General features: G+C 40.2%; 58 protein-coding genes, 3 tRNA genes, 1 pseudogene and 1 riboswitch (1 of these 63 cut by a window edge). Of the genes and pseudogenes, 35 read left to right on the top strand and 27 right to left on the bottom strand.

Annotation, left to right across the window (positions count from 1 at the left end):
- The 21 genes and pseudogenes from katG to B4Z47_RS01550 all read left to right on the top strand — a co-directional run.
- Nucleotides 1-1,839, top strand: the 3' portion of a protein-coding gene (gene katG, locus B4Z47_RS01650) for a catalase/peroxidase HPI (RefSeq protein ID WP_112376560.1). It extends 441 nt beyond the left edge of the window; the window shows 1,839 of its 2,280 coding nt (coding positions 442-2,280); its start codon lies beyond the left edge, outside the window; its stop codon occupies nt 1,837-1,839.
- A gap of 407 nt (nt 1,840-2,246) precedes the next feature.
- Entirely contained in the window at nt 2,247-2,648 is a 402-nt protein-coding gene (locus tag B4Z47_RS01645) for a hypothetical protein (protein WP_201638978.1), read from the top strand.
- Between the two features lie 82 nt (nt 2,649-2,730).
- On the top strand, nt 2,731-3,075 hold the full coding sequence (locus B4Z47_RS01640) for a hydrogenase maturation nickel metallochaperone HypA (protein ID WP_046675411.1): 345 nt from the start codon (nt 2,731-2,733) through the stop codon (nt 3,073-3,075).
- Between the two features lie 11 nt (nt 3,076-3,086).
- Nucleotides 3,087-3,815, top strand: coding sequence for a hydrogenase nickel incorporation protein HypB (gene hypB, locus B4Z47_RS01635; RefSeq protein WP_112376082.1), 729 nt, complete (start codon nt 3,087-3,089; stop codon nt 3,813-3,815).
- 154 nt (nt 3,816-3,969) lie between these two features.
- The gene (locus tag B4Z47_RS01630) at nt 3,970-4,500 is read left to right on the top strand and encodes an urease accessory protein UreE (protein ID WP_112376083.1); all 531 of its coding nucleotides are present in this window, start codon (nt 3,970-3,972) and stop codon (nt 4,498-4,500) included.
- Nucleotides 4,501-5,502, top strand: coding sequence for an ABC transporter substrate-binding protein (locus B4Z47_RS01625; protein WP_201638979.1), 1,002 nt, complete (start codon nt 4,501-4,503; stop codon nt 5,500-5,502).
- Nucleotides 5,499-6,515 carry a FecCD family ABC transporter permease gene (locus tag B4Z47_RS01620; RefSeq protein WP_236586027.1) on the top strand — a complete coding sequence of 339 codons (1,017 nt, stop codon included), beginning with the start codon at nt 5,499-5,501 and terminating at the stop codon, nt 6,513-6,515. Before B4Z47_RS01625 ends, B4Z47_RS01620 begins: the two co-directional genes overlap by 4 nt.
- The gene (locus B4Z47_RS01615; RefSeq protein WP_070567887.1) at nt 6,512-7,354 is read left to right on the top strand and encodes an ABC transporter ATP-binding protein; all 843 of its coding nucleotides are present in this window, start codon (nt 6,512-6,514) and stop codon (nt 7,352-7,354) included. The genes B4Z47_RS01620 and B4Z47_RS01615 overlap by 4 nt, the downstream gene beginning before the upstream one ends.
- A gap of 94 nt (nt 7,355-7,448) precedes the next feature.
- A complete protein-coding gene (locus B4Z47_RS01610) occupies nt 7,449-8,042 on the top strand; it encodes a GNAT family N-acetyltransferase (RefSeq protein WP_236586028.1) in 594 nt (197 codons plus the stop codon).
- On the top strand, nt 7,987-10,521 hold the full coding sequence (locus B4Z47_RS01605; protein ID WP_254667738.1) for a TonB-dependent receptor: 2,535 nt from the start codon (nt 7,987-7,989) through the stop codon (nt 10,519-10,521). Before B4Z47_RS01610 ends, B4Z47_RS01605 begins: the two co-directional genes overlap by 56 nt.
- 186 nt (nt 10,522-10,707) lie before the next feature.
- A complete protein-coding gene (locus tag B4Z47_RS01600; protein WP_070567885.1) occupies nt 10,708-11,058 on the top strand; it encodes a hypothetical protein in 351 nt (116 codons plus the stop codon).
- Nucleotides 11,059-11,234: 176 nt separating this feature from the next.
- Nucleotides 11,235-11,537 carry an urease subunit gamma gene (ureA, locus tag B4Z47_RS01595; protein WP_070567883.1) on the top strand — a complete coding sequence of 101 codons (303 nt, stop codon included), beginning with the start codon at nt 11,235-11,237 and terminating at the stop codon, nt 11,535-11,537.
- 18 nt (nt 11,538-11,555) lie between these two features.
- Nucleotides 11,556-11,861: pseudogene (ureB, locus tag B4Z47_RS01590) on the top strand (urease subunit beta); the annotation flags it as partial.
- A gap of 65 nt (nt 11,862-11,926) precedes the next feature.
- Entirely contained in the window at nt 11,927-13,648 is a 1,722-nt protein-coding gene (ureC, locus tag B4Z47_RS01585) for an urease subunit alpha (RefSeq protein ID WP_070567879.1), read from the top strand.
- A 158-nt stretch (nt 13,649-13,806) separates the two neighbouring features.
- Entirely contained in the window at nt 13,807-14,394 is a 588-nt protein-coding gene (locus B4Z47_RS01580; protein ID WP_139145037.1) for a hypothetical protein, read from the top strand.
- A 3-nt stretch (nt 14,395-14,397) separates the two neighbouring features.
- The gene (locus B4Z47_RS01575; protein WP_070567875.1) at nt 14,398-14,973 is read left to right on the top strand and encodes an urease accessory protein UreE; all 576 of its coding nucleotides are present in this window, start codon (nt 14,398-14,400) and stop codon (nt 14,971-14,973) included.
- 42 nt (nt 14,974-15,015) lie between these two features.
- Nucleotides 15,016-15,705, top strand: coding sequence for an urease accessory protein UreF (locus B4Z47_RS01570; protein ID WP_070567872.1), 690 nt, complete (start codon nt 15,016-15,018; stop codon nt 15,703-15,705).
- Between the two features lie 12 nt (nt 15,706-15,717).
- Nucleotides 15,718-16,356, top strand: a complete 639-nt coding sequence (ureG, locus tag B4Z47_RS01565) for an urease accessory protein UreG (RefSeq protein WP_046675418.1) — start codon at nt 15,718-15,720, stop codon at nt 16,354-16,356.
- A 2-nt stretch (nt 16,357-16,358) separates the two neighbouring features.
- Entirely contained in the window at nt 16,359-17,156 is a 798-nt protein-coding gene (locus tag B4Z47_RS01560) for an urease accessory protein UreD (RefSeq protein WP_070567870.1), read from the top strand.
- Nucleotides 17,157-17,166: 10 nt separating this feature from the next.
- Nucleotides 17,167-18,057 carry an urea transporter gene (locus B4Z47_RS01555; RefSeq protein WP_070567868.1) on the top strand — a complete coding sequence of 297 codons (891 nt, stop codon included), beginning with the start codon at nt 17,167-17,169 and terminating at the stop codon, nt 18,055-18,057.
- Between the two features lie 28 nt (nt 18,058-18,085).
- A complete protein-coding gene (locus tag B4Z47_RS01550; RefSeq protein WP_083296038.1) occupies nt 18,086-18,892 on the top strand; it encodes a DUF2490 domain-containing protein in 807 nt (268 codons plus the stop codon).
- On the opposite strand, the gene B4Z47_RS01545 is transcribed toward B4Z47_RS01550, so the two are convergent.
- From B4Z47_RS01545 to B4Z47_RS01490, 12 genes are all read right to left on the bottom strand, one after another.
- Nucleotides 18,889-19,776, bottom strand: a complete 888-nt coding sequence (locus tag B4Z47_RS01545) for a helix-turn-helix domain-containing protein (RefSeq protein ID WP_070567866.1) — start codon at nt 19,774-19,776, stop codon at nt 18,889-18,891. The genes B4Z47_RS01550 and B4Z47_RS01545 overlap by 4 nt on opposite strands.
- 151 nt (nt 19,777-19,927) lie before the next feature.
- On the bottom strand, nt 19,928-20,383 hold the full coding sequence (locus B4Z47_RS01540; protein ID WP_254667747.1) for a DUF1572 family protein: 456 nt from the start codon (nt 20,381-20,383) through the stop codon (nt 19,928-19,930).
- A gap of 427 nt (nt 20,384-20,810) precedes the next feature.
- Nucleotides 20,811-21,554 carry a GIN domain-containing protein gene (locus B4Z47_RS01535; protein WP_070567864.1) on the bottom strand — a complete coding sequence of 248 codons (744 nt, stop codon included), beginning with the start codon at nt 21,552-21,554 and terminating at the stop codon, nt 20,811-20,813.
- A gap of 241 nt (nt 21,555-21,795) precedes the next feature.
- Nucleotides 21,796-22,452 carry a thiaminase II gene (gene tenA, locus B4Z47_RS01530; RefSeq protein WP_070567862.1) on the bottom strand — a complete coding sequence of 219 codons (657 nt, stop codon included), beginning with the start codon at nt 22,450-22,452 and terminating at the stop codon, nt 21,796-21,798.
- Nucleotides 22,439-23,278 carry a bifunctional hydroxymethylpyrimidine kinase/phosphomethylpyrimidine kinase gene (gene thiD / locus B4Z47_RS01525; RefSeq protein ID WP_070567859.1) on the bottom strand — a complete coding sequence of 280 codons (840 nt, stop codon included), beginning with the start codon at nt 23,276-23,278 and terminating at the stop codon, nt 22,439-22,441. Before thiD ends, tenA begins: the two co-directional genes overlap by 14 nt.
- Nucleotides 23,275-23,907, bottom strand: coding sequence for a thiamine phosphate synthase (thiE, locus tag B4Z47_RS01520; protein WP_070567857.1), 633 nt, complete (start codon nt 23,905-23,907; stop codon nt 23,275-23,277). The genes thiD and thiE overlap by 4 nt, the downstream gene beginning before the upstream one ends.
- Nucleotides 23,897-24,700 (bottom strand): hydroxyethylthiazole kinase, encoded by an 804-nt coding sequence (gene thiM / locus B4Z47_RS01515; RefSeq protein ID WP_070567855.1) that lies wholly within the window; start codon nt 24,698-24,700, stop codon nt 23,897-23,899. The genes thiE and thiM overlap by 11 nt, the downstream gene beginning before the upstream one ends.
- An 82-nt stretch (nt 24,701-24,782) precedes the next feature.
- Nucleotides 24,783-24,875, bottom strand: a riboswitch (TPP riboswitch).
- 63 nt (nt 24,876-24,938) lie between these two features.
- The gene (locus tag B4Z47_RS01510) at nt 24,939-25,781 is read right to left on the bottom strand and encodes a VanW family protein (RefSeq protein ID WP_236560236.1); all 843 of its coding nucleotides are present in this window, start codon (nt 25,779-25,781) and stop codon (nt 24,939-24,941) included.
- Nucleotides 25,782-25,919: 138 nt separating this feature from the next.
- The gene (locus tag B4Z47_RS01505) at nt 25,920-27,170 is read right to left on the bottom strand and encodes a hypothetical protein (RefSeq protein ID WP_159333062.1); all 1,251 of its coding nucleotides are present in this window, start codon (nt 27,168-27,170) and stop codon (nt 25,920-25,922) included.
- Nucleotides 27,171-27,203: 33 nt separating this feature from the next.
- Nucleotides 27,204-27,947, bottom strand: coding sequence for a dienelactone hydrolase family protein (locus B4Z47_RS01500; protein WP_159333061.1), 744 nt, complete (start codon nt 27,945-27,947; stop codon nt 27,204-27,206).
- A 118-nt stretch (nt 27,948-28,065) separates the two neighbouring features.
- Nucleotides 28,066-28,911: an NAD(P)-dependent oxidoreductase gene (locus tag B4Z47_RS01495; RefSeq protein ID WP_159333060.1), complete on the bottom strand. Its 846-nt coding sequence runs from the start codon at nt 28,909-28,911 to the stop codon at nt 28,066-28,068.
- Between the two features lie 58 nt (nt 28,912-28,969).
- Nucleotides 28,970-29,599, bottom strand: coding sequence for a Crp/Fnr family transcriptional regulator (locus tag B4Z47_RS01490; RefSeq protein WP_070567849.1), 630 nt, complete (start codon nt 29,597-29,599; stop codon nt 28,970-28,972).
- A 452-nt stretch (nt 29,600-30,051) separates the two neighbouring features.
- Here B4Z47_RS01490 and B4Z47_RS01485 point away from each other — a divergent pair, with 452 nt between their 5' ends.
- From B4Z47_RS01485 to B4Z47_RS01475, 3 genes are all read left to right on the top strand, one after another.
- Entirely contained in the window at nt 30,052-32,664 is a 2,613-nt protein-coding gene (locus B4Z47_RS01485) for a TonB-dependent receptor (RefSeq protein ID WP_201638985.1), read from the top strand.
- Nucleotides 32,665-32,766: 102 nt separating this feature from the next.
- Nucleotides 32,767-33,150, top strand: a complete 384-nt coding sequence (locus tag B4Z47_RS01480) for a hypothetical protein (RefSeq protein ID WP_070567845.1) — start codon at nt 32,767-32,769, stop codon at nt 33,148-33,150.
- A 49-nt stretch (nt 33,151-33,199) separates the two neighbouring features.
- Nucleotides 33,200-34,420: a tetratricopeptide repeat protein gene (locus B4Z47_RS01475; RefSeq protein WP_070567843.1), complete on the top strand. Its 1,221-nt coding sequence runs from the start codon at nt 33,200-33,202 to the stop codon at nt 34,418-34,420.
- A 56-nt stretch (nt 34,421-34,476) separates the two neighbouring features.
- Here the strand turns inward: B4Z47_RS01475 and B4Z47_RS01470 are convergent, their stop codons facing one another.
- Together B4Z47_RS01470 and B4Z47_RS01465 are read right to left on the bottom strand one after the other, a co-directional pair.
- Nucleotides 34,477-35,316, bottom strand: coding sequence for a prephenate dehydrogenase (locus tag B4Z47_RS01470; protein ID WP_070567840.1), 840 nt, complete (start codon nt 35,314-35,316; stop codon nt 34,477-34,479).
- A gap of 131 nt (nt 35,317-35,447) precedes the next feature.
- Nucleotides 35,448-36,608, bottom strand: a complete 1,161-nt coding sequence (locus B4Z47_RS01465; protein WP_070567838.1) for a pyridoxal phosphate-dependent aminotransferase — start codon at nt 36,606-36,608, stop codon at nt 35,448-35,450.
- A 265-nt stretch (nt 36,609-36,873) separates the two neighbouring features.
- Here B4Z47_RS01465 and B4Z47_RS01460 point away from each other — a divergent pair, with 265 nt between their 5' ends.
- From B4Z47_RS01460 to B4Z47_RS01445, 4 genes are all read left to right on the top strand, one after another.
- The gene (locus tag B4Z47_RS01460; protein WP_070567835.1) at nt 36,874-38,709 is read left to right on the top strand and encodes an ABC transporter ATP-binding protein; all 1,836 of its coding nucleotides are present in this window, start codon (nt 36,874-36,876) and stop codon (nt 38,707-38,709) included.
- Nucleotides 38,710-38,812: 103 nt separating this feature from the next.
- The gene (mqnE, locus tag B4Z47_RS01455; RefSeq protein WP_201638986.1) at nt 38,813-40,012 is read left to right on the top strand and encodes an aminofutalosine synthase MqnE; all 1,200 of its coding nucleotides are present in this window, start codon (nt 38,813-38,815) and stop codon (nt 40,010-40,012) included.
- Nucleotides 40,013-40,025: 13 nt separating this feature from the next.
- The gene (locus B4Z47_RS01450; protein WP_070568275.1) at nt 40,026-40,652 is read left to right on the top strand and encodes a histidine phosphatase family protein; all 627 of its coding nucleotides are present in this window, start codon (nt 40,026-40,028) and stop codon (nt 40,650-40,652) included.
- Nucleotides 40,645-41,373 (top strand): menaquinone biosynthetic enzyme MqnA/MqnD family protein, encoded by a 729-nt coding sequence (locus B4Z47_RS01445; protein WP_070567831.1) that lies wholly within the window; start codon nt 40,645-40,647, stop codon nt 41,371-41,373. Before B4Z47_RS01450 ends, B4Z47_RS01445 begins: the two co-directional genes overlap by 8 nt.
- A 184-nt stretch (nt 41,374-41,557) precedes the next feature.
- Here B4Z47_RS01445 and B4Z47_RS01440 read toward each other — a convergent pair whose 3' ends face one another.
- The 6 genes from B4Z47_RS01440 to B4Z47_RS01415 all read right to left on the bottom strand — a co-directional run bounded on the left by B4Z47_RS01440 (nt 41,558) and on the right by B4Z47_RS01415 (nt 47,255).
- On the bottom strand, nt 41,558-42,811 hold the full coding sequence (locus B4Z47_RS01440) for a DEAD/DEAH box helicase (protein WP_236560235.1): 1,254 nt from the start codon (nt 42,809-42,811) through the stop codon (nt 41,558-41,560).
- A gap of 237 nt (nt 42,812-43,048) precedes the next feature.
- The gene (gene asnA / locus B4Z47_RS01435; RefSeq protein ID WP_236560234.1) at nt 43,049-44,095 is read right to left on the bottom strand and encodes an aspartate--ammonia ligase; all 1,047 of its coding nucleotides are present in this window, start codon (nt 44,093-44,095) and stop codon (nt 43,049-43,051) included.
- Between the two features lie 252 nt (nt 44,096-44,347).
- Nucleotides 44,348-44,674, bottom strand: a complete 327-nt coding sequence (locus B4Z47_RS01430) for a HesB/IscA family protein (protein WP_046675441.1) — start codon at nt 44,672-44,674, stop codon at nt 44,348-44,350.
- An 81-nt stretch (nt 44,675-44,755) separates the two neighbouring features.
- Nucleotides 44,756-45,934, bottom strand: coding sequence for a cysteine desulfurase family protein (locus B4Z47_RS01425; protein ID WP_236586030.1), 1,179 nt, complete (start codon nt 45,932-45,934; stop codon nt 44,756-44,758).
- Between the two features lie 26 nt (nt 45,935-45,960).
- Nucleotides 45,961-46,386, bottom strand: coding sequence for a DUF983 domain-containing protein (locus tag B4Z47_RS01420; RefSeq protein WP_046675442.1), 426 nt, complete (start codon nt 46,384-46,386; stop codon nt 45,961-45,963).
- 2 nt (nt 46,387-46,388) lie between these two features.
- The gene (locus B4Z47_RS01415; protein WP_070567827.1) at nt 46,389-47,255 is read right to left on the bottom strand and encodes an AraC family transcriptional regulator; all 867 of its coding nucleotides are present in this window, start codon (nt 47,253-47,255) and stop codon (nt 46,389-46,391) included.
- Between the two features lie 145 nt (nt 47,256-47,400).
- On the opposite strand from B4Z47_RS01415, the gene B4Z47_RS01410 reads away from it, so the two are divergent.
- Nucleotides 47,401-48,258: a mechanosensitive ion channel family protein gene (locus B4Z47_RS01410; RefSeq protein WP_070567825.1), complete on the top strand. Its 858-nt coding sequence runs from the start codon at nt 47,401-47,403 to the stop codon at nt 48,256-48,258.
- Here the strand turns inward: B4Z47_RS01410 and B4Z47_RS01405 are convergent.
- The 6 genes from B4Z47_RS01405 to B4Z47_RS01380 form a co-directional block, all read right to left on the bottom strand.
- Nucleotides 48,255-48,413 (bottom strand): hypothetical protein, encoded by a 159-nt coding sequence (locus B4Z47_RS01405; RefSeq protein ID WP_172462497.1) that lies wholly within the window; start codon nt 48,411-48,413, stop codon nt 48,255-48,257. The genes B4Z47_RS01410 and B4Z47_RS01405 overlap by 4 nt on opposite strands.
- Complete coding sequence (locus tag B4Z47_RS01400; RefSeq protein ID WP_070567823.1) at nt 48,410-49,384, bottom strand: 2-hydroxyacid dehydrogenase; 975 nt, start codon at nt 49,382-49,384, stop codon at nt 48,410-48,412. Before B4Z47_RS01400 ends, B4Z47_RS01405 begins: the two co-directional genes overlap by 4 nt.
- A 153-nt stretch (nt 49,385-49,537) precedes the next feature.
- Entirely contained in the window at nt 49,538-50,968 is a 1,431-nt protein-coding gene (locus tag B4Z47_RS01395) for a serine hydrolase domain-containing protein (protein ID WP_070567821.1), read from the bottom strand.
- Between the two features lie 31 nt (nt 50,969-50,999).
- The gene (locus B4Z47_RS01390) at nt 51,000-51,740 is read right to left on the bottom strand and encodes a LytR/AlgR family response regulator transcription factor (RefSeq protein ID WP_070567819.1); all 741 of its coding nucleotides are present in this window, start codon (nt 51,738-51,740) and stop codon (nt 51,000-51,002) included.
- Nucleotides 51,733-52,779, bottom strand: coding sequence for a sensor histidine kinase (locus B4Z47_RS01385; protein WP_070567817.1), 1,047 nt, complete (start codon nt 52,777-52,779; stop codon nt 51,733-51,735). Before B4Z47_RS01385 ends, B4Z47_RS01390 begins: the two co-directional genes overlap by 8 nt.
- A gap of 3 nt (nt 52,780-52,782) precedes the next feature.
- Nucleotides 52,783-53,664, bottom strand: coding sequence for a LiaF transmembrane domain-containing protein (locus B4Z47_RS01380; RefSeq protein ID WP_083296035.1), 882 nt, complete (start codon nt 53,662-53,664; stop codon nt 52,783-52,785).
- A gap of 267 nt (nt 53,665-53,931) precedes the next feature.
- Between B4Z47_RS01380 and B4Z47_RS01375 the strand changes: the two genes are divergently transcribed.
- Entirely contained in the window at nt 53,932-54,267 is a 336-nt protein-coding gene (locus tag B4Z47_RS01375; protein WP_070567815.1) for a DUF3276 family protein, read from the top strand.
- Nucleotides 54,268-54,372: 105 nt separating this feature from the next.
- Here the strand turns inward: B4Z47_RS01375 and B4Z47_RS01370 are convergent, their stop codons facing one another.
- Nucleotides 54,373-55,206, bottom strand: a complete 834-nt coding sequence (locus B4Z47_RS01370) for an alpha/beta fold hydrolase (protein ID WP_070567813.1) — start codon at nt 55,204-55,206, stop codon at nt 54,373-54,375.
- A 187-nt stretch (nt 55,207-55,393) separates the two neighbouring features.
- On the opposite strand from B4Z47_RS01370, the gene B4Z47_RS01365 reads away from it, so the two are divergent.
- From B4Z47_RS01365 to obgE, 5 genes are all read left to right on the top strand, one after another.
- Nucleotides 55,394-55,467 (top strand) — tRNA-Arg (locus B4Z47_RS01365).
- A 27-nt stretch (nt 55,468-55,494) separates the two neighbouring features.
- Nucleotides 55,495-55,568, top strand: a tRNA-Arg gene (locus tag B4Z47_RS01360).
- A gap of 172 nt (nt 55,569-55,740) precedes the next feature.
- Nucleotides 55,741-55,814: transfer RNA gene (locus B4Z47_RS01355), tRNA-Arg, on the top strand.
- Between the two features lie 74 nt (nt 55,815-55,888).
- Nucleotides 55,889-56,458: an adenylate kinase gene (locus tag B4Z47_RS01350; RefSeq protein WP_046675448.1), complete on the top strand. Its 570-nt coding sequence runs from the start codon at nt 55,889-55,891 to the stop codon at nt 56,456-56,458.
- A 36-nt stretch (nt 56,459-56,494) separates the two neighbouring features.
- Nucleotides 56,495-57,493 (top strand): GTPase ObgE, encoded by a 999-nt coding sequence (gene obgE / locus B4Z47_RS01345; RefSeq protein ID WP_070567811.1) that lies wholly within the window; start codon nt 56,495-56,497, stop codon nt 57,491-57,493.
- Nucleotides 57,494-57,523: the final 30 nt, after the last annotated feature.

The following is a 57,523-nucleotide window of genomic DNA, read 5'->3' as shown; positions in this document are numbered from 1 at the left end:
AAATATGGTAAAAATATCTCCTGGGCAGATTTATTGATTTTAACAGGGAATGTTGCTTTAGAGTCTATGGGCTTCAAGACTTTTGGTTATTCTGGTGGACGTGTGGATGCTTTTGAACCTGAATTGGATGTCTATTGGGGTTCTGAAAAAACATGGTTGGGCGGTGATGTACGCTATGCTCATGGTTCAGAAGGCGTAGTGGAATCACACGGTGTATTATCTGCCGATGATGATGCAGATGGTAAACAACATTCGCGCAATCTTGAAAAACCGTTGGCAGCGGTACAGATGGGATTAATTTATGTTAATCCGGAAGGACCAGATGGAAATCCAGATCCTATCGCGGCTGCAAAAGATATACGGGATACTTTTGGTCGGATGGCGATGGACGATGAGGAAACTGTCGCTTTGATTGCTGGAGGGCATACGTTTGGAAAAACACACGGAGCAGGTCCTGCCGACAATGTCGGAAAAGAACCTGAAGCAGCCGGCATAGAACAACAAGGGCTTGGTTGGAAAAGTACCTATGGCAGTGGAGTAGGAGCAGATGCGATCACGAGTGGCTTGGAGGTTATTTGGACACAGAAACCGACAGAATGGACCAATCTCTTTTTTAAAAATCTCTTCGAAAATGAATGGGAATTAACAAAGAGTCCTGCAGGAGCGCATCAATGGGTAGCCAAAGGAGCTGATTCGACTATTCCAGATCCTTTTGATCCAACTAAAAAACGTAGGCCAACGATGCTGACGACAGATTTGTCCTTGCGTTTTGATCCAATTTATGAAAAGATCTCGCGTAAATTTTACGAAGATCAAGACGCATTTGCCGATGCATTCGCTCGCGCCTGGTTTAAATTGACGCACCGTGATTTGGGACCACGAGAGCGTTATTTAGGTGCCGAAGTTCCTGCTGAGGAATTATTGTGGCAAGATCCTATTCCTGCTGTCGATCATGCTTTGGTCGATGCTAATGATATTAACATGTTGAAATCTACCCTATTGAGCGCGGGGCTCAGCACTGCAGAGCTCGTAACGACCGCTTGGGCTTCAGCTTCTACTTTCCGTGGGTCTGACAAGAGAGGTGGTGCAAACGGTGCGCGGATACGGTTGGCTCCGCAGCGTTATTGGCAAGTCAATAATCCAGCACAATTGCAAAAAGTTCTTACTGCGCTTGAGCAAATTCAACAGGACTTTAATGGAAAGCAACAGGGCGGAAAGAAGATTTCCTTGGCAGACTTAATTGTCTTAGGTGGTGTTGCTGCGATAGAGCAGGCCGCTCGTGCAGCTGGACATGCTGTCAACGTACCGTTCCATCCGGGGCGTATGGATGCATCACAGGAACAGACGGATGTAGAATCCATGGGCTATCTTGAGCCAATTGCGGATGGATTTAGAAATTACCGTAAAGGTGCTTATACCGTGTCTACGGAATCATTATTGATCGACAAAGCACAATCACTTACGCTATCTGTTCCGGAACTAACGGTATTGATCGGCGGACTTCGTGTTCTTCAGGCAAATTTTGATGGTTCTGCATTAGGAGTGATGACAGATCGGCCAGGCCAATTGACGAATGACTTTTTTGTCAATCTATTGGATATGGGAACAGCTTGGAAAGCCATCTCTCCGGATCGGGAAGTTTTTGAAGGATCAGATCGTAAATCTGGTGTTAAAAAATGGGAAGCCGGACGTGCAGATCTTGTTTTTGGTTCCAACGCTGAACTGAGAGCTGTTGCTGAAATATATGGCAGTGCCGATGCAAAAGATAAATTCGTACAAGATTTTGTGAAGGCATGGACTAAAGTGATGGAGTTAGACCGTTTTGATCTGCATCGCTAATTGTTAAGAATATCAGTTTTTCAAGAAGCCAGGTCCGACGCGAACCTGGCTTCTTGTTATTTTAGATTTATCCAGATAACCCTGAAATTAACCTTTTGCTCCGCCGCTAAGATTGGCTCAGATTTTTATGATGTACCTGACCAATATTTATCGCTATGGTCTACGACATGGACCAATTTATTTAATGAGAATAGCAGCCAAAAAAGAACCAATTTTTGCCTCTAATATCATTTTAATCTCACTTTAACCAAATTTTAATTTAATATATGAAGAATTATGGAATTTTCTTTGGGTGTTTCCTATTTTGTGAAATAAAATTCAAGATTTGTGCTACTTTTTCTTCTTTGATCGGTAGTAACTTTGTAATGGTTTCAAAGGAATCTTTGATACATTGTTAGGTTAAAGCTATGTGGAAGCACTTTATTTTTCTGTTTGCAGCACTGTTGTTATCATTTAAGAATTTAAATGCAAACAGTCTTGTACTGAAAAGTGAAAGTGTCGAATCCCAGTTTTTATCTGCAAAAAATCCTTCCAACAATGCGGACCATACACACATCGTCCATTTTCATAAAGATCATAGTCAATTTTGTTCGCTTTACCCATCGCTTCAATCCATTGTTGCGGAATTGGACGCCGAAGTGGCACAAGATTGGTTGATGGAGCGTTGGTTGGTTACGGTTGATTTGCTATGGCATGAACTTCTGCCATCCCCACAACAGAAAGATTATCGGTATGAACATACCCTTGATCTAGAGCATATACCCATCGCTCGATTTTTGCTGTTTGAGCAAATCAAAATTCCATGCTAAAGCATACGCTTTTCTTCACATCATACAGGCAAAGAGAACTGTCATTTCTTTTCTAAATTTATTTATTTCTTAAAATATACCAATGCACGAGCTAAGTATAGTAAAGGATATTTTTGATACGTTGACCTCGCATTATGAGGCTAGGGTAGATGATATTCAAAAAATTCAGGTCACAGCAGGATTGTTATCCAACGTCCAGCCTGTATTGATCCAAAATGCATTTGATGCTTTTATTGCTGAAAATACGCAATACCAAGATATGGAAATGGAAGTCGTTGTAAACGATATCATTGCATATTGTGAACATTGTCAGAAAAATTTTCCGGTTCATTTTCATCGATTTGTATGTGATTGCGGACAGGCTTCTAGTACAATTGTTCAAGGGAATGAACTCTATATATCAAAAGTAATTTTTAAACAAGACTAATATCGTTTATCATGTCAGACAATACTTCAAATCCTAAAAGTTTAGGTAACCGTGTAGGTTCGGTTCAATGTGAAAATACAACGCTACATTTATTAAAAGCAAATGATTTTGTCGCAAAAGCCATCCGCGATAGACTGAAAGACGTTTGTGTGATCAATGTATGTTCTTCTCCGGGTTCGGGTAAAACTACCTTGATGCAAGAAACGGGAAAACGTTTGGCCAAAGATCTGAATATTGCTGTTTTGGTGGGTGATCCGGAAACCGAACGTGATGCGGTTCGTATGCGTGAGGTAGGCATTAATGCATTGCAGATTGTCACTGGTGGAATGTGTCATATTGAGGCACAAATGATCTTACAAGCCCTGGATCATATCGATATCGAAGGAATAGACCTGTTGTTTATTGAGAACGTCGGGAATTTATTGTGTCCATCAGCGTTTGATTTGGGTGAAGATTACCGCGTGACCTTATTGGCGACCACAGAAGGGGACGATAAACCGAAAAAATACCCACGTATGTTTTTAACAAGCGAATTGATGTTGGTTTCCAAAGCTGATTTACTGCCATATGTACCTTTCTCGGTAGATGCGGTAACGAAAGATGCGCGCGAGGTGAACCCCAATTTGGAAGTTATTACAATCAGTACATTAAATGGTGACGGTCTTGATACCTGGTGTGATTGGTTGAAAGAAAGAGTTCAGGCGAAAAAAGATCAATATAAGGCGCTTGAAGTAAAATAACGGCCAATTGATAAAAGAGTGGTATAGCAATGATCCGCGCTTCATTGTTATACTGTATATGTTGACATGTTATTTGTGTTTAGAGGAAATAGATTTGACGGAGAACGAAACTGTGTCAGTGCCGTTAACGAAATGAAGAAGATAGGTTTACAATATGAATGAGCTACCCGTACCAATAGATAAAATTGTAGCAAAGCATGAGTTTGCTCTTAGTGAAGTCGATCAAGTGTATCTTGAATGGTATGAAGTCCACAAAAGGCGCCTAACACGCAATACAACGGGCGGAAAGACAATCTTTATGCAATTGGAGCAAGGTGCGGAATGGCATCATGGCGATGCTTTATTTCATCAGGAAACGCTACAGGCGATCCTGGTTGTCAAGCCTACGTTGACCATAAGATTCAATCCAATAGATTTGGTGCAGCTTGCAGATTTTGGTTATTTTATTGGAAACAGACATCTGCCCATATTCAACGTAACAGATGCCCAATCACTTCGTCTTCCTTACGATGGACGGCTCTATGAGCAGGTCCTGGCAAAGTATGGAACCTCGATTCAATTGGAGGAAGCCTTACTGTTATCCGAGAATTTGATTCGACTGCAGGCGAGAAATAAAAAGAAAGCAGATTTAAGCGGAACAGATGAACATGTTGATCCGCGTAAGCAAATCCTAAAAAATAAGTAGATGAAAGTGAATCGTATTATACCTGTATTGCTTTTGGCATGTTTGTGTTTGGTGAGCGCCTGCCAAAATCGGCAAGCAGGTGCGGTCAGCAATCAAGTGAAAGCTGTCGACAGCCGTGGAAAAGAAGTGGTATTAGCGCATACGGCACAACGTGTGGTTGTATTATTTCCGTCCCTTGTTGATGAAGTCTACATGTTGGGTGCTGAAAATAGCCTTGTTGGTATTCCTGAACAGGTTTATCAGGTCGAAGATACCTATAAGTTTTTATCCAAATTGGATGATAGGATCGCAAAAAAAACACTGGCGACACCTACTTTCGCAGGCCAGGCAAATAATGTGGAAAGCATAGTGAGCTTAAACCCTGACCTTGTTTTGACATTCAATACCGATCAGGATAATATTTCCCAACTAGAAGATCTTGGAATTCCAGTGTTCACTTTTTCTTCGCAGGATGAAAAAAGTATTTTTAATGAACTGACAGGGATGGGAGCATTACTCGGAAAGAAAGCGCGAGCGGAAGAAATTGTTCAGTTTGTTTCGGCGGAGATCAAAAAAATGACTGCTCCCAAGGATCAAATACAGAAGAAGGTTTATTACGCTTGGTCTAAAGGTCGGGTACTTTCGACATCCGGTCGTGGTAGTTTGATTGATATGGCGATCCGCCTTTCGGGCGCAGCTAACGCCTGTCCGTTGGAAATGGAAGCCCCAAATGTCGGCGCAGAGACAATTTATAAATGGAATCCGGACCTCATTATTCTTTGGAATTCTACATTGGCAGACGTCTATAACTTAAAGGAACTCGCGGCCTTACCTGCAGTGCGAAATAAACAGGTATTTGTGATGTCACCGTCGTTTCCATTCGACCCACATACCGTCAAATTTATGCTTTTTGCCAAACAGATAAGGCATTGGTGTTTTTCGGATTATACGAAACAGCAACTTGACCAGGATATGGCTATCGCTTTTGAAAAACTTTACGGTAAAGCAGGATTACTTCAATGATGCATCAATTAAAAAAGCTGTTATTGCTCGTTGTTCTGCCATTGTTGGTTTTATTGTTTTCCCTATTGGTGGGCTCAAGCCAGAACATTGGTTTTGTTGAGCTCTGCCAACGCATTGGATCGGAAGTGGGGGGATATTTAGGTCACCCTACTGCGGTATTGAAGGATAATATGGATACGATATTGTGGCAGGTACGTTTACCACGGATTCTGCTGACCTTTATGGTCGGAGCTGCTCTAGCGTCTTCTGGCGGAATCTTGCAGGCCATTTTTAGGAATCCAATCGTTGATCCCTTTACATTGGGTATTTCTTCGGGATCTGCTTTTGGGGCTGCATTGGCTATGTTGTTTCCGCTATTGCCGGTCAATATATCCGCATTTTTGTTTGGTGTATGTGCTGTGGGCTTGACTTATTTTGTTTCAAATGCTGGTTTGAAAACCTCGATTATTGGGATGGTATTGGCAGGAATGGTTATTTCCGGTGTATTTACAGCCATGTTAACCTTGTTGCAATACATCAGTGATCCCTATAAATTACAAGCTATTGTACAATGGACAATGGGGAATCTGCATACGGCCTCCTGGTCGAAAGTACAGCATGCTTTTCTGCCGATAACGATAGGATTGGCTATCCTGATCCTGTTTCGTTGGAAGCTGAATCTTTTAGCCTTGGGCGATCAAGAAGCAATTGCTGTTGGCGTCAATCCGAAAATATTGAAGCTGGGATTTATTGCTGTAGCTACACTAATTACAGCATCAGCCGTTGCAGCTGTAGGGGTAATAAGTCTATTTGGATTAATTGTTCCACACATCAGCCGGATGATCTTTGGCCCCAATAACAATATTGTTGTGTGGGCAAATATCAGTATTGGTGGTACTTTTCTTCTACTGATCGATGATTTTTCTAGGGCGGTCATGCCATTTGAAATTCCGATCGGTGTATTTACAATGATTATTGGCGCTCCCTTGTTTATTTACCTGATGCGTCGTAATGAAATCAACTGGAATTCATGAGTAATTCGATTCATATCAACAACCTTTCTTTTGCCTACGGTAAGGATATCATTTTAAATGATGTAACCATGTCATTCCCAAAAGGAAAGCTTTCTGTTATTCTCGGTCGGAATGGAAGTGGTAAATCTACGCTGTTCAATATTATTGCAGGGCTGGAAAAAAAATATGATGGATCGGTTCTTATTAATGAAACGGAGCGTCGCAATTGGAAGGTTGGTCGGGCTAATTCATTGAAATTGGGTTTTCTGAACCAGTTCCATCAGACCACATTTCCTTTTAGCGTTGTTGATGTTATTCTGACGGGACGGGCTTCATTTTCTCGTTTTTCACCAAGTAAAGAAGACTTCGAGGCAGTAGAACAGATCTTGGATAAATTTAACCTCACACACTTAAAGGACAAACCCTATACGTCGTTGTCTGGAGGGGAGCGACAATTGGTGTTACTATGTCGGGTATTGGTACAGCAACCTGATTTATTATTGCTTGATGAGCCTACGAATCATTTGGATCTGAAATATCAGATTGCGGTTCTGCAGACCGCCAAAGAGCTGGTCAAGGAGGGGACAACCGTGTTATGTGTAATGCACGACCCTAACATGGCGTTTCTTTTTGGTGATCAGTTTTATCTGATGAAAGACAATAGGCTCGTGGACCTCCATGGTCTGGATCGGGAACAAGTAAGAAATTTATTGGAACAGACCTATCAACTTCCTTTGATTAGTTTGGAAAATCAAAAGAAATGGATGTTTGTTCCGATGCTGAGTGGTGCTGCGGCATTTGAACCCATTGAGGGGGCAGAACATAGTCCAGCAACCGTCACTGAGCTGAATACACCCTGATGAAGTGTGGAGTAAGCGCCTTTGTAAAAACATCATGGTTTGTAGGTGAAATGCCCAGTTTACGGGGCGATTATTTTAAAATAGCGATAACACTATGAATATATTTAAAGACAGTGGTCATATATTGATTGAAAATAAACGGATGAGTAAGGGATCTCTTCCCACTCAACCTCAGTTGAAAAATATAACCATATCTCGTGTTGAAGAGGAGGATATTGATGTCGTATTACCTTATGTCATTGAATTTCGGAAACAGTTGTTTCCGATGTTGGATTCCAATAAGCTTCCTAAGGATCTACTCGCATTTTCAGCAGTGTATCTTGAGGCTGAAGCTGCTGCATTCTTGCAGGCAAAAGATCATCGGGGTAATTTGATCGGCGTGGTTGGTATGTCGGCTTATGACTACCGTTTTCCGCATTTGGATATAGACAGAAGGAAAACGGTGGAAGTTGCCCGGCTTTTTGTGGATCCGAGTTACCGTAGGTCAGGTTTAGGAACAGCCTTGTTCAAAAGTTTGGTCGCTGTAGCTAAGGAGAAAAGTATAGAAAGGCTTTATTTACATACGCACCCATTCTTGACAGGAGCCTATGAGTTTTGGGGAAAACAAGGCTTTCAATTAAAGGACTATTGTAATGAATCGAATTTTCCAACGATACACATGGAATTATTCGTTGATCGTATTGCTTAAACCCAATTTGGGTAATCCAAAAAAAAGAAAAATTATTCTAATGAACAACATGATGAAAGCGCTAGCTTTCGCTTTATTGACAAGCGCTTCCGTACCGGGAGCCGTATATGCACAACAAGGTGTAGCATTATTTGGAAAAATTCAGGATGAAAACGGTGATCCCATCGCTGGGGTTACACTGACCTTAGTCGATGGACAACAACAGACAAGTTCTAATGCTCAGGGCGAATTTAGTTTTACCGGAATAATTTCCTTTCCTGTACAGTTACGTGCAGATGCAATTGGGTATAAGCCTGTATTGCTGGATTTGAACGCCGCTAGCTGGAATGCAAAAAAAGGAGTTCGATTACTGATGGTGGCCGGTGATAATACCTTGGATGAGGTATTGGTAACAGGTAGACGCAACAATTCTTATCTGACAAACGACATGGAGTTGGGCGGAAAATTTGCTGGAAAATTAAAAGATCTTCCACAATCTGTTGCTGTTTTAAGTAAGGAATTTATAGAGGATAAGCAGGCATTCACCACAGGGGCATTGGTTCAGGATTTGGCTGGTGTGACCGAAGCATCTTCCTATGATGATGTTGTCATTCGTGGCTTTAAAAGCGGTTATGAAACGGGTGTACGGCTTGTCAATGGCTTACGCTCGGGGTATGGTTATGGTAACAGTTATTATAATTCTCCCTTAACAATCAATCTTGAAAATATCGAGGTTTTGAAAGGGCCAGGAGCATCTTTGTTTGGAGATATCGTACCGGGTGGTACAATTAATATGACGACCAAGAAGCCTTTGGAAGATTTTAGAGGGAATGTGAATTTTTCAGGTGGTAGTTTTGAAACGATGCGAACAACTGTGGATCTCGGTGGACCTCTGGACAGTGCCAAACGTATTTTATATCGTTTTAATGCGGGTTACGAAGATACAAAGACTTTCCGCGATGTAAATCGCCAGAAACGAATCATGGTGGCTCCTTCGTTCACCTTTAAACCAGCTGAGGGCACGGTGGTGGATATTGATATGGTGTATAATCAGTTCAACGGTTATCTTGATCGGGGAATGGGTATTAAGGAAAATAACTTTTATGCTTTGCCAAGATCATTTACGTTGAGCCAGCCTTCCGATTTTTATAATTCCAAGACTTTTTCGTTAAGCGGCCGCTTGTCTCAGCGTCTGGCAGAACATGTTAGTTTGAATCTGAGCTACATGAAATCCATCTATCAGGAGGATGTCAACGAACATCGGACAATGAACACCTTTGCTGATGCGCCACATAATACCATTATGAATATGCGTTTTTTTGATCGTCATGGACGTGACTATACAGATAATGTTGTGGGTTATGTTAAGTGGGATCTTTTGGGCGATAGAGTCGATCAGCATTTTGTTGCAGGAGTTGATTTTGCACAATATCGGGGCGACAAAGAAAATCAATTGCGGGAGGCGCGGCAGCAAACTGTAGATGGCAAAGTCGTCCCGTTGACTTTTGATTTGAACAATCCCACTTATACCACGCATGATCTAACGAATTATGTGTGGCGCACGGGAGTCGCTTATCCTTTTTTGAGCCCTTATAAAACAACGGGTAAATATATTCAGGATCAAATCAGCATTGACGAGCGATTGAAACTTATTGTAGGTCTTCGTCATGAGCACTATTCTTCTGAGACACTTGACGGACAAAATCGCTTTCATGCAACGCAAAATGCCTTATTACCTCGTTTTGGTGTAACCTATGGAATCAATAAGCAGATTAACTATTTTGCAAGTTATTCACAAGGATTTGTACCTGTGGGCGCCAATTTTATTCAGAACTATAAAGATTATGGTGCCGATAAACCCTTTGATGCTGAGCGGAGTTTCCAGGTGGAAACGGGGATGAAGGCCGGTTTTTTTAAAGAGCAATTGCAAGTTGATCTATCCTTATTCCGAATTGAACGACGGAATATGCTCATTGCCACAGGGGCTATCAACGATTCAGGGTTGCCGGAGTATAGACAATCTGGCAAAGCGCTATCGCAGGGTGTCGAACTCGATGTGCGTGGGCAGTTGACACGTGAGTTCCAGATTATGGCCAATTATACCTATAGTGATACGGAGGTAAAATCATCTTCTGTTCCTTCTGAAATCGGGCAGTCCCTACCGGGAGCACCTAAAAATATGGCGAGTGCCTGGTTGAAATATGTGTTTTCAGCTAGTACATTAAAAGGTTTGGGTTTTGGTGCCGGTGTTTATTATGTAGATCGTAAAAGGATGGATAACAGTATCGGAAAGGATAGCGAAGGAAATGCACTCTGGGGGCAATGGCCTTCGTATACCACTGTAAATGCTGCTGCCTATTACCACATTGGTGCGATGAAAATGGCCTTAAATCTGAACAATGTATTCGATAAATATTACTTTTTAGGTGGTTTTGACTACACGAGAGCCTTTGCTGGTGCACCGCGAAATGTCATGGTATCAGTGGGTTACTCTTTTTAATGCTGAAATAGTAATCTAAAACCGACAAAGCGGGCTTTTTCAACAAATTTGGACTATTTAATTCAAGATTTGTGCTAGTCAAGTAGCCCGCTTTGGTTGTAAATTTGAACAACAAATAATAGTATTGTGAACGCAAGAATGAGGTATAGTTTAATCTTTTTAGTTTTTCTTTTTAGCACCCTGCTCATGAAAGGAATAGCTATGCCATCACATTCTACTGTTCAGCATTTACCCCTCGTCCGCCTAAGTCTGTCTGTATTTCCTTCTCATGTAGATAAAGCTTTAGGACAGTCAGAACGGGAAAATCTGTTAGCCGCGGTTAAAGATCATGATGTCTATGATATCACCGAACAGATGGACCTCAAAGATGAATGGAGCAAGCTGCTCTATTGGGGCGTGCTTTCAATTTGTCTTTTTGTATTCTGTTATCCTGTACGTCTCAAAATTCAGAATAACAGAAGGCCTTATATGGATCGATTGATCCTTCCGCCAAAATATATTCTTTTCCAAAGTTTAAAGATCCCATTTCTGGGGTAAAAATTTCCATTTCTTACAAGGGTTGAGAAAAGACAGACCTTGCGCTGTGTATGGGTGTAATCTGTCCTATTCATCACGATTTTGAACGATTTTTTTAAGTCGTATGACCTTGTCGTGACCTGTACCCACCGTGACTTGTTTTTAATTCGAATAACAACAATTTAAATAATATTTATATGCATTTATTACCTAGAGAGACAGAGAAGCTATTGCTTCATCTTGCCGGCGAACTAGCGAAAAAACGTAAAGCTAGAGGACTTAAATTAAACTATCCGGAGTCTATTGCATTGATCAGTAGTGAACTTTTAGAAGCTGCTCGTGACGGGCGTACTGTTGCCGATTTAATGCAGTTTGGTGCAACATTGTTGACACGTGAAGATGTTATGGAAGGTGTGCCCGAAATGATTCATGATGTACAGATAGAAGCAACATTTCCAGATGGTACAAAACTGGTCACTGTTCATAACCCGATTCGCTAATTGTTAAAAATATAATCTATGATCCCAGGAGAATTTTTTATTGCAGATGGCTATGTGATCTGCAATGAAGGTAGAGAAGTTACAACCATCACTGTGACAAATACAGGTGATAGGCCCATTCAGGTAGGTTCACATTTCCACTTCTTTGAAGTGAACAAAATGATGGAGTTTGATCGCGAGAAAGCTTTTGGTAAGCGCTTAAATATTATCGCAAGTACTGCAGTACGTTTTGAACCAGGCGAATCAAAAGATGTCGAATTGGTTCCGTATGCAGGTGCAAGAAGGATCTATGGCCACAATGATTTGGCAAATGGAGATACCGAAACCGAAGTTGCGAAAGCAAATGCAATGAAAAAAGTAAAAGAACAAGGCTTTAAAAACAAAGTGTTATGAGTTTAAAAGTTAGCAAATTAAATTATAGCGCCATCTTTGGCCCTACAAGTGGAGATAAAATCCGTTTAGGAGATACAGATATCATTATTGAAGTCGAAAAAGACTACGCTTACTATGGCGATGAAGCCAAATTTGGTGGTGGTAAGACCGTGCGTGACGGGATGTGCCAATCTTCCGTTCATACACGTGATGAAGGTACACTGGATATGGTGATCACTGATGCTATTGTTATTGATCACTGGGGTATCGTGAAAGGTGATATTGGTATTAAGGATGGTAAAATTGTTGGTGTTGGTCGTGCTGGAAATCCGGATACCATGGATAATATTACACCAAATATGATTATCGGTGCTTCTACGGAGGTGCATGGTGGATCAGGATACATCTTAACTCCAGGTGGTATTGATACCCATATCCACTATATCAGTCCAACACAAGTTGAAACGGCCTTATATAGTGGTGTTACAACAATGATCGGGGGCGGTACAGGTCCAGCGGATGGAACAAATGCAACTACAGTAACACCGGGTAAATGGAATTTACGCCGCATGTTACAAGCTGTTGAAGATCTTCCAATGAACTTTGGTTTTTTTGGTAAAGGAAACGTTGGTACTGAACAACCTATTGTTGAACAAATTGAAGCTGGTGCCTTAGGTGTTAAAATCCACGAAGATTGGGGTGCTACACCAGCAACAATCGACAGAGCGTTGACGGTTGCTGATCAATATGATGTGCAGGTGGCTATCCATACCGATACGCTGAATGAAGCGGGTTTCTTGGAAGACACGATCCAGGCAATCAACGGACGCGTGATCCATACATTCCATACGGAAGGTGCTGGCGGTGGGCACGCTCCGGATATCATCAAATCTGCGATGTATCCAAATGTATTGCCAGCATCGACAAATCCAACACGTCCATTTACAAAAAATACAATTGACGAGCACTTGGATATGCTGATGGTTTGTCACCACTTGAGCAAAGAAATTCCGGAAGACGTGGCTTTTGCCGATTCTCGTATCCGTCCAGAAACGATTGCAGCTGAGGATGTACTACAAGATCGCGGTGTATTCAGTATCATGAGTTCCGATTCGCAGGCAATGGGACGTGTAGGTGAAGTCATCACACGTACTTGGCAGACTGCAGACAAGATGAAGAAACAAGTAGGTCCATTGCCTGAAGATGAAGGTAAGGACAACGACAATTTCCGTGCACGTCGCTATGTCGCGAAATACACGATCAATCCAGCAATTGCCCACGGTATTTCGAAGTACGTTGGTTCTATCGAGCCTGGTAAAATTGCCGATATGGTGATCTGGCGTCCAGCTTTATTTGGCGCAAAACCAGAAATGATTATTAAAGGCGGGATGATTATCGCTTCAAAAATGGGGGATGCGAATGCTTCTATTCCTACACCACAACCAATCATCTTAAGAACCATGTTTGGCGGTTTAGGTAAAGCCGTTCACCAAACTTGTTTTGACTTTGTCTCTAAAATTTCATTGGAAAAGGGAATTAAAGAAGAGTATAAACTGGAAAGAACCTTACTTGCCGTAGAAAATTGTCGGAATATCTCCAAAAAAGATATGATCCACAATGATGCCACACCTGAAATTATCGTCAATCCAGAGAATTATGAGGTAAGTCTTGACGGCGAGATCTTGCGGTCAAAACCTGTTGATACAGTTTCGTTGGGACAACGATACTTCTTGTTTTAACCCTATAACTACTTTTTATGGCGTGATCCGATGTCACGCCATAAGCTATGAAAAACAATAGGTTGATGAAATCATCATGGGCTTATCAAAAGCGCATAAAAGAGAGGGAATACTGATTGCTCATGATGCTTCATTAAGCTAAAATACGATTTACGCTAATGAAAAATTTGAAGACATTTTTAGGCTGTTGTATAGCAATGGCGTGCTTAACCATACAATCGGCCTATGCGCAAAAGGGAGGTATCATGATTTATGGGGCACTGAATTACCACGAAACAACAGCTGGGCATCAATTTAGTGCCGCTCCGGTGGGTGCTGCTTATTTTTTCACTGACAACATGAATGCGGGGCTAAACTATGGATTCAATTCTGTTAAGGATAAAGCACTGGATTTTACGGATCATTCGCATGAAATAGGACCTTTCTATAGCAATACTTGGCCCCTGAGTGAGCATTTTATGTTAATTGGCCAGGTTGATGTGCATTATTTGTGGGGCGATCAACATGTCGCTACCGGTGGTACTATGGTAGATGGTAAATACAATGGCTATCTATTCAGAGTGTACCCGCTTGTGGGTATCGCCTTGGGAAAAGGTTGGGCATTAAAAGCTAAAGTAGCAGAATTGTCTTATAAAAAGAGAAATAGTAAAGATGCTGCAATTCCCAATGATCACGAACTCATTACGGGAATCAATGGATCTACAGTAGGTTTAGGCTTGTCTAAAAATCTATTTATTAAAAATTAAAAAATGATAATCACGGAAATCACAAGGAATATTCAGGGGGAGCAGATCACTAAGCGTCTCGATTTGCTTGCTATTGAATGGTATGAGTCGACCAAACGTATTCAACGTTTACGTACAGCGGAGGGAATGGATATTGCCGTCAAATTGTTGGGTAATACATCCAGCTTGCAGGATGGTGATGTCTTGTACGAAGACGAAGAGAAAATTGTTGTGGTAACGATCAAACCTTGTGAAGTCATCCGTGTCATGGCAATTGATTTCCTGCGAACTGCTTTTGTAAGCAGCGAAATTGGAAACAAACATTTGCCTCTATTTGTGGAGGCAAATGAATTGCTTATGCCTTATGAACGGTCAATGTACGAATGGTTAACGAAACAAGGATTTGACCCGCAGCGTGGCGAGCGTCAACTTTTACGTCAGCTCAATGCAAATGTCGATCCCAAGCATCATCAGAAGATGAAGTCTTCAACGAAGAATATACCGCTCTTGATCAACGACAAGACCTTCGTGAATTTGCAAGCGGCAACAGCCGGTATCGCTTTAATGCCCAATGATAGAGAAGATTACGCAAGGAGCTGATAAATCCTTGAAGATATATACTTATATAAAAAAATAATGTCAATGAAAAATACATTTCTAGGCAAGTTACTCCATCTCGCAGATCCTACATTACCAATTGGAGGGTTTACCCATTCAAATGGACTGGAGACTTATGTGCAACAGGGCTTGGTCTGTGATAAAGTTACGGCGGACAATTATGTGCGTCATAACCTCTGGTATAATCTGAAGTACAATGATGCTGCTTTGATGAAATTGGCCTATGAAGCAACTTCTTCGCAGGACATGGATGCATTGATCGCGTTAGATCAAGAATGTACAGCATTAAAAAGCCCAAGAGAAATTCGCGATGCCAGTAAAAAACTGGGTGTACGTATTTATAAAATATTCAGTCGTTATCAACAGCAGGATTTTATGCTATCCTGGGGTGAATTAATCCAAAAGAAGGAAGTAGATAGCCATTACTGTTTGATGTATGGCATGTTGGCGTCACTTTTAGAAATTCCTTTGGAAGAAGCATTACATGGCTTTTATTATAATGCCGCCATTACGATGGTGACCAACGCTGTAAAACTTGTGCCATTAGGACAGTTGGATGGCCAAGATATACTTTTTGGTTTACATGATGATATACTTGATCTCTGCAAAGAGACCTTAACCGTTGAACGGAATTTAGTGGGCTTATGCAACATTGGATTTGACATCCGTTGCATGCAACACGAACGATTATATTCTAGAGTTTATATTTCTTAAAAAACAATTAAAATGGAAAATAGAAAATATGTTAAAATAGGGGTTGGTGGTCCAGTAGGGTCTGGTAAGACAGCATTATTGGAACGATTGAGCAGACGGTTGATGAATGAAATTGATCTTGCCGTAATTACGAATGATATTTATACCAAGGAAGATGCGGAATATATGGCCAAAAATAGTTTGCTTCCCCGTGAACGAATTATCGGTGTGGAAACTGGCGGTTGCCCCCATACAGCGATACGGGAAGACGCGAGTATGAATCTCGAAGCTGTAGATGAACTGGCTAGCCGTTTCCCGGATTTGGAGTTGATTTTAATTGAAAGTGGTGGTGATAACCTGACTTCTACTTATAGTCCGGATCTTGCCGATATCACCATTTTTGTCATTGATGTTGCCGAAGGTGAAAAAATGCCGCGTAAAGGTGGGCCGGCAATTACAAGATCAGACCTGTTGTTGATTAATAAAAAAGATTTGGCACCCTATGTGGGCGCAAGCCTAGAAGTGATGGAACATGATGCACGTAAAATGCGTAAAGGTTCTCCATTCCTGTTTTCAAATCTAAAAACCGGCGATGGTTTGGAAGAGATCGTAGGCTGGATTAAAAAATACGCACTCCTTCAAGATATTGAGGAACCTAATTTACTACGTTAATTATGATTTGTTCTTTAGCTATTAAGATAGCACATCGCGAAGGAAAATCCTTTTTAAAAGATGCATATGCGACACAACCGTTTCGTATCGTTCCTGTTGGGCAATATCAAAAAGACAATGCAGCGTACTTGATGATTATGAGTTCATCGCCTGGTTTGTTGGATGGAGATGACCATCGTATTCAAGTTGATATTGCTCCGGGGTCTAAGTTACAGTTACAGACGCAGGCTTACCAGCGTTTGTTTCATATGAAAGGTCATTCGTCCCAAACGATGGAAGTGAATGTAGGCGAAAATGCTGTTTTTTCTTATGTATCCCATCCCGTCGTACCTCAGCATTCGTCTCATTTTTTGAGCCATAACATTGTACATCTTGCTTCAAATTGTCACTTATTGCTGAGTGAAATCGTGACCTGTGGCCGGAAAATGTCCGGTGAAGAGTTTATGTACAATCACTTTCAAAATCTGACAGAATGTTATGTCAATGGTAGGCTCGTGGTGAAGGATAATGTATTGCTTCAGCCAGATCGTATGCCTATACAAGGTCTGGGTATTTTGGAAGGCTATACGCACCAGGGAACGTTGATCTATCTGAATAGTGCCGGCTTGAATCCAAGCGACTGGATCGAGGCTTTCCATGAACAGTACGGGGAAACCAAAGACGTCGCGTTTGGGATTAGCGAATTGCAGCATGACGGTTTTATGGTTCGCGTTTTAGGTAACGGTGCCGAACAGCTTTATCTTCTTTTTAAAGAAATGCAAAGCGCACTATGGGGCAACATATTTTTGAATAACAACTAATTATATTCCAATGAAAAATAACATCCTAGCTTTTATACAAGCTTTTTTTAAAGGATTTGGGCAGATTATGTTACAGGGTAACATTTGGACGGGTATCTTATTTATCGGAGCCATTATTTATGATTCGGCACTTATGGGCTTTGCAGGGGTTCTCGCTAACATCGTAGGCGTACTGACGGCCAAGTTGATGAAATTTGATGAGGATCATATCAATGATGGACTTTTCGGATTTAATGCTACGCTTTACGGTATTGCTTTGGTTTTCTATTTCCAGACAAACGTTTGGGTATGGGGAGCCTTAATCGTAGGATCTGCGTTGACCACCATTTTGATGGGGTTTGCATTAAAGAAGAATCTGCCGGTATTTACATTTCCTTTTATCTTAATTACCTGGATCGCATTGTATGTGTTGAGTATTCCAGAACTGGCCTTGCGGACTGTACCCGAGCATTTTGTTGATATTCAGGAAATGGATGACTTCCTAATTGAAGGCCATGCCTTTGGTCAGGTTATTTTTCAGGGTAGTTTAATTGCTGGATTGATCTTTTTCATCGGGGTTTTCCTGAGCAATCCCATGGGCGCACTTTACGGTTTCGCTGCTGTTATCATCAGTGTTTATATATCGCACCATGGCCATGAATCTGTAGATATGACCAATAATGGCATTTTTAGCTTCAATGCGGTTTTGGTTGGAATTGCCCTAAGCGGCCCCCGCGTTAGAGATGGTGTATATGTTCTAATCGGAACGATTATCGCAACATATTTCGATCATTTTTTGATTCACAACGGATGGACAACATTGACTTTTCCATTTGTTTTTGCGATGTGGGCTATGCACCCTGTCAAACTTATCGATAAATGGTTGGTGAATAGGTTTTCATCAGCTGAAGGGACTTCCTAGTCCTTTTTTGTGAACTAAAATTTTATGTATGTTTAAATTTCGTTTAATAAAACTATTCCCAATAATGCTCTTATTGGGAATTCATGTAAATACGGTGTACGGACAAGTCAGTCCGCCGGGATTAGGAAAAGCAAGGACCGCATCTTGGTCGGTTTTGGGCTTGCGTAGGAAATTAGACAGTGCTGGAACGAAGGAAGCATTGACCTATATTGGTTTGGGAACTAAAAGTACACCCGACGATTCAAATCCATTTCACAAGCAGGCTATTTGGGTGTTAAACCATGAGGTCTATCATAAATTTGCTAAAAATCAACAATATAGTTATGCGTTGAGTTATCGTCGCCAAAACGTTTACGATGAGGCTGCCCCATATCATAACGAAGGTGTTGAGCAAGAGTTTAGGTTGTATGGACGATATGCGTATACATTGACCCTTAATGATCGTTTGAAATGGAAAAATACATTAAGGCAAGAGTTCCGAAAGTTCTTTACAGCCGATTTTCAAAAGACAGAAGAGAATTTTCAATTTAGGACCCGCTTGAAGTCGCAGCTAAATTTCAAAATTTCGGCTAAAAATAAGCAGGAATTGGCGTTGAGCGCTGAAGGACTTTTTGCAATCAGCAAGCTCTACGAACCTGTTAGTACCTGGTCTAGCTTTGGCTATAAAGAGACCCGTTTGGGTTTTTATTACATGACAGATATTCCAAAGACACCTTTGCGATTGGATCTGGGTTATATGAATGACTTAATTAAAGGCTATGACAAAGTAGATTTTGGGGTTCATTATTTAGCCGTAGATTTAATCTGGAATTTACCTTACCGTAAAAAGCATTAGCCCGCCATAAACTTATGTTTCCGATAGTCACTGGGTGAATACCCAGTGATTTTTTTGAATAGCCTGGTGAAATAGGAGGGCGATTGAAATTTCAATTCAAAGGCTATACCGGCAATATCTCTCGTAGCATCCTGCAGCAGAATCTGACTATGTAAGATACTTATTTCACTAATCCATTGCTTCGGAGGTTTATTTGTCGCTTCCTTTACACATTTATTGAGGTAGTTTTCTGAAATATGCAATAAATTGGCGTAGAATAACACGTTTTTATGATCGATATGAAATTTTTGTACATATTCGCGGAAACGGAAAGCAATATCGAGCTGTCGGCTCATCGGCGCCTTAGTCTCTATATCCGATTTTATCACCTTCAATAGGATACACTGCATCATGGATATGCAGACTTCCATTACGCGGCCATCGGTAAAAAGTTCCTCTTCCAATAACATCAACATTTGCTGGATCCAATGTGCTACATGTGGTTTAAGTGTGGTAAAAGGATGGGAATTGAAAAATTTAATATCGTTTATGCCAAGCTCAATATCAGTTACAATTTCATTTTCATAAACCACGAAAAAACCTTCTACATCATCAGAGATTGCCAGCGTAGCCGTAATATTACCTTGTTTGATGTTAATGACTTGATTTTCGGTTAAGGTATAAGATGCGCTTTCGAGATGTTGGGTCAGGGACCCCTTCGTTACAAAAATGAGAAAATTAAACGTCGTACGATAGGGGATGACAGGCATCAGGATACTGCGGAGGTAATTCTCGATTCGATAGACTTGAATTTTATTCTCATTGAATAAATTGTGCTCAGAAACATCCGGTAAAAATAACTTTTTGTACTCGTAATTGTTGATGATCTTAATCGAATTTTTCATAGTTTTAAAGACAACCTACTTACCAATGAAATCAAAAAAAAAGGAATAGTTGTATGTATGACAAATATACTTAAAAGTTTGCGGAAATTAGGTTAGCATCCGATGCTTTCCAATCAAGTAATTATTGTGTTAACTAAGTGAAAAAGCTTATTTAAGACAAATTGTCCTGATTCCCTTTTATAAACTCCGACGTGAAATGTTGTTGCTGTTTTTCATGGCTGAATTTCTCCCTATTATAGGACGCTGAACTACCTTTGGGTATTGATAAGGAGGTCCATTTATCATCCAAACATATTTTCCCAATATAGAGCATCTGACCGATGTGGTAGGGATAATGTGCTAGCTGCCGCAAGATCGCTTCCATGACGGTATGTCCTTGATTACGGATATAAATGATTTTAGCGAGATCTTCTTCTTCGAGGGATTCAATTGCTTGAAACAGACAGGACCATCCAGCATTCCAATAGGTAATAAGCTCATCGCGATCTACCCAACTGTTCTCAAACTCCTGGTCGCGGTTTCTATTTTGTTTTTCGCCATCTGTGGTGAGGAAATCGGTCCATCGGGAAAGCATATTTCCACCTAAATGTTTAACAATTAATGCAATGCTATTGCTCGAATCATTGGGTTGCCAAAAGAGTTGTTCAGTGCTTAACTGTGCAATGTTTTATCACCCAAAGATTTATAATATTGAAATTGCTTGATACAAGTCGCTAAAAAATTGTCCATTGCGTCGAAAGTTTGGCATTTATATGAATATTAATATACAAAAATGTCCTGAAACCGAGACCTAAAATAATTTTTTTAGCTGAAATCTGGTTTTGCTATCGATGTCATTAATTTCCTGATACAGTTTTTTGAGGTGATAAATGTGTGAATTTATAAGGAGAAGGAGAAGGAGAAGGAGAAGGAGAAGGAGAAGTGTGAGCAAAAATGCTAATAAAAGCAAAGGTGATACTGGGGTATGTATCACCTTTAAGCTAACTAAACATTAAACATAAATAAACAGTCTTTTTTAAAGACCACACTAAAAATTACAATACTACTTTGCCACTTGTTGATTTGTCAACTTGGACATTTTTTGGTTGATTTTTTAACGCAATTCTTGCCGATGTAGAAACATTTCCCTGTAAGTTTTCTTTCACGCTGAGCGTAACATTTGCAGACGAATTGGCTTGTACTTGGGCATTTGTTGTCGAGAAACGGCTCATGTCAACCGATGCGGATGAATTGGTGTTCAAATTTAAATTTGAAGCGCTACCCGCAATTTCCTGCTTAGACGAACTGCTTGCCGATACTTGCAAATTTTTACTGCTGACATCTGTCGTTAACTTGCTAGAAGAGCTCGTTGAAAGGTTGATATCATCAGCAATTATTTTTTTAAGCGATATTTTTGCGGAGGAGGATACGTCTACAGAAATTTTGTTTGCCTTAATCGTTTCATCGGTATAGATCGAACTGCTGGATGATGCCGAAAAGCGTGTCGGTATCTTGCTTGAGTAAACAGTTACGCGATTGTTTCTCGCATTTCTGATTGAACTGTTTCTTTTATACTGTACATACAGTGTACCGTTTTTTACAGTCGTTTCGATAAGGGATAAATGTTCGGGATTATCTGCTTCAACAATAACCTCGTTGCGATTAGAGTGAATATAATCTACACGTAATGAAGTTGCCGATGAAATGCCATCTGGAGCAGTGATCTTACGTGTTTCGCGTTCTTGTGCCTGAGCTACATATAAAAATGAAATAAAGGCAATGGTTAAGATTCTTTTCATTATTTTTCTGTTATTAGTTTAAATTTATTTTTACTGAAAGTTTCATTTTAATTTCCCTTTTTATCGTTTCTTATGTGCTTATGCATACGCTCTATCGTTAACTGCCACCTATAGTATAATAGTAATGCCAAAACTTTAAATCCGTTTAAAATACTGATTAACACTAGTTTTGTTCCTGAGTGCTATTTTCGTTCATGCTCATTTTTGAACATCAACTGTTCGGTATCGGACAATAGTTTGTTTACCAGACTCTTCGTTTGTAGGCTGCTAACCAGAATTGATACTCTAATTGGGAAGCTGTTATAAATACTTGTCGCATCTTCTCCCGTTTTGTTGCAGTAGTTTCTGCTGCAATTTTGTCAACGTAGTTTTTCGCCTTGATAACGCCCTGTGCAAAATCCTCACCGCTATAAGTTGCTATCCATTTGGAATAGGGATTTCCCTGTGTATTTGCTGTCGATACAATGTGATCTCCGACCTCCTTATAAATCCAAAAACAGGGGAGTGTTGCCGCCATAGCAACCTCAATGCTCTCGAAAGCGGCTACGCTTTTAAGAAAATGAACATAATGATGGCAGGTTGGTTCGATTTTGTTGCTCTTGTCGGCAGGACTTAAACCAAATTCCCGAAAGTAATTTTCGTGTAATGCCCGTTCAACAAGTAGCGCATTGCGACCAAATTCGAAATAGTCCAATGCTTGTTGGTTATCCGTACTTTTTGCACCTATAAAGGCGAGCACACGGCCAAATTCTTCTAAATAGAAAGCATCCTGCTGCATGTAAAATTGAAATTTATCCAGGGGAAGACTACCATCACTAAGCTGAACAATAAACGGCATAGTGAGTATATCTGAATAAATTGATGTTATTGAATCCCAGGCATGATCAGTCCAGTTCATATTGAATAAGTTTAATCGGATTGTGGAAGTGATTTAATGGCCCATTTCCTTTGCCAATGATGAGGTCTTTGCTACCAGCTATTGCTGCGTGTATATAGGCCAATGCGAATTCAACCGCGCTATCGAGACCAACGCCTTGTGCCAAATGGCTCGCAATTGCTGAAGAAAGCGAACAACCGGAACCATGTGTATTTTTGCTGTTAATTTTTTGAGATTTGAATTCAATTGGTGGATTCTTGTGCTGGAACAATAGGGATGTTAATTCTTGACTTTGGAGATGCCCGCCTTTAATCAAAACGGATTGACAACCTTTCGCCAGTAGGCTATTTCCCGCTTTTTTCATCCTCTCGACATCGTCAATAACTTCGTCTACTAAAACACTTACCTCGTCTAAATTTGGTGTAATCAGCGTTGCCAAAGGAAAAAGAAGTTCAATGCAGGCCTGAATTGTATCATCGTGAATGAGCTTGTGCCCGCTGGTCGAGACCATGACTGGATCAAATACGATAGGCCCTTTATATTCTTTTAAATAGCTGCTAATAAGCTCCACAAGTTCAATATGGTGTACCATGCCTATTTTAATTGCATCGGGATAGATGTCGTCAAAAATAGCATCTAATTGGTCCTGGACGGCTGCTGTAGGAATGTCATAAATACGTCTTACACCTTGTGTGTTCTGAACGGGTAAGGCAGTTAACACATTCATGGCATAACAACCTAATGCAGATATGGTTTTGGTATCTGCTTGTATACCTGCACCACCGCTACCATCGAACCCCGCAATGCTGAGTACGGTAGGGACGCGGTATTTTTTATCTTTTGTCATTTTAATAGTTCTTTTAGTTGTGCACTGGCAGCTCTGGGATCTTGACTTTGGCATATGGCCGAAACGACTGCAATGGAGTCTGCACCGGCATTCCAGGTCTCTTCTGCAGTTTGTAAGTTCATCCTTCCGATAGCGATCAATGGTTTTTCCGTCTTATTCCGAAGTTGTTTTAAACCTGCAATTCCCCATTCAGTAATCGTATCCATTTTTGTTCTCGTAGAAAAAATGGGACTTACACCAAGGTGGTCGACAGCGTACATTTGTGGACTTTCCAGCTGCTGCATATCTTCTATGGACCAGCCTATGTTTAATTTATCGCCATATTTTTCTCGAATAGGGAGCGGCTGCAAATCATTTTGACCCACATGTACTCCCCATGCCTCGATTTTTGCAGCGATTGCTACGGCATCATTGATCACGAGCGGAATACCATAACGATCGGTCAGTTTTTTCAAACGCATGGCTTTATCCAAAAATGTAGCGGGATCGTCAGCTTTTTCGCGTAATTGAATAAGATCGACTCCACCAATGATGGCTTCTTCGGCGACATTGAGCCAATGTTGAGGATAACAGTCCCGCTCAGAAATTACCAAATATAAAGGGTAGGGAAAAAGCGGATTAATGCGCATAACATTTGATCTTGAGCTTTGATTTTAGACGTTCTGCATTGAGCTTATAGAGTTCATCATAGAGATTCAATTGCAGGGTACCCGGGCCAGCTGCTGTTTGGGCTGCGAGTTCTCCCGCCAAGCTCAAAATGGAAACGCCGGCAACAGCTGCTTCAACATATTGGTCTGTAACACCTAGAAATGCACCAATAAGTGCAGTAGCACTACAGCCAAGTCCAGTTACCTGTGTCATTAAAGGGTTGCCATTAAAAACTTCAACCCGGTATTGCTGTGAAAGGATATAGTCTACTTCTCCAGAAATACAGATAATGGAACCGGTTTGCTCTTGCAATAATTGGCCAAATCGGAGCGCATCTTTACTCGCTGTCGTGCTGTCGACTCCTTTTGTGTTCGGTTGGTTGAAATTGTACAGCGTCATGATTTCTGATGCATTTCCACGAATAACCGTTGGTTTGAGATCCAGTAGATTGGCTAATAAATCATTGCGGAATGCTGATATCCCAGCACCAACAGGATCAAGTACCCATGGCCGTCCAATGGTATTGGCATGTTCGGTAGCAACCAGCATAGCTTCGGCTGTATCTTCACTCAAGGTGCCGATATTAATAACAAGAGCTTGCGCAATATCGACAACTTCGCGTACTTCTAAAGGACTGTGTACCATTACGGGGGACGCTCCTAGGGCTAACAGTGCGTTGGCCGTATTGTTCATCACGACTAGGTTTGTGATGTTGTGTACAAGGGGTTTTTCGACCCTCAGCTGCGCTAATAAATTGATAATTGAATCTTCCATTCTTTTTACATATGCTAAGATGTACGGTGTAGCCTTGGAGGGAAGAAGAGCGATAGACTGCGCAGTAAAGGAGTATGCTGTACAGTGGATTTTTGCTTTTCCCTACGCCGGTATAAACCGAATCAGGTTCAAAGGGACTATCTCAATTCTATACAGAATACCCCCAAAGCCAGACCAAATTTAAACAAAAAAGAGGACTTTTCATATCCATCATTTTTCGATCACTTAGCTTGTTAAATTAATCGGCCGGATTTTGATCGGCACTAATTTCAATATATTCAACAGGGGTATAAGTAACCCGGGCAAAATTTTTGGTCAAAAGTTCTGTTTCTAAAATCTTTCCACCCTGAAATTTTAAAAACTTCTCGCGCCAAATCTCATTTTTACGAAAGAACTGATTGTCTATTTTAAGAAATTGATGTTCTTTTTCAACGACATGGTATGCAAAATCCAGCTCCTGATCGATCCTCAATTCGCCCTCTAAACATTTCTCTGTAAACCAGAGGTTGATCTGGAAGGTGTAAGGCGTGTTGTTGGTGAATTGATAATCACGGTAGTTATAAAATACGGTAGCCCCACTGCCGAATGGCAAAACACGACCATCGTCAGGAAAAGGATCAAAGGAGTGATGATAACGTTCGCTGACGGTGAGTGGACTATGGATAACAAGCCAATGGATGAGATTGGATATTTGACAGATTCCACCGCCAATACCCGCCCTTGCTTCACCGAAGGATAACTCCATGCCGGGCAGATACCCTTTCTTTACGGTGGGGAGCCCCACGAGTTTACAAAATGAAAAGGTTTCCTTCGGTCTGATCAGAATGCTATTGATCTGTGCTGCTGCAATTTTCAGGTTGGTCACTTTGTTGATCTGCAATTGCATATTATTTTCGCCCAGCTTTTTTAATAATACAGACTGATGCTTTTTAATACGAAAGGGAAGTTTTTCAGCTGATTTAACTTTGCTGTATTTTTTGTCGTCAAATAGCCAGACGGCTTTTCGCTGCATTCTTCTTACCCATACTGCAAAAAAATAGAGCAAGGGGTGCTGTTGACTGATCAGTTTTCTTTTTTTCAATACGATGTTTATTTATCGCTATCAAAATTAATGCAGAAATGTATCTTTTGCCGCTTTTTTTAATTTGTCCTGTGTTTTTACTGTATAGGGGGTAGAACTTTTGTTCCATCGGGTGTATACTGGCTTTTCGCTCTATGTCTATAGCTGTTTTCTTGTTTGTACGTATTTGCCCGTGATCTTCCCATGCCCGTTATAGTTCAGGTTTTCATACGTACAGTTTCCCAAATCTTTTACAATTGATTTTTGTTGCAATACCCCCTTGAAGTAGAATTCATCAACTGTTTCGTTGGCCCGGTAGGATCGCTTGATTTCCGCTGTGAGTTGGTCATTTTGATCGAAGGTTTGGCGTAGTATATAATCACTTGTTTTCGGATCGCTATACGCATAACGGACCCGACTTTCCCTTCGATCATTTCTGCCCGACAGCTCTTCACTCATGCGATTCTGTTTGTCATAACTGTAAATGGTCCAATCTATCCGTTGGTATAAAAAATGAATGGATTCACTTTTTACAACCTGGAGTTTGCTGTTCAAGTGGTCTATTGTCGCTGTTTGTAATGTTGGATCGTAGGAAACAATGGCGTTTGGGAGATAACGGTAAATGGTGCTGTTGCTCCATTTGCTGTTTTGAAGGTACTGTATGGAGTCGATAAGTCCGAACTGATTATAGCATCTTTTGCTGAAATAATTATTTCCGCCGGAAAGATTGTTGGATGTGAGCTCTTTGCCTTCTTCATATACAGTCGTCACAATTGCTCCAGTTTCCACCTCATTTTCATCGGAAAACTGCTGCATGACGTACGTGCCGTCACATTGATTTTTACGCTGACTGTAGTAAAGAGGGAGAGCTGTATTGGCGATAATAGCCGCTGCATATTGCCTGGATGGAATAAATTGCACTTGTGCAATGGAGTCAAAGAAATGTTGGGCATTATATTGTGACGAAGGATTCTTCGACGCAACTTGTGTGTTGTTGCTTAATATGGATTTGGCTGCTGTCAGATAGGTATTACTATCGTATATGATCTTGGGTTTGCCTAAGCCATCAAACAAGATCATGGCATGACGTTGTTTCAATGACAATAGATTGATGGTCCATTGTTGATTTTTAATGCTAAATGTAAGTTTTTTTGCATCGGTTTTTGTGACCAGTAACTTTGTTGTGCTAAAAGGTACTTGCTTGAAAATCGCAGCAGCATTTTTTTCGTGTAAACGCATGATAAAATCAGTTGATTTATCGGACTCATTGGTTACAAACAGAACTGCCTGTGTAGGGCTAGCTATTGTTAACGATTTTACTGTTTGCGATGCTGCAATGGGACTATAAAACAGCAATATCAACAACTGAATGATAATCGGATAAATTTGCAGTTTCGCGTTATAATTCATTTGGGTCGATATTGCTGTTGCTTACTTTGCTATTTAATTTAATACTTCTTTCAAAAATAATAAGGTGTGCTCCCAGGCACGTTTGGCCATCACGGGATTATATTCCGCTGACTCGGGATTCGTAAACGTATGTCCAGAATTTGCGTAGGTAATTATTTGCCAGTCTGCTTTTCCTTCATTTAATTCCTTGACCAACCCATCGTAATCTTCTTTTGATACACTCTTATCGGCTGCAGGGTGCTCAATGAGTACTTTTGTTTTAATGGAACCATTGGGTCTATCGGCAGCTTTGGATAGGCCTCCGTGGATACTGATCACGGCATTGACGGGGAAGCCGGCTCTCGCCGCTTCTAATGCTCCTGAACCTCCAAAGCAATAGCCAATGATCGCAATTTTTGTCGGATCTGCGCCTTCTTTTTTCAGTTGTTCTAATGCGAGCTTGATGCGATGCTGATAAGCTTTATAGTCCGTCTTGTAGTGGCCTGCAATTTTCGAAGCTGCGGTGTTGTCCGCAGGAATATTTCCCTCACCGTAGATGTCGGCAATGAACGCGATGTAACCTTCTTTTTCAAGAAGCAATGCCGCTTGTTTCGCTTCGTTGTCAATTCCCTTCCACGCAGGAATAATTAAGACAGCAGGGCCTTTTTTTGCCCTATTGGCGGTTACCATGCCGTTGAGTTTTTGTTCACCATCCTGGTAAGAAACCTGTTTTAATTGTTGGGCCTGCGTAGTCATCGTGACCATAGTAAGCATCAATAGTGTCATAACTGTTTTCATCTGTCAATAATTTGTTCCGATCATTATTTTGTGTGATCAGAAATGAACCTAATTTGGAGTCCATCTCAACTAAATATAATTTTCAATGTACATTTTTTCCGCTGTCGCCAACCTGAAGTTACGACTTTATAGATTCAATAATACCAATAACATCGAGTTGTCCGAGACCTTGGTCGTGTGCTTTCCCGTAGGTATCGAGTAATGTCTTGAGGAGGGGATATTCGGCACCGGCTTGTTGCGCCAGTCGAATATCTTTCAGCATAAGATCTAGTGCGAAAGCAGGACTGTAGTTTTCTTCCACCAGTAAAGGCGTTTTGACTTTTGTTGCGCCACTGCCACTGGCACTATCATTGATGATTTCGAGCATATCACTCCGTTGAATTCCCAGTTTATCTGAAAATAAGATCGTCTCTGCGAGACCTTGATAGATCGTTGAAAGAAAATAGTTGATCGCAAGTTTGGCGGCAATTCCCTGGCCATTTTCGCCAACATGTTTGATCGACTTGCCCATCTGCTCGAGGTATGGCCGGGCGCGATGAAGATCCTCCTGTTCACCACCGACCATAATAATCAGGGTGCCCTCTGCCGCGGGCTTGGTACTGCCGGCCACAGGTGCATCTATAAATGCGGCTCCTTTTTCTTTGAGTTTGGATGCGATAGACAGGGTGAGTTTACGGGATATGGTACTCATATCGACAAATAATTTGCCCTTGATATCTCCTTGAAGGATTTTTTCATATACTTCACTGACAGCTTCATCATTGGTTAGCATGGAGAATACAATATCAGCATGTTCGACCAATTCGGCTATACCTTCTCTGATCATTGATTGTTTTTCAAAGCCCGCTGCTTTTGCACGGTTTCTATTATAAACAGAAAGGGGGAATCCTGCTTTTTCCAGGTTTTTAGCCATGGGGTGCCCCATGTTTCCTAATCCTATAAATCCTAATTTTTCTATCTTCATCTAAAATTACATTAATAGCTCTTGAAATTTACGTCTATTAAAGATACAAATGTTTTGGTCATTCCACTAATACCCTGATTTCGTTACGAAGGAGCACTATTTTATCTTCCTGTTCCAGTTTTTTTAAAATTCGGGAGACAACTACCCGGGATGTGTTTAGGTCAGAAGCAATATCCTGATGCGTAAGGGTAAGTATTCGGTCGTTGTTCAGCTTTACTTTGGCTTTCAGATATTGAATGATTCGTTCTTCCATATTGGAAAAAGCTAGACTATCAATAGCTTGTAACATTTCGTCCATACGGCTTGAATAGCTTGATATGATGAAATTTCGCCAAGAGGGGTATTTTCCCATCCAAAGGTTGACAAGCTCATTTGGAATCATGGCAACCGTTGTTGTTTTTTCTGCGAGGGCACGAATTTCACTTTTTTTATTTCCGAGACAACAGGCTATTGACATCGTACAGGTTTGACCTTTTTCCAAATAGTAGAGCAGCAGTTCGCCTTTGTCTTCATCTTCCCGGACAATTTTTATTGCTCCATCTAGGAGAAGGGGCATCGACTTGATGTATTGATTGGTATCAATGATGAGATCCCCCTCATGAAACGTTTTGATGTGTGCGTTTTTGGCTATTGCAGTAATTAACTCTGGCTCAAGAATGCCTGTATAAGCTTGTTGGATTGACAACATACGGTATTATTTTAGTTAAAGTTAATTATTTACGGGCTTATTTTATCCCCTGGGGGTGGAAAAGAATGTTGGTGGAAAAGAATGTTGGTGGAAAAGAATGTTGGTGGAAATAATGTGTAGAAAGACCGGTTTTTTTGTGCTGTGTGTGGCGTATCCAGCAGCTAACATATAAAATCGTGAAATTCATAAATTTTGATTTATTCAAAACAGACAAAATGTTATTCTGATTATTTTTAGTGTTTTTTTAAGAATGTGATGAATGTGTTGTATTTATTTTATTTAATCTGTTTTTTTATTGCCTCTTTGTTTTAGAAGTAGCTGTTTTTCTGTGGAAGCTTAAAACTGATTTGTTTTGTATAGCGCTAGGGTCTGATAATCCTATTGTTAAAATTAGTTAAAAAGACAATCAATTCCTAATTTTGCGCCACAAAAACAAAACAATCACATCTAACATGAAAAAGTCTTTACTTTTTTTTGCCCTCGTTTTTGCTAGTTATAGTGCCGTTCATGGTCAAACAGCAAATACTAGTTCGGTTTCAGGAGTTGTCAAAGAAGCTACTGGACAAACGGTTAAAGGAGCAACCATTAAAATTACCCACATCCCAAGTGGACAAGTTGTAAGTGGCTCAGCCGATGCCCAAGGAAAATTTCAAATTTCAAATCTTCAAGAAGGAGGCCCCTACAAAGTAGAGGTAACTTACATTGGCGAAACGCCTGTTGTTTTCGAAAACATCATGCTGAAATCGGGGGAATCGTTGAATATCAATCCAATTTTTACGGCTGGATCTTCAACAAATTTGGATGAGGTTGTTGTTGTTGGTCATGGTGTTATTGATATTGCTGCGGGAAGAAAGACGCCGATTGCCGTTTCGACGATCCGTAAACAGGATTTAGAGGAAAGGGTAGGCGCACAGGATATTACTTCAGCACTAGCTAATACCCCGTCGGTTTATATCACTGGTCAGGCAAAAGGTTTTGGTGAGTCTTCTATGACAACACGTGGTTTTGATCAGTCCAATACCGCATTTTTGTTGAACGGTCAGCCGATCAATGGTATGGACAATGGAAGTGTATATTGGTCAAATTGGTCGGGACTTACAGATATTGCTTCTTTAGTGCAGATTCAACGTGGTTTGGGATCATCTAAATTAGCGATTTCATCTGTCGGCGGTACCGTAAATTACGTGACACAATCTACCGCAATGAAAGAAGGTGGTTTTGTCCGCACTACTGTTGGTAACGATATGTTTATGAAGGCAACAGTAGGTTACAATACCGGTCTGATGAAAAACGGTTTTGCTGTTTCGGCTATGTTTACGCAATGGTCAGGTAACGGTTATATGGATCATACGGAAGGTGCTGGACAAAGTTATTTCTTGTCCGTTGGATACAAAGCAAATGAAAAGCACAACCTGAACTTCATGGTAACCGGTGCACCACAGTGGCACAACCAAGGATATACCTCAAAATTGTCGAACTATCTTGCTAATGGCAGACGTTACAACGACAATTATAAGGATGCAAATGGCGTGATGATGAATGCGCAAAAGAACTTTTATCATAAGCCGGTAGCCAACTTGAACTGGGATTGGACCATCGATGATAAATCATCTTTGTCAACTGTCGTTTATGCGTCGTTAGCTGCTGGGGGCGGTCAATCGTTAAGAAGTGATAAATACAACAAAGGCAAATATTTGGCTGCTGATGTAAACAATCATCAGTGGTTTGGTATAGTTTCCAATTATAACCGTAAGCTTTCAGAGTCCCTGAATTTTAATGTCGGTTTTGATGTGAGAGATTATAAGGGTACACATTATCGTAAATTGACAGATCCGCTAGGAAATACAAATGGTGTTGTATTGGGCGGTAATGTTAATTTCCCTAATAAGCCATTGGTTACCAATACATACTCAACAAATCCTTGGAAAGCTTTCTCAAGCAAACCTGATTCGCGTGAAGATCGTTTAGCTTGGGATTACAATCAATACATCCGTTACGGCGGTCTGTTCGGTCAGTTGGAATATGCGAAAAATGGTTTCACGGCGTTTTTCCAAGGATCGGTTTCTGAACAACAAAACAAACGTTCTGATTATTTTCAATACACGCCAGGTAATGAGGATTCTAAAGACGTGAACAATTTTGGCTACAATACCAAGGGTGGTGTAAGTTATACAATGGGACATCATAGTGTTTTTGGTAACGCAGGGTACTATTCCCGTCAGCCTTATCAAAACAATATTTTCATGAACTTTGCAAATGATATTAATGAAAATGCTGAAAATGAAAAAATCCTTGGTTTAGAGGCTGGTTACAAATTTGCTTCTCGATTCTTGGATGTGAATGTGAATGTTTACCGCACAACTTGGGAAAATCGTGTTACGGGTAGTTCGAGTTTAGCGACGGCAGATGATGTAAAAAAATACAATCCAACAAATGATCCTGGTATTTTGGTCGAAGGTGCCTACCTATATACAACCAATTACGGTGTAAAACAGGTGCATAGAGGGGTAGAAGTTGATTTTGAGGCCCGCCCAATCGAAAAATTGAGCCTAACAGGATTTTTATCGATAGGTGACTGGAAGTACGATGGCGCAGTAAATTCGGTCGTACGTAACGACAACCGCATCGAATTGGGTCGTTCTCAGGTGAATTTAACGGGTGAACACGTTGGTAACGCAGCACAAACTTCTTACGGATTTGGCGCTAAATATAAAATGTTTAAAGGTTTGTCTGTTGACGCAAATTACAGATACTATGAGCGTTTATATGCGTCGAATTATCGTAGGGAAGTTATCGATGGCCAAACCTATGGACGCTATATGAAATTGCCGTCTTTTAATCTTTTGGATGGCGGTCTTTCTTACAATGTTAAGGTAAGTGACAAGAACAGCATGAGTTTCCGTGTCAACATGAACAACGTGTTGAATAAGTTCTATATCTCGGAAGCTACTTCTAGCAACTTGGTGACAGATGTGAACAATAGTTGGAATGGTATTGATACGTCCAATTTTGTTTTGATCGGACAGGGTAGAACTTGGAATGCATCTGTGAAATTTACATTCTAATAAGATTTACGTCGAATACAAAAGGTCCACAATTATTTTGTGGGCCTTTTTTTGTTTTTTAATAAAAACTTAATAATTTTAGGTGATCTAATTGTCAACCTGATGTTGCATAAATTAATTTGTCTGGAAAATTTACAGATCGGTACTGTCCATTTTTCTGCTTTTGTTGTTAATTTGGATGGTGGAAATACAGGCTTTGCTTTATTTATTAACCAAGAAAATGACCCAATCTTTATTTTTCGAAAAGAAAAGAAAAATGAGGTATCTTTCCATGTAAATGAAGAGCAATTCTTTTGGATTGTAAAAAACAGCCAGTTTACACCAGGAGAACGTCAAGACTTTTTTGCTGAATTTGTTGAATTCCTGCGTTTGATGGAAGAGAAGGTTTCCAATTATGTTTTCAAAAACGAAAAATTAATCAAATTTACAAATTCGAGGGATATTGTCCGCTATAAATACTTATACCTGACAGGTGAAATTAGTTGATAAGAATACCCGATTATAATACCTGATCTCCCGTTAGATTTCTTTTGTAATGAAATTTAGCTTAGTTTTGGGTATGAAGCATATGTTTTCAAATCTAGCTGTCATTCTACAAAACAATACTTTTGTGGAATCAGATTTTACACTGCCAGTACCCGTACTTCTTGCTAAGTTTTCTTTTTTACCTATTTCATCATTTTTTCCGGAAGCGAGTTCATCTTTTTCCGCTGATTGGTTAGACACCGTCCAACAGAGCGCGATTAGATCTACATTGGAAGGATTTAATGTCGGAATCAGTGGCGATGGTAATCCTGTCGCTTTACTTGAGGAGGCGATTGCTTTGGACAACAATGCGCTTGCTTATAGTTATTTAGGGCTTTATTATTTTAAAATAGCCGCCTATGACAAAGCTATTGCTGCGTTTACAAGCGCTATTGAAAAGTATAAAGAAGAGCCATTTTTTTATGCTAGCCGTTGTTTAGTCTACAGACAGATCGAGGAAGATGAAGGCGCTTTCTATGATTATCAAATTGCTAAAAGACTGGATTTTAATTACCATAGTGTATTGGAATGGGCGGAGAATCAAGCTGAACTCACTTACTTTGAGGCCGATAATTTGGTTATTCAAGAGCTGGAATCGAAGCCAAAGCACCTGAGTACTGACGAAATAAATTCATTGGGACTTGAATATGTTCATTGCTATAGCTATCTAAAAGCAATCGGTCTTTATTCTTCTGCTATTGCGGAATCCGACAACAAGGATAGCAACCTGTTTGTTTTTAGAGGAAGTTTGTACCTGAAATTGACCTGTTTTGAATTGGCATTGTCTGATTTCAATCAGGCTATTGCTCTTGATGAGAATCGTTCTGCCGCCCATATATTTCGCGCTAAAGTGTTTGAATCCTATCGTAATTACCAAAGTGCGCTGGAAGACTATGCCAAGGCGGAGGAAATAGATCGTGATTCATCGATCGTATACGAAGAAAGGGCATCTTTGTTTGAGCGGTTGGGAAATTTTGAGGAAGCATTATTGGATTTTGATCGCCTTGTTACGCTCAATCCGGAAGATTTTTATGTGTATTCATTACGAGCCGATTTGAATGAAAAGTTGGAGGATTTACCAGGCGCACTGGCAGATTACTCGAAAGCGATCGATTTGAATCCATATTATTCTGATTTGTATTCATATCGCGCAGCAATTCGTGAAAAATTGGGTGATCCTATCGGGGCAAAAGCCGACCTGGATAAATTCAATGAATTGGAAGATGAATAAAAAAAGTCCACCTTTTGGTGGACTTTTTATACCTACTGCTCTAACTAGAGCAGCCTTTATTTAATGATCCTTTTTATCTTATTGGAACGGGTAATCAGTTTGTGCAATTTGTCATAATCCTCCGTGGCAATAGAATCGTGCAGGGATTGAAGCTGCTTGATATGTTCTTCGAGTACTTCGAGTACATTTTCGCGATTTTGCTTGAAAATAGGTGTCCACATATCGGGCGAACTTTTGGCTAGACGTACTGTAGATTCAAATCCCGAGCCTGCCAGCTCAAAGATACGCCCTTGAGATTTCTCTTTTTCCAATACTGTTAAGGCGAGGGCGAAAGAGGTCAGGTGAGAAATGTGGGATACATAAGCCGTATGCACATCATGTTCATCTGCATTCATAAAACAGCTGCGCATCTCCAATTGGTCGGTGATGGCATCGGCAATCTCGAAAGCATCCTCATCCGTTTTAAATGCTTCAACATACACCATCATTTTTCCTTTGAATAAGCCTGCTATTGCAGCTTCGGGTCCCGAATACTCTGTTCCGGCCATGGGATGGGCTGCAACATAACGGCCCCTATTGGGATGATCCTTTATTTTATTCAGAATATTCGTTTTTGTTGATCCCATGTCGATGACAACCTGGTCTGTGACCAGATCCAAGATTTGAGGAACAACATGTAAAATGGCATCAACAGGAATTGTGAGCACCAATACTTTACAGGTCTTAATCGCATCTTCTAAGCTTGCTGTTTCGTCAATGAAGCCGATATGCATCGCTTTATCTAAGTTCTTTTGACTCTTATCTACACCGATTATTTTGTCGCAGAATTTTGTTTCTTTTAGGCGAATGGCAACTGAGCCGCCGATCAAGCCTACGCCTACAATGGCAATGTTCATATATAAACAATTATATTAAGCGTATTTTTGTTCAAATGTTATACATCGAACGCTTCATACCCTGGTTGTTTGTTGATTAATTATTCTATCGATAATTTCAAAGCAGTTAAGCTGCGCCGAAATCGAATGTGTTAGAAATTATCTTTAATACGTTGGATTGATTCTTTGAGTACCTCTACCGTAGCACAGAGACTGATGCGTATATATTGATCGCCTTTATCTCCAAAAATTCCACCCGGTGTAATAAATACCCGTGATCTCTCCAAAACAGCATCACTCAGGGCATAGCCATCCTCGTATTTCTCCGGAATACGCGCCCATACAAATAGACCTACTTGGTCTTTTTGATAAGCACAGTCCAGCAAATCCATGATCTCATAAACCTGTTGGCGCCGTTCCGCATAAATTTTGTTTAGATCAGCATACCAGGAGGCATCAAGTTGTAAGGCTTTCGCCGCGGCCAGCTGAACAGGTAAAAACATGCCTGAGTCCATGTTGCTTTTGAAACGAAGCACTTGGTTTATACGTTCTTCGGCACCCACGAGCACACCAATTCGCCATCCCGCCATATTGGAAGATTTGCTCAGCGAATTCAATTCAATAGCCACATCTTTGGCGCCTGGTATACTCATAATGCTTTTTGGCGTATCTGTCAAAATAAAGCTATATGGGTTATCGTGGCAAATCAGGATATTATGCTCTTTGGCAAATTGAATCAGCTCTTGGTAAAATGCATCGGGTGCGGAGGCACCTGTTGGCATATGGGGATAGTTTATCCACATTAGTTTAACCTTTGACAAGTCTTGTTTTTTGAGCTCATTTAAATCAATAAGCCAATTTTGCTCTTGTGTAAGATTATAGGTAATCGCTTCAGCACCACTCAGCCGCACTGCGGCCGCATAAGCAGGGTAGCCAGGATTAGGTATAAGTGCCTGATCCCCTTCCTGCAGGTAGGTCATACAGATATGCACAATGCCTTCTTTTGACCCAATTAAGGGTAATATTTCGGTATTGGGATTAAAAGTCGCGTTATAATAACGTTGATACCAATCTGCAACGGCTTGTCGTAGGGCAGGTGCGCCTTTATAGTTTTGATAGCCATGCACATTTGGAAGTTGGGCATTCGTATTTAATGTCTCGATCACCTCCGGATGCGGGGGTAAGTCTGGACTTCCAATTCCTAGGTTGATTACACGCGCTCCCTGTTTGTTCAACTCATCTATTTCTCTTAATTTTTTGGAGAAATAATATTCTTCAGTGTGCTGCAATCTTTTGGCAACGTCTATTTGCATTTTATTTTAATAAATTTGGTATTTGAATAAGGCTAAATTAGGGAATTATCTATTAAAAGGAGATTTTTTTATCGATTTTTCAAGCTGAACAAGCTGAATGCTTTATTCTTGCGATGCAACAATTTTATAGTCCCCTGCCAGGATATGTGCTTTTCTTGATTAATTTGTTATTTTTGTTCAATTTCCTCGTCAAAAATCTGGAAGTTAGAGGAGAGACCGACGAATTACTTTTGATGTAAAAGTAATTTGTCTTAGTTCAACATAAATGAAAACATATTTTAGGCTCTTATCGTTTGCTAAACCCATTGAGAAATTTGCAATCCCCTATGTAATTTGCACGCTGATCACGGTTGTTTTTAGCACGTTGAATTTGGCATTACTTGCTCCTTTACTCCATACACTTTTTAAAACCGGAAAAGAGGCTTGTGAAGCAGCTATTGAAGTCGTGAAACCTGAAGCGTACACAGATATTTTAGCTTGGTTCAATTACTATGCATCGATGGCAAATGAGCAGTTTGGTGCCTATGGCGCATTGCAAAGGGTCTGTATTGCAATTGTGATCTCCGTATTTATCAGTAATCTGTTTCGCTACTTCTGTCAACGCATTATGGAGAATTTCCGTATTCATACTTTGCTCAAATTGCGTAGAGCGGTATTTGACAGTGTAATGGATTTACATGTCGGTTATTTTACAGGACAACGAAAAGGAGATATTGTTTCTAAAGTTGCGTCTGATGTACAGGTCGTGCAGTATTCTGTGACGGGTACTTTACAGGTGGTTTTTAAAGAGCCCTTGCAATTGATCGCTTATATCGTGATGCTTTTTAATATCTCTGCGCAATTGACATTCTTTTCACTCTTGGTCATTCCCGTCTCTGCATTTTTTATTTCTAGAATCGTTAAGAATCTTAAAAGCCAAGCGCATGCGGCACAGGAATCGTATGGAAATATGATTTCCTATTTGGACGAAGCATTGTCTGGAATAAAAATTATCAAAGCTTTCAATGCCGTTTCATTTATTAAGAACAGGTTTCATAATGAGAACGAACGTTACGCCAATATCGGTCGTGCTATGGCTAAAAGACAACAGTTAAGTTCACCTGTGTCCGAATTGCTGGGGGTAATTATGGTGGCTATTATTCTTTTGTATGGCGGCCATTTGGTGCTTTCAGGTGACAAGAGTTTAACGGCGCCCGCATTTATTGCCTATATCGCTATTTTTTCACAGGTGATGCGTCCGGCAAAGGCGTTAACAGATTCTTTCAGCGGTATTCATAATGGTCTTGCTGCGGGTGAGCGTGTATTGGAACTTATCGATGAACGGACGGAAGTGAAAGATCGCGCCGACGCGAAGCTTGTGAAAAGCTTTGAGAAGAATATTGTCTTTAATCAGGTGAATTTTTCGTATACCAAAGATAAAGAGATTCTACAGAACATCGATTTGACTATAGAAAAAGGGAAGATTATTGCGTTGGTGGGACCTTCAGGTGGGGGAAAATCAACTTTAGTTGATTTAATTCCGCGTTTTATGGACGTCACTGGGGGGCAAATTTTGTTTGACGGTATTGATTTACGGGATTTAGACCAGGATTCTTTACGGGACATGATCGGTGTCGTTAATCAAGAGTCCATTTTGTTTAATGATACGATCTTCAATAATATTGCATTTGCTAATCTTTCGGCCAGTCAAGAGGAAGTAGAAGCCGCTGCACGGATTGCGAATGCGCATGAATTTATTGTGAAAACGGAACAGGGGTATCAGACCAACATAGGTGATAGGGGCGGTAAATTATCTGGTGGCCAACGTCAGCGGATCTGTATTGCACGAGCTGTCTTGAAGAATCCACCGATCATGCTTCTTGATGAGGCGACTTCTGCTTTAGATACCGAATCTGAAAAATTGGTGCAGGACTCCTTATATAAATTAATGGACAATAGAACAACGGTTGTTATTGCCCATCGTTTAAGTACCATTCAGAATGCGGATAAAATTGTGGTTATTGAAGCAGGAAAGATCGTAGAAGCAGGTAGCCATAGTGAGCTGATACAGCAAGAAGGATTATACCGTAAATTAATCGAAATGCAACAATTTACAGATTAGGCTCCTTTTCTAAGAGCTATGTCAAATTAGTTGTTGTCACATTTTTTATTATAACTTTTGTTGCCTTTTCGGTACATTTGATTTAAGATAGGAGATACATTTAATGAACGCAATAGATAAATTGAATTTCTTGATTAACGATAAGAATTTAGCTGTCGAATTGAGAGATATAGCGGAGAAAGTTTTGCGAGAGGAGCGTATCACTTTTAAGGACGGCGTACTTTTGTATGAGAAAGGTGAGTTAGGCTACCTTGGTGTGCTTGCTAACTATATTCGCGAGAAACGCCATGGTGATCATACTTTTTTCAATCGTAATTTTCACATCGAGCCGACTAACGTCTGTGTCTATGACTGTAAGTTCTGTTCGTATTCCCGCTTAATAAAAGAACGGGCTGAAGGTTGGGAGATGGAAGTCGACGGCATGATGGATATTGTGAAAAAGTACGACAAGGAGGCTGTTACTGAAGTTCATATCACCGGAGGGGTTGTTCCTAAGCAGAACCTCGAATTTTATGCCGATTTTTTTCGCAAATGTAAAGCACATCGTCCCGAGTTGCATATCAAAGGACTTACACCTGTAGAGTATTACTATATTTTCAAGAAAGCAAAATTGAGCCATTACGACGGATTGAAGTATCTGCAATCCTGCGGATTAGATTCTATGCCGGGCGGTGGTGCGGAAATCTTTCATCCAGAAGTCAGAGAGCAGATTGCACATGATAAATGCACAGCCGAACAATGGCTGGATATTCATGAGCAGGCGCATAAGCTGGGCATGCATACCAATGCAACCATGCTGTACGGCCATATAGAGCAGTTTTGGCATCGTGTCGATCACATGGAGCGCTTAAGACAGCTACAGGATAAGACTGGCGGTTTTCAGACCTTTATTCCACTAAAATTTAGAAACAAGGAGAATCAAATGTCTCATATTCCGGAGGTATCCGTTATTGAAGACCTCAGGAATTACGCGATCGCTCGAATTTACATGGATAATTTTGATCATATTAAAGCTTATTGGGCAATGATATCGAGAGATACGGCCCAGTTGTCCTTGGCTTTTGGGGTCGATGATATAGACGGAACACTGGATGATACGACAAAAATATACAGCATGGCAGGAGCAGAAGAGCAAAAACCAGGGATGACCACACAAGAGGTTGTTGAGCTAATAAAAAATGTTGGACGCCATCCGATTGAAAGAGATACCCTCTACAATGTGGTAACCGATTATAATGATGTTGTTTTTGATCAAGTTGATCAAAAGAAAAGCTATTACGCATTACCTGTTGTCAATTCATAACTCATATCGCACGTTGAAAAAGACATTTTATTTTATACGACACGGACAGACTGATCTAAATTTAAGAGGTATTGTGCAGGGGCGGGGTGTTAATTCCCCACTCAATAAAATGGGCATAGCTCAAGCTCAGGCTTTCTTTGATCGCTACAATACGGTGCCTTTTGATAAGATATATACCTCCACTTTATTGCGTACTCATCAAACTGTACAGGGGTTCATTGATTTGGATTTACCTTGGGAACAGCTTGTTGGTTTGGATGAAATAAGCTGGGGAGTTTATGAAGGAAAAGAACAAACACCGGAGTTGCTAGCTGGTTTTGAAAAATTGGTCGCAGCATGGCGCAATGGAGAATTGGATGTCAGTATCGAAAACGGAGAGTCTCCTCATGAATTAATGGCGCGTCAACAAGTCGCCTTGGATCATATGCTCGCTCAGACAGATGAAAAAAACATATTAGTCTGTATGCACGGTCGTGCTTTACGGATTATGCTTTGTCTAATGACTGGTGTCGATGCCCGTTATATGGATGATTTCCCGCATACAAATACTGCTTTATATAAATTGCTTTATGATAATGGTCAATTTGAGATTGTAGACCATTACAATACCGCACACTTAGAAGCATTGATAAATGAATAAAATTAGAGTTTCTGCCGTATCGTATACCAATACTTATCCATTTTTGAATGGAATACGTAAATCGAAAGTGATGGAGCAAATCGACTTGAGCGTCGATTATCCAAGTGCCTGTGCACAGAAAGTAATCGACGATCAAGCTGATATCGGGATTATACCGACAGCTGCCTTATTAAGTCTACCCGAGTACTATATTAATACCGATTTTTGTATCGGCACGGAAGGTGCTGTCGATTCTGTCTTTATTTTTGCCAATAAACCCATTGAAGAGGTAAAAACTTTACGTTTAGATAAGCAATCGCGCACTTCAAATGGTTTAGCACGTGTATTGATAAAAAATTATTGGAAAAAGGATGTAGAATTGGTCACTGATGAATCTATAGAGCCAGATGCCTATGTTTTAATTGGGGATCGTACTTTCGGTAAGAAGAATGCAGTACCCTATGTTTATGATTTGGGGGAAGAATGGTTTAACTTCACCGGATTACCTTTCGCTTTTGCCTTATGGGTAAGTAACAAAAAACTTCCCGACTCTTTTGTAGAGGAATTCAATGAAGCTTTAGCGTATGGCGTTGAACATGCAACCGATGTGATAGCCGGTCTCCCAGAATTTGAGGACTTTGATTATACCAAATATCTGACAGAGCATCTTAATTTCCATTTGACAGCCAAGAAGCGCGAAGCTGTGCAATTGTATCTCCGGTATTTAAAAGAATTGGATTAACCTGGGGGCGCTTGGCCTGAACAGGAACGATGACATACCCTGAAAAATTTTAAATCAGAATCGCCAGGTAAGCCTTACACGGTATTGTGAAGGCTTACCTGGCGATTGATTTCCAAAGAAGAAAATACAAGAATTGAAGCCACCGTTTTACACTTGAATTCCAATTAACCAATGTTTTGGACCTTTAAGTACGTCCAATTTTTACTTTACGTCCTTTGATTTTTTGCCCATTTGCCTTGTTGATAATAAAAGGAGCAAGCTTTCTTTTAACGGCGACATAAGCGACCTTATCTTTCACTTCTATTATACCAATGTCGTCTTTTTCAACACCTTCCAAATGCAGGAGAAAACCTACAATGTCAATTTTATTGACTTTGTCTTTTCTTCCAGCACTAACATAAAGTGTGGCGAAAGGTGAATTTTCAGGAAGATCATAGTATTCGGGAAATTCCTCTTCAGGTATTTCCTCCGCTATATAGGGATACGCTTCTTCCGGCTTTAAGATGACATAGACATCACCCTTTGCCTGCATACGCGCAGTACGTCCATTGCGATGAATAAAGCCATCTTCTTTATGCGGTAGCTGATAATGAATAATGGCATCAACTTCGGGGATATCCAGCCCTCTTGCAGCCAAATCGGTCGTGATCAAAACATTGTTGGAATGATTACGGAATTTGAGAAGCGCCAGTTCACGATCTTGCTGTTCAAGTCCGCCATGAAAGGTGTCGTGAATAATATTGCGATTATCCAGTAGTTCGCTGATGTGATCGACGGCATCGCGATGGTTACAGAAGATAATCATTTTTTTCGTCCCAATCTTGCAGATAAGTTTTAGTAGTGCCTCCAATTTCTTTTGAACAGGGGCAACTACTTTTTTAATTGTAATGCGGGGTATATTTTGTGAATTATTCAAAAAATCGACAAGAATAGGCTCCTCTATCTGTGTAAAAGGCGGAATTGCATCCATCATCGTTGCAGAAGTCAATATCCGCGATCTGATGGCCGGTATATGTCGAATAATAAAATCCATTTGTTGCTGAAATCCCAGTTCCAACGATTTATCAAATTCGTCTAGCACGAGGGTATGAATACCGGAAGGATCAAAATTTCCTTCTTCGATATGTTGTTTTATGCGTCCTGGAGTTCCTATAATAATTCCGGGAGCATCCTTGAATTCATTTTTTTCAATACGGGTACTATGACCGCCATAGGCACAGGTGACTTTGTGGCCAGTGGCTACCTTGCGAAGCACTTGCTCTATCTGTAAGGCCAGTTCGCGGGTCGGCACTAAGATCAGTACTTGAACCTCCCGAACGATTTCCTTCAGTTGCTCTAAAATGAGCAATGAAAAGGCCAAGGTTTTGCCAGATCCTGTGGGTGAAAGTAAGATGAAATCATGATCTTTTTGGTACGATTCCACTACTTTTTCTTGCATCTCATTTAAGGATGAGATACCTAATTTATTTAAAATAGCTTCTAGCTGCATTCAGCAAAAATACAAAATACCGCTATTTTGAAAGGAACAAACTCGAATGAAAATTTTTTAGGCATTTTGTAATTAAAAAAACAAGGTAATCAGTCTATAAAAGATGATTACCTTGCCTTGATTTTTATCGGTATACTGAAACACGCGGTATAGTTGCCGAGTTATTAATTTTCCATAAGTATTGTTTTATAGGATATCAATACCTTCTTGTCTTAATGTTTCTTTTTTGTCCTCTTCCCAGATACTGACTTGAACTTCTCCAATATGTTGTTTTTTGAGCATAAACATACAGACACGGGATTGTCCGATTCCACCGCCCATAGATTCCGGTAATTGATCATTGAGAAGCATGCTATGGAAAGTCAGTTTGGATTTTTCAGTGCAATTTCTGATTTCCATTTGATGTGCCAAAGCGGTTTTATCGACGCGAATCCCCATGGAAGAAAGCTCAAAGGCTGAATTTAAGATGGGGTTCCATACGAGAATATCTCCATTCAATCCTTTGTGTCCAGCCTCATTTGCAGTACTCCAATCGTCGTAGTCTGCTGCGCGACCATCGTGTGCAACACCATTGCTGAGTGCCCCGCCGATACCATATAAAAATACTGCACCATATTCTTTTGTGATGGTATTTTCACGTTCTTTTGCAGTTAGATTAGGATATTTTTGCAGAAGTTCTTCTGCTGCAATAAATGTAATGGTTTCTGGAAGAATAGCTTTTATCTGTGGATACTTGCTTTCAACCTGTTGTTCTGTATAGCGTAATGCATCGTAAATTTTTAATACGGTATCTTTCAGTAAGGCCAAAGTACGTTGATCTTTATCGATTACTTTTTCCCAATCCCATTGGTCTACATATATCGAATGAATAGGGGTGTAATCTTCATCAGGACGCAGTGCTTTCATGTCTGTCACGATGCCTTCCCCGGGTAACATTTCAAGTTCTTTTAAACGGACTCTTTTCCATTTTGCCAATGAATGTACGACGACAGCCCTTTTTTCATTCAATGATTTAATCGGAAATGATACCGGGCGCTCAATTCCATTTAAGTCATCATTTAATCCTGTGCCGTCTAAAACCACCAAAGGCGATGAGATCGGAATTAAATTTAATGCTTTCTTTAGTTGTTGGACAAATGTATCTTTAACGAAGCTGATAGCAACTTCGGTATTTAAAAGTTTTCTTCCCTCCATATGAGTTAAATGAAATACCATGTGCGGATTGATACGCATGGTTTTATTTTTTATTCAGTTATTTCCTACAAAAGTATGAAAATATCACTGGTTAATCTGTTTGGTTGTGATTTTTAATATTTATCCATTAAAAAGTTGAAAAAATAAAAAAATTCTAACAAAATGAAGGTAGGTCAATATTTAATTATAAAACTAATAATTTGTTGGTGCAACTAAAAGTGTTTGGTTACTTACTAAAAGAGCCCTGAATATTTCAGGGCTCTTTTATTTATGGTGGATCGACGTGATTGATTAAACGGAGAAACTTTCGCCGCATGCACAGGTCCGGCTCGCATTAGGGTTATGGAATTCAAAACCTTTTCCGTTCAAACCATCGGAATAATCCAGTTCTGTACCTGCTAGGTATAAAAACGATTTTATATCCAAACAGACTTTCACGCCTTTATCTTCGAAAAATTGATCACCTTTTTTTTCTTCGTTATCGAAGTTCAGCTTATAACTCAAGCCCGAACAACCGCCACTTTCCACAGCAACACGCACAAAGTAATTGCTGTCATATTGCTCATCCTTCATGATTTCCTCGATACGAGTTTTTGCTTTGTCAGTAACTGTAATCATAGTAATATCCTTTGTATAGCACAAAGATACATACAATCTTGTTATATTTCGCCTGTTATAAAGTTTTTAGAATGTCATAAATTAATCGATCAGGCCAGCTTTGAAAAGTTGCCAGATGGGGGATTGATCGCGGATTTTGCGAACCGCATCTGTGACCAATTGAGCGCATTGTATAATATCCTCTTGAGTCGTAAATATGCTTAAGCTAAAGCGAATGGCCGATAATGCATCTTCTTTGGAAACATTCATAGCCATTAAAACATGGGACGGTTCTCTGGATCCGGTTACACAGGCTGAGCCCGAGGAAAGGGCCAAAGCAGGACAGGCAGTCATTATTTCGCTGGCTAGGATGTGTTTAAAACTGATGTAACTGGTGTTGGGTAGGCGGGGTACATTTTTTCCATGAATGATGATTTCAGGAATACCACCTAAAAGTTCTTCCAATAGATCGCGGTTTCGTTCGACCGTATGATAAGATGTTGGTTTAAGCAGAGACAGGGCTTTTCCAAAGCCGACGATAGCTGGAACGTTGTACGTACCGCCTCTAAATCCGCTTTCCTGACCACCGCCTACAATCAGCGGAGTAATCTGTATCGGCTTCGATTTGCGACGGATGTATAAGGCACCGACTCCCTTCGGGCCATGAAGTTTATGCGCGCTCAGGCATAAAAGGTCAATCGGGACTTTTTGTAGATCAATGTTGATTTTTCCAATAGCCTGCGTAGCGTCACAGAAAAATAAGATGTCTTTCTCCTTACAAATAGTGGCGATTTGAGTTAGCGATGTGCATACTCCTGTCTCGTTATTTGCCGCCATGATGCAAACGAGTATGGTCTGGGAGCTCATCGCATTTTTTAAATCGTCTATACGAATCATGCCTTGTGCATCGACGGGGAGATAGCTGATCTGCGCTCCTTTTTTCGTCAGTTGTTCACAGCAGCTTAATACAGCTTTGTGTTCTGTTGAAACGGTGATAATATGATTTCCCTTGGATTGATATTTGTCAAATATGCCACAGATTACGGTATTAATACTTTCTGTTGCACCTGAATTGAAAAATAGTTCTTTTGGTGAACAATTCAGTGCTTCAGCTATTTGCGCTCTAGCCAGTTGGACGGCGGCATTGGCTTCACGCCCCATTTGGTGATAGACACTCGATGCATTCGCATAGTTTTGGATGAAGTAGGGCGTCATGGTATTCCATACCTCATCCAAAATTCGCGTTGTTGCGTTGTTGTCCAAATAAATCATATCCTTCATCAGGATAAAGATAAGGATAATGAAGGTTATGCTGAAGCCTTCACATCAACTTCCTTTTTTTTGACATTTGGATCATATCTCAAGCCCGGGGTCAACCAATACATCAGTATGATACGGGAATAACGGTAGTTGAATGGCGACATTAAAACAACGCTCATGATAGCAACGGTTGCATAGAGTATAAAAGAAGAATCATTGCCTGTCAGGATATAGGTTGCCATACAAGCCGTAACCATTTCTGCAATGGAGAACGCATAGGTAACATACATGGCACCATAAAAATAACCTGGCTCACGCTCGTAACGAAGTCCACAGTATTCGCAATGGCTATTCATTTTTTGTACTTTAAGACCATAGGCAGGACCTTGGTACACATGGCCGATCCGGCATCTTGGACATTTCGCTTGCCATGCAGCTTTAAATTCAGATAATTCGTATTTAACCTCTTCCATAGTTATAGTTGTTTTCTGAACTCTTCTGGTGTGAGCCCAGCGGATTTTTTGAAAAATTTAGTAAAGTATGAGTTGTCATTGAATTGCAGCTCATCTGCAATCTCATTGATATTTAAGTTTCGATTGACCAATAGTCGCTTCGCTTCGAGTACAATCCGGTTTCGTATAATTTCACCTGCTGATTGTCCGATGTAGGATTTGCAGATCGCATTCAGATGATTGGGTGTAATAAATAACTGATCTGCGTACACACTGGGCAATTTGGTAGATCTGAATTGCTGTTCAACCAATTGCTGAAAACTATTGAATATTTTGTGATTATATGGCGTACTGTGCTCTTGATGATCTTTTTCTGTAGAAATTGAGATATACAATATAAATTGGAGCAGAAGTGTACGGATATAGTCTTCCGATTGACCTGCCGCTTTTGCGGAAGCAATTTGTTCAAGAATGTGAATAGCCTGCTTGCGAAATTGTTCCGCAATAACAAAAATAAGCTGCTCAATTTTACCCTGTAAGAAGCTGAAGCGTTCCAGGTAATCGGTTCTTAAGAGAAAAGACTGAAAATAGTCAATGGAAAAATTGACAACATAGCCTTCTTCGTCACCTGTAAAGTTCCAGGTATGAACTTGACCTGGTACCATAAAATAGATTTGATAAGGTTCAATGTTGTAATGATTGAAATCAATAATGTGTTCTCCTGAGCCCTTGGTGAATAGCACAAAATGGAAAAAATTATGTTTGTGAGGAAATACCATATCCTGATGCTTGATGATATATTCTTTTAGATCATCAATATGAATCGTTGTTTTGTTATTGAGATCAATGCTACAACTATCAATAATCGGAATGGTATTTTTTCTATTCATATAGCAAAATTACGCTAAATATTCTTTTAACAGTGGTGTTTATTTGGTCTTTTATGGTGTTTTTCAATGATTTTTATATTTTGATACGGTATACGATATGTTGGAACAATCCTTGTGCCTAGAGGTTTAAAATATATTTTACAACATGGAAAGTAATTTAAATAGTTTGGGGAGTAGATTTGGTCGTTTGACCGATATTGTCATTGAGTCTATTCCGGGGATTATAGGTGGAATTATCCTATTGATTCTTGGGAAATATGTGATCAATTTTGTAGATCGCTTATTACATAAACGTTTCGAAAAGAAGAATGTAGATCCCTCTATTCGGGCATTTATCTCCAGTATTGTAAAGATCGTCATGTGGGTGATGTTGCTCCTCACCGTCGCAAGTCAGATTGGAATACAGACAACTTCTTTTATTGCTGCTTTATCCGCCTTTGGGTTGGCCGTTGGTATGGCGCTGCAGGGAAGTCTGAGTAATTTTGCCGGCGGAGTGCTGATTTTGATGTTTAGACCATTTGAGGTAGGGGATTCCATCTCGAGTGCAAATGGTACCGCAGGTACTGTAGAGAGGATTGATATTTTGTATTCCACTTTAATAGGCGATGATGGTGTACGTGTTTTTAGCCCAAATGGCCCTTTGGCCAATTCGGTTATTAAAAACTATACGAAAATTGTGCAACGCATGTTTGAATATACCATCAGTATCTCTTATGATAAAAATGTGAAAGAAGCGAAAGATATTATATTAAGAGTTCTCCGTTCGAATGAAAATGTGTTGACAACTCCAGAGCCAACTGTTTTTATCAAAGAATTGGGAGACAGTGCCATGGTTTTAACCGTTCGTGCGTGGACGAAAAGAGAGCATTATGTCGCTGCTCGAAACTCAATGCAGGAAAAGATTATGTTGGAGCTGGAAAGGAACGATATTAGTTTATCTTCCAATCCGACACAGATTAGCATTGTTTCGAATTCAAGCGACCTAGGGACTGCAAAAGCTTAGTCCTGATCTGTTCCCAAGGCGTGTAAAAGGACAAAGTACCGGTAGGCAATGATAGCCTGCTGGTACTTTTTTAATTTCAAGGGATCCATCTTACCATATTTTGGTAAGATGGCTTTATTTAAGCTGTTTAAAATCTGAAAAAATCTTCGTTTCATTGATATACCTCTTTATTGATAATCTGCGGCATTTTTTCGCCTTTAATTGCTGCCAGTAAGTTACTGGCGGCCATCATTGCCATATTATCCCGCGTTTCTTCTGTAGCAGACCCGATGTGTGGCAATACACAGACATTTTCCATATTTAACAGTGGATTTTTCGGATCCATCGGTTCAGGATTTGTCACATCAAGTCCGGCACCCCATAGTTGGCCAGTCTCTAGAGCTTCTGTTAGATCTATTTCATTGACCAATCCGCCTCTGGCGGTATTAATCAATATAGCGGAGTTTTTCATGCGCGCAAATGTCATTTTGTCAAACCGGTTTTTAGTCTCCGCTGTCAACCCGGCATGGATTGAAAGGACATCGCTCCGCGTGAGCAGATCGTCGAAATTCACATATCGTGCGCCAAGAATTTGCTCTGCTTCCTCATTACGGCTCCGATTGTAATAGATAATATCCATGTTATACGCTGCTTTGGCTTTTCTCGCGAATTCAAAGCCAATTCGTCCCAGTCCATAAATACCCAGTGTTTTGTTGTTGAGCTCGATGCCTAGGTTTGCCGTTGGATCAAAACCTTTCCATTCGCCCTGCAAAATTCTCTTGTGGTTGAAAAATGCCTTCCGCGATACCGATAGCATTAAAAGGAATGCGACATCAGCTGTTGCTCCCGAAAGTATGCCTGGCGTATTGCTTACAGGTATTCCATGCTGTGTTGCGGCAGCGATATCCACATTGTCATAGCCGACACTCATGAGGGATAGGGCTTTAAGGTTTGGGCAGTTTTGGAAAAAATTAGCATCAAACTTTTGCATCCCACCATTCAGCACGTAATCGGCCTGTTGGCTCGCTTCGATAAGCTGCCTTTCGGATAGGGGATCAGCTGAATCGTGTATCGTTAGATCGTGACCGGCAGATTTTAATAAATCTATACCTTTTTGTGGTATTTTTTTAGTGATAAATATCTTCATGCAAATAGCTGTTCTTTAGCTTTCTTGTGATTGATTTTGGTAAACCAATTTGTGTTTTCTTCTAGTCAAAATTAATGATCACTCATCGCTATAACAACAAAAAAAACCATATTGTTGTTTCAATATGGCTCATTATTCTCTATTTTTTGAACTTTATTTTTTACGGAGTATGTAATCTAAAATAGCTTTACCCTTATCATCGGCAGAGATGGCAGAATTGGACAAGATGATAACGCCACTTTTTTTATCGGGCGATAAGGCTAGATAGGAGCTGCTTCCGGCAGTTCCGCCATTGTGCCAATAGACCGTTAGGTCGTCAATCAGGTTCATATGCCATGCGAGTCCCAAGTCGGTGTCTGGAGGCAGAAAAAAAGTAAACAATCTGGTGTTTGCCATGGCGTTTTCAAATGGGGTCTGCGGCATCTTGAATTGCGCATTCGCAAATTTAAGCAGATCCTCAAGAGTCGATTTTAATCCGCCAGCGGGACCAAAAGCGTCAAACGACCAGGGAATTACTTCTTGACCATCTTTGTTGTATACTTTAAAGGTATCTTTTCTTTTAGGATCCAATACCTGAAAGGTATTACTCATTTCGAGTGGCTTGCAGATGATGTCTTTTACGAGCTGATCATAGCTTTTTTTATAGATACTGCATATAATGTCTCCTAATACGGCGTAGCCAAGGTTGCTGTACTCATACTCTTCACCTGGTTTCTTGTTATTTTTAAAGCTTGCGAGGAAACTATAAAGTGCTTTTTTATCGTATGTTTTGTAAGGATCGTTTTCGTTAAATCCTTTGACTTTGTCGAGATTGTCAGGAAGTCTTGGTAAGCCAGAGGTATGATTGGCCAACATTTGAAACGTTATTTTTGAAAGTTCTTCATTTTTCTTGAGTGTATCAGGAAGAAATAGCGCAATAGGCTGATCTAAGGTTATCGTTCCTTCTTCGACAAGATTTGACAAAAGTATAGCGGTAAAAACTTTACTTAACGAACCAATTTCATAGGTAGACGTTTTTGTAGGCGCTGTTTGGTTGCCTTTGGCAGTCTCACCATAGAAATAGCTTTTTGTTTGTCCATTCTTTAGAATGCCAATTGCAAGTGATTGCGTATTTTGTTGTTTCAAATAAGCATTTGCAACAGAATCGACAAAAAGGTCGTCATTATCGACTGATTTCTGTGTGGCAGGTACCACAATAGTTTTTTCCACTTGAGGCTTGATTGCCAGAGGAGTGAATTTTAATGTATTGAATTTTAAGGTTGTGTCCGTTGCAAAAAGAACCTCATACGATTGGCTGTCGAAGTCCATCTGATAGGTTGCAAGTCCTTTTTCAAATTCTTTTATCGTTGAGCTTTTTACTCGTCCTAAGGGATAGAGCTCCTGTAGTACTTGGGTAAATTTGGCTAGGCTAAATTGTTGTTTGAAGGAATCACTGGCCAAATTATAGGCGGAGTCTGTCATCTGGGAATTGATAAAAAATTCCAGCTTATTGTAAACTCCTTTATTGATCTGTTCTGCAGGATTCGTTTGGGCAAAGGAGTAAGATGTGATGCCCAGCAATACTATTGTAATAAAATGTTTCATAACGATTGATGGGCACAAATCTACGGAATGTTTAAATTCCAATCAATTGTTTTAATCGGGCATAGCCTGATTTACTGATATTGAGCTTTTCGCCTGATGTCAGTGCAGCAATATACGAATCCTTTTCATAAGGTTCCAATTTGGCCAACTGATCCACTTTAATGATAAAAGATCGGTGTATACGGACAAATTGATTCGGATCCAAAGATTTTTCAAAAAATGCCATTGTTTTATTTTTCAGGTACATGCCATCTTTGGTATGAATTTTAACATAGTCGTCATAAGACTCCAGGTATTTGACGGTATCAATCGGAATAATCTTGATCTGGGTTCCTGTTTTGACAACAATACGGTCGATTTTTGTTTCGTCCTGCGCTGTAAGCACTTCGTAGTTGGGTTGAACTTTTTTCTCAGGTGCGGAGTAGCTTGCTCTGAATTTTTCTAAAGCTTTTTTGAAACGTGTTGGTGATACTGGTTTTAATAGGTAATCCAAGGCGTTCTTTTCGAAAGCTTTCAAGGCGTATTCGTCAAAAGCGGTCGTAAAGATGACCGCCGGAGGGTCGTCAACGAGTTCAAGCATTTCAAATCCGGTCAATTTGGGCATTTGTACGTCCAGAAAAATTAAATCCGGTTCGTGCGTATGGATAGCCTTAACAGCTTCAAAGCCATCACCACATTCCGCCACAATGGATATATCGGCTTCATTTTTTAGGTAACCCGCAATAATGGAGCGTGCAAGGGGTTCATCATCGATAATTACGACTTTAATCATATTGAGGTATTTTTAGGGTGCTAATAAATATGTTGTCCTGAATTTGAGTTTCCAGTAGATCATTTCTTCCATAAAGGAGATATAATCTGCGTTGAATACTCGATAGTCCAAATCCAGTGCCTTTTTTTGGTTTTGACTGTTCTTCGGTATCGAATGGGTTGGTAATCTGGATCAGCAGTTGGCCATCATTCGAATGGCATTTTATTTTAATTTCTACTTGATCCGTTACATTATATAACCCGTGTTTAATCGCATTCTCCACCAGTGGCTGAATAATCATGGCAGGCAATCTATTGTTAAAAATTTCTTCTGAAGAAGAGATGGATGTATTGAGTCGATGACCGAAGCGTACTTTTTCAATATCGAGATAAAGTTGAAGGTGATCGAGTTCTTCTTCAAGTGTGATAATTTGATTATTTTCTTTTCTTAGTGTTCCTCTTAAAAAGTCCGATAGCTGGAACGTCATGTTTCGGGCTTCATCCGGATTGGCGCCAATAAGTGCTATAATGGAATTGAGGCTATTGAAGAGGAAATGAGGCTGTAACTGTTGTCTTAGATTATACAGTTCGGCTTCCCGAAGTAAATTTTCGGATTCCTGCTTCCGTTTGATATTGTTAATATTGTCTTCCTGAATATTCCAGACAATGTTGATAATGGCAACAGAAGTCAAAATGAGGAAGTTAACGATGCCCCGATAAGGTAATGTTAAGTCCAGCAATGGGGTAAAGGTCGATTGGATAAAGTAACTCATCAAGAATCGGCTTAATGCGATGCTTATTGCGCCCATGATTAAACCGATGATGAGTACTTTCCAAATCTCCCGGGGTTGTGGGGTGTAGAAATTGAGTGCTGATGACATGCCATAGCAGCAAAACATCATCACCATACTGTTTATAAATGAATCCTTGAATGCAAGTTGCTGATCAAATCCAGAACGAAGCATCAATAGGTATTGTAATGCAAGATATCCGATAAATACGGATACACAGATAATGCCAATTAGTCGACTTTTAACACTGAGGAACAGCTTGCTTTTCATCTATTAAGCATTTTTTATGGTTAAATTACCTAAAATACAGGTGCCTGTTATATAGATTTTTTTATCTGTATCGGGGTTATAAATCGTTTGGAACCGACGGTCATCGACAGAGCCTAAGACCGAGGCGACGTTACTAAATACTGTCCAATGTGGGGGGATAATTATACGTGCGCTGCCAAACAATTGGAACGTATCGATCACAATTGGCTGCTGAATATCTGCTTTCGTTAAATCTAGCTCTACGCTTCCAAATACATTGGTCAAATTGCCCCCTCTAAAGTTTTTGGAATAAATGACTTTCTTTTGGCCCGCAAAGATGCTGTTCAGATTGAGGTTGTCCTCAAATGACTGGTGAAAGGAACCTTTCTCTTTGTCGCCAAAAGCCTGCTGATTAGGCGAGGCTTGTTGGCTTGAACCGTATTGTTCATTAAATGGTCTTGATTCCTGATCCGTAATGTTGCTCTCAGTTGCGCCCTCTACAGGTACACTGACTCGCTTATCCCAGTCGTAAGAGCCTTGTGGCGGATTAGGGTAAGTTGGGGGAACCATCGGCGGTTTCCTTTTGCTCATGATAAAGTAGATCCCGAGCGAAATGATGATGATAGGGACCGTTACAGAACCAAAGTCTGTACGCATCATTCTTGAAATAAGGCTCGCTCCGCCTATGATCAATAGGATAATTGCCGATTTTTTCTGAAATTGGGAATTTATGCCAATGACCAATCCAATAATGATTAATATCGTTTGCCAGCCAAATAACCAATCCGGAAACCAGCTTCCTAAATTGAGGTTATTCAATAATAAGAATATACCTACGATGATCACAATCGCTCCTACAATATTGCGGCTATTATTGCTGTTTGGTATGATGGGTTCTTTTTCCATAATGTTTTTACTATTTATGACTCAAAGATAGAGGCACAAATATATTCTACATATTTGCTTTAGGTAATACAACTTATATTTTCGGTAAATGTAATGATTTCGTCGGTAAAAAATCTTGTTGTTTAATTTTTATCTAGCCTATGTTAGGAAGGGGAACTGCCATTTTTATGCGTAATTGTCTTTTTTTTTAATATTATTTGGTGTATTAAAATGAATTATTATATATTTATCAAAGATTAAGATTACTTTAAACTTAAATAACAACCAATGGGAGATTTTGAAAACAAAGAACGTGAAGAAGTTTTTTCAAAAAAGGTGAGAGCAGGTAAGCGTACTTATTTTTTTGATGTAAAAGCAACTCGATCGAACGATTACTACATTACTATCACAGAAAGCAAGAAACGCTTTGAGGATGGCCAGTTTATTAAGCATAAGATTTTCTTATATAAAGAAGATTTTGAAAAGTTCGCTGAGGGTTTGACAGATGTAGTTAATTACATCAAGTCTAATCAGGAAGTAATCGAGAAACGTTATGAGCCTAACTTTGATGATGCATACGCTGAAGAAGCGGGTGTTCGGTCAAAAGATGATTTTTCGTTCTAGTATTGTAGAGCGAAATCTGAATGAAAGAAAGAAATAAAAGCCACTGACGTGGCTTTTTTTGTTGTTTTTTATATCCGATGTTGCACTTGGCGACCAAAGTGATGGTTACAATGGTATATTTCGCAGGAAATCATTTAGCACGGCATTGAATTTTTCGGGTTCCTCGAGATTCGGCAAGTGCCCGGATTCTTCAAACTCCATATAGCGGACGTCGGGTATATTTTCGATAAGGATATTTGTTTGTTCTTCGCTCATCATCTTGTCGTGTTTCCCTTTTATAATCAGTGTTGGGATAATAATGGTCTTCAACGAATGGGTTGTATCTGTTCGTGAAGCAAGAGCAAGTTGTGTCGCACAAATGCTGGCGACTTCATTTCTGCGAATACAGCTTTTGATGAGTTCAACAGCTTCGGGGTTTTCACGGATTGTTTTATCGTGAAATACATTCGCGATAAAGCCAATGGCAAACGGTCTTCTGCCATATTTTAATAGCGCCTGAATGGAATCAAAACGCTTTTGTTTGCTTTTGTTGTCGTCGGAAAGGGAATTCGTGTCACAGAGGATAAGTCCTTTGAGTTGTTGGCCGATCAGTTCATAGGTCCTGAGTGCAATGTAGCCGCCCATAGAAATTCCACAAAGGACGACATGATTGAGGTCGAGTTTACGAATAAATTCCACTAGATCTTTGGCAAAAACATCGACGGAGAAAAAACCATGTCCATTGGTGCTTAGTCCATGTCCGCGAACATCAATGGCGATGCCTGTATAATCTTCGTCGAGTTGCAGGAGCTGCTGTTTCCACGTGTTTTTGTTGAAGGGAAAACCATGGATGAAAATGACTGTTTTTGGAGCGGGGTATAATTTGCTAGGGCGAATATAATAGGAGATACTGATATCTCCGATGCGAATTTTACTGAGTTTTAATTCTCTTTTGCTCATGAATGCTAACATTTGTCCGTGTCTGAAAAAAAAAGTTGATATTTTAAATATAATATTATCAACGAGATAAAAGAAATGTTGTTGTATAAAGTTTAAAAAAGAGAAAAAATGTTTGTTAAATCGATAAATATAACGATATTTGCATCACCAAAACGGAAAAGGATAACAGATTTGTTTTGGTTGCCTAGCGCTCCTAGCTCAATTGGATAGAGCATCTGACTACGAATCAGAAGGTTAGGGGTTCGACTCCCTTGGTGCGCACGAATACAGGTTCTGTATCTTAAAAAGGCATTCCTAGCTCAATTGGATAGAGCATCTGACTACGAATCAGAAGGTTAGGGGTTCGACTCCCTTGGAGTGCACAAAGAAAAGCCAGTCAATTTGATTGGCTTTTTTGTTTTTAGTAACGTTGTTGCAAAGCTGTCGATGGTAAAGGGAACTTCTTTTTGAAAAAAAATTTGTAAAAAAACGAATTCTGACTATATTTGCGTCACCAAAACACATGGGACAGAGTTCTAAACGTAATGGTTTATTGCGCTCCTAGCTCAATTGGATAGAGCATCTGACTACGGATCAGAAGGTTAGGGGTTCGACTCCCTTGGAGCGCACAACTGAAAAGCCTAGTCATCATCTGTGATTAGGCTTTTATTTTTTAACTCGTTTTAATTTCTTAAATAAAACTATGCTAAACCTTGTAATATTTGGCCCTCCGGGTGCAGGTAAGGGAACCCAATCTGCAAAGCTTATTGAAAAATATCAATTGGTTCATGTTTCAACTGGTGATATTTTTAGAGCACACATTAAAGGTCAAACGCCACTTGGTCAACAAGTGAGCCAGATTATTGCTGAGGGAAATTTAGTGCCAGATTCGATTACGATAGCAATGCTGGAAGAGGAAGTAAAGAAAAATCCGGATGCAAAAGGATTTATTTTTGATGGATTTCCTCGTACTGTTGCTCAAGCTGAAGCATTGGATGCTTTTTTAGAAGGTATCAATACATCAATCTCGGTCGTAATCGCACTGGATGTGAATGAGGATGAATTAAAAGCACGCATCGCTAAACGTAAGGAAATTTCTGGTCGTGCGGATGATGATGCGGATAAATTGGTGAAGCGTATCGATGAATATTTCACAAAGACGATTCATGTGTTGCCGTATTACGAGGCACAAGGCAAGCTTTCTAAAGTGAATGGTATCGGCGATATCGATTCTATCTTTAAAAGTTTGACTGATATCATCGATAATTATTAATTAAGATAAGTATTTTCTAGACTGTAATAAATTGTAATGGCGCAAGGTTCGAATTTTGTTGATTATGTGAAAGTGTGTTGTCGTTCTGGACATGGTGGGGCAGGTTCGGCTCATTTGCACCGTGACAAGCACACCGCTACTGGTGGACCCGATGGTGGTGACGGCGGTCGTGGCGGACATATTATACTGAAAGGAACGACTAATCTCTGGACGTTACTCCATTTAAAATATCGTAAACATATTATCGCGTCAAACGGTGAGTCTGGCGGTAGTTCTTTGCGTACCGGGGCAACCGGACGTGATGAGATCTTGGAAGTGCCACTGGGTACGATTGCAAAGGATGCGGAGACGGGAGAGGTATTGTTCGATATCACAGAAGACGGTGAAACCAGAATATTGGTTCCGGGTGGAAAAGGCGGGCTGGGCAATTGGCATTTTAAGTCGCCGACACAACAGACACCACGGTTTTCGCAACCTGGTCTTCCGGGGAAAGAGCAGTGGATGATTCTCGAATTGAAGGTTCTTGCTGATGTTGGATTGGTGGGATTCCCGAATGCAGGTAAATCAACGTTGTTGTCCGTGGTCTCTGCTGCGAAACCAGAAATCGCGAATTACCCCTTTACAACACTGGTGCCTAATTTGGGTATGGTAAGCTACCGGGATAACCGTTCTTTTGTTATGGCCGATATTCCGGGTATTATCGAAGGGGCTTCGGAAGGAAAGGGATTAGGGTATCGTTTCTTGCGGCATATCGAACGAAATTCTGTTTTGTTGTTTATGGTGCCGGCCGATACAGATCGGACAATCCGGGAGGAGTACGCCATTCTATTGAATGAACTGACTGCATATAATCCCGAGTTGGCAGATAAACCTAAATTGCTGGCTATTACCAAGTCTGATATGCTCGATGATGAGCTGGAGAAGGAAATGGAGCTGGAGCTGCCGGAAAATGTACCCTATATTTTCATTTCGTCGGTGACCGGTAAAAATATATTGCCATTGAAAGATATGATCTGGAAAGCAATTAACTCTTAAGTTTAAATACATAAACAGAAAAGGCGCCCC

The sequence above is a fragment of the Sphingobacterium sp. UBA2610 genome, assembly GCF_002339225.1.
GTDB lineage: Bacteria > Bacteroidota > Bacteroidia > Sphingobacteriales > Sphingobacteriaceae > Sphingobacterium > Sphingobacterium multivorum.
Note: the sequence above shows the minus strand (reverse complement) of the source record. Positions and strands in the feature narration are given on the sequence as shown.

Excerpts from the sequence above, each read along its gene's own strand:
- B4Z47_RS01500 (WP_159333061.1), bottom strand. The coding sequence starts at position 27,947 with ATGAAAACAGTTATGACACTATTGATGCTTACTATGGTCACGATGACT.
- B4Z47_RS01555 (WP_070567868.1), top strand. The coding sequence starts at position 17,167 with ATGAAAAATAACATCCTAGCTTTTATACAAGCTTTTTTTAAAGGATTT.
- B4Z47_RS01410 (WP_070567825.1), top strand. The coding sequence starts at position 47,401 with ATGGAAAGTAATTTAAATAGTTTGGGGAGTAGATTTGGTCGTTTGACC.
- B4Z47_RS01560 (WP_070567870.1), top strand. The coding sequence starts at position 16,359 with ATGATTTGTTCTTTAGCTATTAAGATAGCACATCGCGAAGGAAAATCC.
- B4Z47_RS01375 (WP_070567815.1), top strand. The coding sequence starts at position 53,932 with ATGGGAGATTTTGAAAACAAAGAACGTGAAGAAGTTTTTTCAAAAAAG.
- B4Z47_RS01550 (WP_083296038.1), top strand. The coding sequence starts at position 18,086 with ATGTTTAAATTTCGTTTAATAAAACTATTCCCAATAATGCTCTTATTG.
- mqnE (WP_201638986.1), top strand. The coding sequence starts at position 38,813 with ATGAACGCAATAGATAAATTGAATTTCTTGATTAACGATAAGAATTTA.
- B4Z47_RS01615 (WP_070567887.1), top strand. The coding sequence starts at position 6,512 with ATGAGTAATTCGATTCATATCAACAACCTTTCTTTTGCCTACGGTAAG.
- B4Z47_RS01395 (WP_070567821.1), bottom strand. The coding sequence starts at position 50,968 with ATGAAACATTTTATTACAATAGTATTGCTGGGCATCACATCTTACTCC.
- obgE (WP_070567811.1), top strand. The coding sequence starts at position 56,495 with ATGGCGCAAGGTTCGAATTTTGTTGATTATGTGAAAGTGTGTTGTCGT.
- thiD (WP_070567859.1), bottom strand. The coding sequence starts at position 23,278 with ATGACAAAAGATAAAAAATACCGCGTCCCTACCGTACTCAGCATTGCG.
- B4Z47_RS01445 (WP_070567831.1), top strand. The coding sequence starts at position 40,645 with ATGAATAAAATTAGAGTTTCTGCCGTATCGTATACCAATACTTATCCA.
- B4Z47_RS01535 (WP_070567864.1), bottom strand. The coding sequence starts at position 21,554 with ATGAAAAGAATCTTAACCATTGCCTTTATTTCATTTTTATATGTAGCT.
- B4Z47_RS01475 (WP_070567843.1), top strand. The coding sequence starts at position 33,200 with ATGAAATTTAGCTTAGTTTTGGGTATGAAGCATATGTTTTCAAATCTA.
- ureG (WP_046675418.1), top strand. The coding sequence starts at position 15,718 with ATGGAAAATAGAAAATATGTTAAAATAGGGGTTGGTGGTCCAGTAGGG.
- B4Z47_RS01380 (WP_083296035.1), bottom strand. The coding sequence starts at position 53,664 with ATGGAAAAAGAACCCATCATACCAAACAGCAATAATAGCCGCAATATT.
- B4Z47_RS01495 (WP_159333060.1), bottom strand. The coding sequence starts at position 28,911 with ATGAAGATAGAAAAATTAGGATTTATAGGATTAGGAAACATGGGGCAC.
- B4Z47_RS01440 (WP_236560235.1), bottom strand. The coding sequence starts at position 42,811 with ATGCAAGAAAAAGTAGTGGAATCGTACCAAAAAGATCATGATTTCATC.
- B4Z47_RS01425 (WP_236586030.1), bottom strand. The coding sequence starts at position 45,934 with ATGAAGGATATGATTTATTTGGACAACAACGCAACAACGCGAATTTTG.
- B4Z47_RS01630 (WP_112376083.1), top strand. The coding sequence starts at position 3,970 with ATGAATGAGCTACCCGTACCAATAGATAAAATTGTAGCAAAGCATGAG.
- B4Z47_RS01580 (WP_139145037.1), top strand. The coding sequence starts at position 13,807 with ATGAAAAATTTGAAGACATTTTTAGGCTGTTGTATAGCAATGGCGTGC.
- hypB (WP_112376082.1), top strand. The coding sequence starts at position 3,087 with ATGTCAGACAATACTTCAAATCCTAAAAGTTTAGGTAACCGTGTAGGT.
- B4Z47_RS01610 (WP_236586028.1), top strand. The coding sequence starts at position 7,449 with ATGAATATATTTAAAGACAGTGGTCATATATTGATTGAAAATAAACGG.
- B4Z47_RS01545 (WP_070567866.1), bottom strand. The coding sequence starts at position 19,776 with ATGAAAAATTCGATTAAGATCATCAACAATTACGAGTACAAAAAGTTA.
- ureC (WP_070567879.1), top strand. The coding sequence starts at position 11,927 with ATGAGTTTAAAAGTTAGCAAATTAAATTATAGCGCCATCTTTGGCCCT.
- B4Z47_RS01605 (WP_254667738.1), top strand. The coding sequence starts at position 7,987 with ATGAATCGAATTTTCCAACGATACACATGGAATTATTCGTTGATCGTA.
- B4Z47_RS01490 (WP_070567849.1), bottom strand. The coding sequence starts at position 29,599 with ATGTTGTCAATCCAACAAGCTTATACAGGCATTCTTGAGCCAGAGTTA.
- B4Z47_RS01485 (WP_201638985.1), top strand. The coding sequence starts at position 30,052 with ATGAAAAAGTCTTTACTTTTTTTTGCCCTCGTTTTTGCTAGTTATAGT.
- B4Z47_RS01430 (WP_046675441.1), bottom strand. The coding sequence starts at position 44,674 with ATGATTACAGTTACTGACAAAGCAAAAACTCGTATCGAGGAAATCATG.
- asnA (WP_236560234.1), bottom strand. The coding sequence starts at position 44,095 with ATGCGTATCAATCCGCACATGGTATTTCATTTAACTCATATGGAGGGA.
- B4Z47_RS01620 (WP_236586027.1), top strand. The coding sequence starts at position 5,499 with ATGATGCATCAATTAAAAAAGCTGTTATTGCTCGTTGTTCTGCCATTG.
- B4Z47_RS01625 (WP_201638979.1), top strand. The coding sequence starts at position 4,501 with ATGAAAGTGAATCGTATTATACCTGTATTGCTTTTGGCATGTTTGTGT.
- B4Z47_RS01415 (WP_070567827.1), bottom strand. The coding sequence starts at position 47,255 with ATGAATAGAAAAAATACCATTCCGATTATTGATAGTTGTAGCATTGAT.
- thiM (WP_070567855.1), bottom strand. The coding sequence starts at position 24,700 with ATGGAAGATTCAATTATCAATTTATTAGCGCAGCTGAGGGTCGAAAAA.
- B4Z47_RS01600 (WP_070567885.1), top strand. The coding sequence starts at position 10,708 with ATGAAAGGAATAGCTATGCCATCACATTCTACTGTTCAGCATTTACCC.
- B4Z47_RS01385 (WP_070567817.1), bottom strand. The coding sequence starts at position 52,779 with ATGAAAAGCAAGCTGTTCCTCAGTGTTAAAAGTCGACTAATTGGCATT.
- B4Z47_RS01645 (WP_201638978.1), top strand. The coding sequence starts at position 2,247 with ATGTGGAAGCACTTTATTTTTCTGTTTGCAGCACTGTTGTTATCATTT.
- B4Z47_RS01465 (WP_070567838.1), bottom strand. The coding sequence starts at position 36,608 with ATGCAAATAGACGTTGCCAAAAGATTGCAGCACACTGAAGAATATTAT.
- B4Z47_RS01400 (WP_070567823.1), bottom strand. The coding sequence starts at position 49,384 with ATGAAGATATTTATCACTAAAAAAATACCACAAAAAGGTATAGATTTA.
- B4Z47_RS01460 (WP_070567835.1), top strand. The coding sequence starts at position 36,874 with ATGAAAACATATTTTAGGCTCTTATCGTTTGCTAAACCCATTGAGAAA.
- B4Z47_RS01505 (WP_159333062.1), bottom strand. The coding sequence starts at position 27,170 with ATGAATTATAACGCGAAACTGCAAATTTATCCGATTATCATTCAGTTG.
- ureA (WP_070567883.1), top strand. The coding sequence starts at position 11,235 with ATGCATTTATTACCTAGAGAGACAGAGAAGCTATTGCTTCATCTTGCC.
- B4Z47_RS01480 (WP_070567845.1), top strand. The coding sequence starts at position 32,767 with ATGTTGCATAAATTAATTTGTCTGGAAAATTTACAGATCGGTACTGTC.
- B4Z47_RS01350 (WP_046675448.1), top strand. The coding sequence starts at position 55,889 with ATGCTAAACCTTGTAATATTTGGCCCTCCGGGTGCAGGTAAGGGAACC.
- thiE (WP_070567857.1), bottom strand. The coding sequence starts at position 23,907 with ATGCGCATTAATCCGCTTTTTCCCTACCCTTTATATTTGGTAATTTCT.
- B4Z47_RS01640 (WP_046675411.1), top strand. The coding sequence starts at position 2,731 with ATGCACGAGCTAAGTATAGTAAAGGATATTTTTGATACGTTGACCTCG.
- B4Z47_RS01420 (WP_046675442.1), bottom strand. The coding sequence starts at position 46,386 with ATGGAAGAGGTTAAATACGAATTATCTGAATTTAAAGCTGCATGGCAA.
- B4Z47_RS01370 (WP_070567813.1), bottom strand. The coding sequence starts at position 55,206 with ATGAGCAAAAGAGAATTAAAACTCAGTAAAATTCGCATCGGAGATATC.
- B4Z47_RS01390 (WP_070567819.1), bottom strand. The coding sequence starts at position 51,740 with ATGATTAAAGTCGTAATTATCGATGATGAACCCCTTGCACGCTCCATT.
- B4Z47_RS01405 (WP_172462497.1), bottom strand. The coding sequence starts at position 48,413 with ATGAAACGAAGATTTTTTCAGATTTTAAACAGCTTAAATAAAGCCATC.
- B4Z47_RS01575 (WP_070567875.1), top strand. The coding sequence starts at position 14,398 with ATGATAATCACGGAAATCACAAGGAATATTCAGGGGGAGCAGATCACT.
- B4Z47_RS01470 (WP_070567840.1), bottom strand. The coding sequence starts at position 35,316 with ATGAACATTGCCATTGTAGGCGTAGGCTTGATCGGCGGCTCAGTTGCC.
- tenA (WP_070567862.1), bottom strand. The coding sequence starts at position 22,452 with ATGAACTGGACTGATCATGCCTGGGATTCAATAACATCAATTTATTCA.
- B4Z47_RS01570 (WP_070567872.1), top strand. The coding sequence starts at position 15,016 with ATGAAAAATACATTTCTAGGCAAGTTACTCCATCTCGCAGATCCTACA.